Source organism: Bacillus cereus (genome assembly GCF_015071065.1).
Classification (GTDB): domain Bacteria; phylum Bacillota; class Bacilli; order Bacillales; family Bacillaceae_G; genus Bacillus_A; species Bacillus_A cereus_BA.
On the sequence record NZ_VOVA01000001.1, the window covers coordinates 807401 to 865071 of the forward strand.

The window sequence follows — 57671 nt, forward strand, 5'->3', positions numbered from 1 at the left end:
TCATTTTCAGTCCAGAGAGACCGCTGTTTGAAGCTATCCTTACAGGTAGTATCCTCTTCGTATGCTTTCTAGCATCTTATTCCGTTAGTTATTACATTAAAAAACGTCGTTTAGCAGATAAAGATGAATAAAGAGGAAGGGCTATCCCTTCCTCTTTTTTTGCTATCGTACTGTACCAGTCAGACCGTAACGAATGTCTCGGAACATATTTGTTATGTCACGATTAAAATCGTTTGTAACTGTGCCGTTACGTAGACGCGTATTCATTGCATCAACACGAGTAAACATGTCATTTCTTACAGAAACATAAACATTTCTATTTCCAACTTCATTCGCAACAGCTTGACGAATTTCGTTTGCCATTGCTGTTTCATCTGTCGCCGAATTACGTGGCTTTACCGCAATCGCTACATCATTTCCATATACAACTGTAGAAACGCGATCTACGTTATTCATACGTTTTACACGATTCGTAATTTTCTCCGCAGTTTTACCATCATTGTTAATGTATGAATTGTTCATTGTAATATTACGAGTTGGGTGTGGATTAGCAATTTGCCCATTATAATTTACATCACGATAATAGTTGGATCCTGCGTCATTACGACCGTTTCTATATGTTACATAATCTGTAGAACGATCGTTACGCGTTACATTATCATTATATCGGTGTGTATCATTATAAGATGTACGCTCGTAATTATAGTTACGTCCATCCATCGCACTTTTATCTTTTGGTGTACCACATGCAGCTAATGCACTGGTAACTAACAAAGAAGCAGCAATAACTTTTACTTTCGTATTCAATACAAAAACCCCCTCTGTTAGAATGAACTTCTCTTTCGAAAAGCTCCCCCTTATGATGAGTAACCGAGAGAGTTTTTACACTGTTAATATTTCACTAGGAATTTTCTAGCACTTAATGTAAATTCATCATATTCCTGACTATCACGAATACAAAAAAGGTGGGAATAACCCCACCTTTTTTAAACTTCCTCTTCTTCCTCTTCTTCTGAAACTGGTTCTCCAAATACATTTGGTGGGTCTGGCTGATAATACATCGTTCCTGGCTGCGGTGCATATGCTGGCTGAGTCGGTTGATAATATAAAGGATTGGCGTATTGTGATCCACCCGGTTGCGGACTATATAACCTACTCTCTCCCCCGCATCCACAATCTTCTTCCCCTTGCACGAGTGGTGGCATATTATTATCCATTGGCATCATATTTGGATTTGGCATAGAAGTATATTGTGGCGGCATTTGTTGATACGGCATTTGATTGTATGGATTTTGTTGTTGATAATACGGATGTTGCGGCATCATTGGCTGTTGATAAGGCATCATATTCGGCGGTTGATTCGGCATCATGTTCGGCATTTGATTATTATCCATTACCGGCATCATATTTGGCATTTGGTTATTATCCGTTATCGGCATCATGTTTGGCATTTGGTTGTTATCCATTATCGGCATCATATTTGGCATTTGGTTGTTATCCATTATCGGCATCATATTTGGCATTTGGTTGTTATCCATTATCGGCATCATATTTGGCATTTGATTGTTATCCATTATCGGCATCATATTTGGCATTTGGTTGTTATCCATTATCGGCATCATGTTCGGCATTTGGTTATTATCCATTATCGGCATTATATTTGGTATTTGGTTATTATCCATTATCGGCATCATGTTTGGCATTTGATTGTTATCCATTATCGGCATCATGTTTGGCATTTGATTGTTATCCATTATCGGCATCATGTTTGGCATTTGGTTGTTATCCATTATTGGCATTATATTTGGCATTTGGTTGTTATCCATTATTGGCATTATATTTGGCGGTTGATTGTTATCCATTATTGGCATCATATTTGGCATTTGGTTATTATCCATTATCGGCATCATGTTTGGCATTTGGTTATTATCCATTATCGGCATCATATTTGGTATTTGGTTGTTATCCATTATCGGCATCATGTTTGGCATTTGGTTATTATCCGTTATCGGCATCATGTTTGGCATTTGGCTGTTATCCACTATCGGCATCATATTTGGCATTTGGTTATTATCCATTATCGGCATCATGTTTGGCATTTGGTTATTATCCGTTATCGGCATTATGTTTGGTGGTTGGTTGTTATCCAACATTGGCATTATGTTTGGCACTTGAATATTTGGCGGTATTACTTGTGGGATCATAGCACTTTCTTTTGATACGTTTGGTGAGACTATGTTACCTACATTCTCTTTCTTCACTTGCGGCGACACTATGCTTCCTATATTTTCTTTCTTCACTTGCGGCGACACTATGTTTCCTACATTCTCTTTCTTCACTTGCGGCGACACTATATTCCCTACATTCTCTTTCTTCACTTGCGGCGACACTATGCTTCCTACATTTTCTTTTTTCACTTGCGGTGAGACTATGCTTCCTACATTTTCTTTTTTCACTTGCGGCGACACTATATTCCCTACATTTTCTTTCTTCACTTGCGGTGACACTATATTCCCTACATTTTCTTTCTTCACTTGCGGTGACACTATATTTCCTATATTTTCTTTTTTCACTTGCGGTGACACTATATTTCCTATATTTTCTTTTTTCGTTTGCGGAGAAATGATGTTGTTAGGTTTCATTTTATTAATTTGAGGAGCAATTAACTCGCTTCCCTTTTTTATTACATCTGAAATTTTATATTCTTTTTTCGCTTTAATTGGCGGTTGCGGTGGCTGTGGTAATACATTAATGGAAAATTTAGTATTTTCTTTCGTAGTCGGTTTTGGCTTTTCTACTTTCTCTACAACAGGTGGTTTTTGAATGACAGGCGGCTTTTCAACTGGCTTTTCTTTTTGAATCGGTTTTTCTTTTTGTACTTCTTTTTGCGGCTTCACCTGTACTTCTTTTTGTGGTTTCACTTGCATTTCCTTTTGCGGTTTTACCTGCATTTCTTTTTGCGTTTGTTGCATAGCCGGTTGCTGTGTAATAGGCGCCGATTGATACGTAACTTCTTCTTCATCTTCTATTCCGAGTGGAGTTGGTGTTGATGCAAACTCTTTTTGCTGCACCTCTTTTACATATTGTTTCGGAGGCGCTGAGCCCGCTCCAACCTGTTGTTTCACGTGAACGCTGCTTGATGGTACTTTAATTTTCATCCCTGGCATAATTAGGTCTGGATTGCTAAGCTGCGTATTTGTTTTTTTTAGCGTCTCAAAATCCACTCCGTACTTTTTTGCAATTTTCCAAAGGGTCTCCCCTTTTTGCACGATATGAATTTTCAAATTTTCCCCCTCCTGTATAACTTATCTATAAGTAAAAACACTTCGAAGTAACACTTTCTAAAAGAATTTAATTTCATTTTACTTTTATCACTTCATACAATATGGTTTGAAGTGGAATAAGCATAAAAAAATCGCAATGATTTCCTCAACACAATGTATGCCTATTTCATTCTTGTTATGATTATATGTACGAAAAAAAGCAACGGAAATCCCGCTGCTTTAAACGCGCTCTAACATACGATTTAATGCAAGAACTGCCTCTTCTGTTACTTGTTTCTCTACACGAATAACGTTAATTTGTTCTCCTCTTTCTATGTTCTCCAGTGCCCATAACAGGTGAGGTAAATCAATTCGGTTCATTGTTAAACAAGGACACATAAACGGATTTAACGAAATAATTTCTTTATCAGGATGGTGCTGAATAATTCGGTTCACTAAATTCATCTCTGTACCAATCGCCCACTTACTTCCCGCTGGAGCAGCTTCAATCATATCAATAATATATTTCGTTGATCCTGCATAATCGGAAGCGGCAACAACTTCATAACAACATTCAGGGTGAACAATAATATTCATATCCGGATGATTTTTTCGCACATTTTCGATATTTTTCACAGTGAAATTTTGATGAACAGAACAATGGCCTTTCCATAAAATCACTTGAATTTCTTCTATATCTCCATCGTACTCTAACGAATCTGTATGCGGGTTCCACACTGCCATTTTTTCTAACGAGATCCCTAAATCGTGCGCTGTATTTCTTCCTAAATGTTGGTCTGGTAAAAAGACGAGACGCTCTTTTTGTGTAAACGCCCAAGACACCATTTGTTTTGCATTAGAAGAGGTTACTGTTGCACCTCCATTACGACCACAAAACGCTTTGATCGCAGCTGTTGAATTTACATACGTTAACGGAATCATCGTATCCCCAAATAATTTCGTGAGCTCTTTCCACGCTCTTTCTGTTTGTTCAATATCTGCCATATCCGCCATCGAACAACCTGCGCGCATATCTGGTAAGATGACAATTTGATCATCTGTCGTTAACATATCTGTCGTTAACATATCTGCCGTTTCTGCCATAAAGTGCACACCACAAAACACAATATATTTTGCCTCTTTATTACTCGCTGCAACTTGCGCGAGTTGAAGTGAGTCCCCTGCTGCATCTGAAAATTGCACCACTTCATCTTTTTGATAATGATGTCCTGGAATAAATAGTAATGCCCCCATTTTTTCTTTAATTTCACGGACACGCTCTTCCATCTCTAATGTAGACATCGTTTGATAGCGCTCTGGTAACATTACTTCGATTGGCTGAACTTTCTCTAAAATACCCATTTATGATTCTCCCCCTCTAAACCACTCTCATTAGGCCTCAATATTAAAACTAATATCAAGTGCTTTCACTGAATGTGTTAACGCTCCAAGTGAAATATAATCTACTCCTGTTTTTCCGTATTTTGATAAATCTTCAATTGTAATACCACCTGAAGCCTCCGTAACGATGACACTTGGTACAATTTTTGAAAACTCACGAATCTCTTCTGGCGTACGATTATCGAACATAATAACATCTGCGCCGGCCTCTATCGCTTCTCTCACTTGCGCCTCTGTCTCTGTTTCGACTTCTACTTTCACCATATGTCCCAATCTTTCTTTCACCGATGTAACAGCTTTTGTAATCGAGCCAGCAAAAGTAATATGATTGTCTTTAATCATGACACCATCATATAAACCGAATCTGTGGTTAAATCCGCCCCCGCATACTACCGCATATTTATCAAACATACGTAGTCCCGGCATCGTTTTTCTCGTATCACAAATGCGTGTATGACTGCTATCTAAAGCAAAAACCGCCTTACGTGTCATCGTCGCTATCCCGCTCATACGCTGGATAACGTTTAATATAACGCGCTCTGCCGTTAATAATGATGCGATTGGGCCTTGCACGGTTGCAATTATTTCGCCTTTTTCTACAAGATCCCCATCTTTTTTATGAAGCTCAACTTCAATTCTCTGATCAATTAATTTAAATCCTTCTTCAATTACTAAGCATCCTGCAAAGACCCCTGTATCCTTTACAAGAAACGTTCCTTTCGCAAGTGCATTATCAGGAAAGATGAGCTGAGATGTTACATCTCTTTCTCCTATATCTTCTAGAAAAAATCGATTTAATGCTTCCTTAACTTTTAACGTATTCATAAAACCCCTCTTCCCCTTATTAAACAAGTTGTAGTTTTCTTCTCACTCGGATAATCTCTTTTTTCACGCTATTTCTTTCTGGATAATCAATGCGATAATGACCACCAATACTGTCTTCTCTTTGCAAAGCTGATACTGTTATAAGCTCACAAACTGTTAACATATTAATAAGCGTTATCTCTTCATTTGTAAGTGCATCATATTGTAATATCATATTTCGCACACCGTACCTACTAAACCATCTCTGAGCATATGATAAATTTTTCTCAGTTCGCACAATCCCAACATGCTTCATCATGTATTCTTGTATTTCTTCTTTCAACGGTAAATCATTAAGAGCTATAAAACTTTTCCCTCTCTCTTCCGGCACATTTTTTCTTTCCTCTGCTGGTTTAGCTAAAATGTGTTTTCCTATTCGTCTTCCAAACACAAGACCTTCTAATAATGAATTACTCGCCAATCTATTCGCACCATGAACTCCATTACACGCCACTTCACCGACCGCATATAAGTTTGAAATGGACGTCTCTCCGTCACAATTCGTCTTCACGCCGCCCATATGAAAATGAGCACCCGGTACGACCGGAATAAGGTTCCCTTTTAAATCAACGCCATTCTTTTTACATAATGATGAGACGGTCGGAAAACGTTGTTCAAAGTTTTGAATGGTTTCGATGTTTAAGTACACTTTTTCACCCGCAAGAAGTTGTTCATGAATAGCCCTTGCCACTACATCACGCGGTGCGAGATCTTTCCCGGGATGTATATCCATCATAAAACGCTGTCCTTTTGCATTTATAAGGACAGCTCCTTCACCACGGACTGCTTCAGAAACGAGACCACAACATCGCCCGTCCACGTATAACATTGTCGGATGAAATTGTACAAATTCTAAATCAACAAGTTCTCCCCCAGCTCGATATATCATCGCAAGTCCATCGCCTGTAATTGTCTCATCATTCGATGTAAAGGCGTACAAACCACCAATTCCTCCTGATGCTAACACCGTATTATCAGCATAGTAACGCTTCAGCTTCCCTTCACTATTTCGCGTTAAAGCTCCTATGCATGTATTATTTTCTATAATAAAATCGAGCACCATTTCATGCTCAACAACAGTAACGTTCGGAACTACTTCTTGTATTAAATGCTCTAATAGATTTTTACCAGTTGCATCTCCTCCCGCATGTAAAATACGCCGTTTTCGATGCGCCCCTTCTTTACCAAGGTGGAGCCCTTTTTCATCTCCATCAAATTTCATTCCATTTGTAATAAGCTTACTTATTTCTTTCGGCCCCTCTTCAACTAAATAACGAACTGCTTCTCCGTTGTTATAATGGCAACCTGCCACTAATGTATCTTCAAAATGCCCACTCGGATCGTCATATGTAGCAACAGCTGCTGCAATTCCTCCTTGAGCTAAATATGTATTGTTATTACGTCCTGTTTTTTTTGTGATAATTATCACATTCTTGTCGTGACAAAGCTCTTTCGCAACACGAAGCGCCGCAACGCCGCTTCCAATAATCAAGACATCTGCACTTGGCATAATTGTTGCCTCCTACTTTACACTTTTCAACTGTCTTGACATCTATATTTACATAGTTTTAAAATAATGACAAGAGTTTTTTTACAATTCTTATTTTCACTACCATTCTAAAAACGAAAACAAAGTGAAACTTTAATCAGTGGGGGTTTTATCCATCCCCCACTGATTATTAGCCCTCACCAATCGGGCTTTTACGGGCAGCCACCTAACTTCCTCGCATTCGCCAAATTTTGAGACGGGAGTCTTACTGCCCGTTAACGCGGGACAAATGTCACTCTTACTGAAGAGAGGAAATTACATGATGATATATCTAGATTATGCAGCGACAACACCTATGAGCGAAGAAGCTTTAGAAACATATGTAGAAGCAGCAAAGAAATATTTCGGAAATGAACAAAGTTTACACGATATCGGCGGAAACGCATCATCTTTATTACAAGTTTGTAGAGAAACATTTGCAGAAATGATTGGGGGTAAGGAACAAGGTGTATTCTTTACAAGCGGTGGTTCAGAATCTAACTACCTTGCGATTCAATCCCTTCTAAACGCTAGAAATGGGAAGCACATTATTACGACACCTATGGAACACGCATCGATTCGAAGTTATTTTCACTCCTTACAATCGCAAGGCTATACTATTACTGAGATTCCCGTTGATAAAAGCGGGATAATTCATTTAGTAGATTTAGAAGCAGCTATTACGGAAAATACTGTTCTAGCAAGTATACAGCATGGAAACTCTGAAATCGGGACCGTTCAAAATATTGCAGAGATCGGAGCACTTTTAAAAAAATATAATGTTTTATTTCATTCGGATTGTGTTCAAACGTTTGGTAAACTTCCAATAGACGTTACAGCGATGGAAATTGATAGTCTCTCTGTTTCAGCCCATAAAATATACGGACCAAAAGGAGTTGGAGCTTGCTATATAAACCCGCAAGTTCGCTGGGAACAAATATTCCCTGGAACTTCTCATGAAAAAGGCTTTCGCCCTGGTACAGTGAACGTTCCTGGAATCGCTGCTTTTTTAACAGCCGCAGAGCATATATTAAAGAATCAAAAGGAAGAGAGCTTTCGTTTTAAACAATTACGATCTTATTTTTTAGAGCAATTACAAACACTTTCTCTAGAAATTGAAGTGAAAGGACATTCTACTTCTTGTTTACCACATATTATTGGGGTTACAATAAAAGGAATAGAAGGTCAGTTTACAATGTTAGAATGTAACCGTCATGGTATAGCCATTTCAACTGGAAGTGCTTGCCAAGTCGGTAAACAAGACCCTTCAAAAACAATGCTTGCAATTGGAAAAACGTATGAAGAGGCAAAACAATATGTCCGCTTTTCTTTCGGACATCACACAACGAAAGAACAAATTGATACAACTATTCATGCACTACACACAATTGGAAATCAATTTTATAGAGGTGTTAAATCATAATGAAACAAAATGATCAAAAAAAGATTTTAGGCGAAGAAAGGCGACAACTCATCCTCGAGTGGCTTCTTGCTGCAAATGATCCGTTATCGGGGAATGAGCTATCTAAAAAGACAAACGTAAGTAGGCAAGTTATCGTTCAAGACATTTCCTTACTAAAAGCACGAAATGAACCAATTATTGCGACTGCACAAGGGTATTTATATTTAAAACCACAAACAAGGCAACAAGCTTTTGAACGCGTAATCGTATGCCAACATAAACCGGCAGAAGTACGTCAAGAACTTACTATGTTAGTTGACCACGGCGTTACGATTAAAGACGTAAAAGTTGAACATCCTGTATACGGCGACTTAACAGCATCGATTATGGTAAGTAATCGCTTTGATGTAGAGCAATATTTACAAAAAATCGAAAACACAAATGCTTCCTATCTTTCGCAACTAACAGATGGTATTCACTTACATACAATCGAAGCAGATTCTAAGGAGAAATTAGATGCGGCTTGTGATGCACTAGACCGCGCTGGATTTCTCGTTTATTAATGTAAAGCACAGAGGTTTTCATCATTCTCTGTGCTTTTTTAATGATATAATATTGTAATCAATTGTAAAGGAGATTAAACATGGGAATTGAACTCGTTCACTTTAGCACCGGTAAACCGAAACAAATGAAATATAACGAAGATAAAGAAATGATCACTGGTATATGTAAAGAGCCTACAGAGGAAGCTTTCCTCTCAAAGGATGGATTCCTTGGTGATGATGTAGCGGATTTAAAACATCACGGTGGACCTGACCGCGCTGTTTGTGTTTATCCATATGAACATTACGCACTATGGGAAGAAGAATTCCAAACAACACTTCCAGTTTCCACATTTGGCGAAAACATTACAGTAACAAATATGTTAGAACGTGATGTTTGCATCGGAGATACATATCAATTAGGTGAAGCAATTATTCAAGTTACACAAGCGAGAGTACCTTGTAGCACAATTTCAAAACGCCTTGATATTCCTGGCATATTACCACGCATTGTAGCAACTGGATACACTGGTTACCTATGCCGCGTTCTTCAAGAAGGTACTGTACGTAAAGATTCTAAAATCACATTACTAGAGCGTCCATCAAACAATGTATCTGTTTTGTTCTCTAACGAAATTTATTTTCATAATAGAAAAGATAGAAATGGTATTGAGAAGATTCTTGCTGTCCCTGAACTGGCTGATATTTGGCGTGGTCAGTTAGAGGATCGTCTTGCGAAGTTAAAATAAAGAATCCCACCTTCTGCAGGTGGGATTTTATTAATCTATCAAAATTTCATCTCTTGCTTCAATAGAATAGACAGCTTGCTCTGCCCCAAACCGATAATATGTTTGAATTAACTTCATACGTAACCTTTCTAAAAGTTTACGCGAAGGTATATTAGCCGTTTGTGTTACTGCAATTACTTTTGATAGTTGTAATTCATGAAAAGCATAACGGATTACCTCTTGAACTACCTCCGCTGCATAGCCTACTCTCCAAAACATCGGCAAAAATTGATAGGATACTTCAATCTCTTGCTTCACATCATTTGGATCGAGCGATACTACTCCAATGAATGTTTTTGTTTTCTTCTCCTTAACAATCCAATACCAACAGTTTTCTTCCGGGGATAACATATCATTCAAAACATCTCTAATCGACTCTTCTTCACGCGGTCCACCAAGATATTTTCTCACTTCTTCATTTAAATATAGTTCTCTTATATTTTCGTAATCTAATTCATGAACTGTGTCTAATAAACAACGTTTCGTTTCAAGCAAGTTTAACAGCTCCCTCACTTCTTACAACCAATAAGAAGAATAACTCCCCAGAACAGTAACAGAAAAGCCAAGTGCTTCAAGTTCCATCATTACGCCTGGCAATAATACATCATCGTACGCTTTGTCGACATCGATTAAGAAAAAGTAATTTCCAAGTCCTGTTTTCATCGGACGCGATTCGATTTTTGATAAGTTTAATTTTCTCCATGCGAAGGCTGATAACACTTGATATAACGCTCCTGCATAATCAGCAGGTAACGTTATCATAAGCGTCGTTTTCTCTCCGCGATTTTCTCCGTTGTTTGGGAGTACTGCTTTCTTTTTCTTATGCAGAACAAGGAAACGCGTATGGTTGTTTTTATGCGTATGAATGTCACGCCTTACAATTGTTAATCCGTACTTTTCTGCCGCTGCTTCATTTGCAATGGCGGCAACTTTTTCTTCAGAATGTTCTTTCACATATTGCGCAGCAGCGCTTGTTGATGTCATATCTCGAACTGTTACGCCTTTTAATTCCTCATTTAAAAATTTATGACACTGTGCAATGGCATGCGGATGAGAATGTACAGCGTATACTTCTTTCCACACTTCTTCGTACTGCGGGTGTACGAGTAAATGCTGCTGAATTGGTACTGTAATTTCTCCTACAATGGAAAGCGGCTGCTCATGTACGAGATAATCAACCGTTATATTAACTGAACCTTCTATGGCGTTCTCTAACGGTACGACCGCGAAATCTACATTTTCATTTGCAGCTGCATCAATACAATCTGGAATCGTTCGATACGGTACATGCTCTGCTTCCGGAAAAAAACGACTCACCGCCATATTTGTAAATGTTGCCTCTGGTCCTAAATACCCTACTCGAATCATCGTCTTTTCCCTCTCTTTTTCTTTTTCGTTTTCTTACTGTTATACCATAATTTTTTATATTCTTCTATGTAAATTTCGAATATTTAAAAAAGACTAGCATTCGCTAGTCTATATGTTTTCTATATTCTCTTTGAGCGAAGAAGAAATAGATGATACATGCAGCAATGTAAAACAAAATGAACAAGCCTACTTTTCTTAATGAACCTTCCATAAAGACCGTATTATGAAACGTATATAACGCAACTGCACTATGCATACTCCCTACTATAATTGGCGCAAAAAATAGCATACACAATTGCCAACGAGAAATCTTCCAAACTTCTTCCTTCGTCATTCCAAGTTTGGAGAGTGCCCCGTACTGCTTTCGATCCGATGCAATATTATGAAACCATTTAAAATATACGATACTACATGACGTAAGAAAGAATAATATGCTAATGAACGAACCGACAAATAGAGTAATCTCACCGAACGATTTCATATTCACATATAACTCCATATTACTTCGAAATGCATCATTTGCATCTTGTTTCATATGTTTCCGTAAATCTTCGTTTAATTCCTTCGTATTTTCGATATTTGGTAATGTATAACCTCTATATATCATTTTTTCAGAATCTGGAACCTTATTTGCTATACTGTCAAAATCTTCATCATTCATGACGAAAAACAGACCATTAATGTATGAAGGGTGATAGTTAAATTGTACCCCTTCTTTCTGACCGTTAAATGCGAATTGATACGTTTGATTCATTACTTGTAATTGAATCTCTTTTTGATTATATACATTTGGATGATTGCGTTTATTATAATAAACAAGTGTAACTGTTCCTTTTTTTGGGTGATACGCTTTCTGCTTTTGTTTTCTTGCCTCTTGATTGTATTCACTTTCCTTTATAAGCGGCACTATTGTTGTTTCTCCCTTATTGGACTGAAAGGATGCATACACTCCAACAAAACTCATATATTGAAAATCATCATATCCATATTGATGTAATAAGTTTTCAACCTTGTCTTTCTCGAAAACTTCATGAGCAGAAGTGCCTTTTTCTATGTATGAAAATGAGTGTACTCCTCCGCCACGCCACATATCTTGCATGCTAGAAAAATATAAGAACACCGTACCTGTCGCCGTAACGACAAACGTTGTTGCCATAGACAACAGAAAGAAAAAGCGACTATTTTCCTTCATTCGATGTGACAATTGATTCACTATAAATAAATACGGATATGTATACATAATCTTTTTATTTCGTTTTATCACTTCTAACAATTGGCTAACACCATGTGTAAAAGAAAAATACGTTCCAAAAAAAATAAGTATAGACACAGGGAAAAAGTATAATGCTATCGTTGGCATCGTCACTTGTAGCGCTAGCGCATATCCCGTTCCTAAACAAGCAAAGCCGAATAAACAAAGCCACTTTGATGTTTTCCTCTCTCGTTTATCTGTTCGAAATTCTTTTAATAACCGAATGATTTTTATATTCCATATACGTAAAGCACTTATAAAAGATAAGACAATAAAGACGATCATGTATGTAACAAACGTTACACCAATCGCTCTCATATCAAATATGACAGGGAGTTCTTTCGGAAGGCGAAGCAACATGCTAAATACCATAAAAAAGAGTTTCAAAAAGATCATGCCAAGCCCAATACCGAAAATATTAGCAAACATTCCAATCAATATTTGCTCGGTCATAATCACTCCTATTACGTTGGATTTCGTCGCTCCCATTAACATATATAATCCTAATTCTTTCTTACGTGCTTCTATGAAAATAGAAGTAGAATACAAAATAAATATGACGAAAAAGGAAATAATTATAACGTTACATATGATAAGTCCCCAGCGTACGTTTTGATACCACATCGTCTCTTGCATATACGGATGTACAATTACAGACATATATGCATAAGAAGCAAATATTGCAAAACAACTACTTAAGAAAAACACTTTATAATTACGCCAATTCCCCTTTATATTTTGCATCGCTAGTTGCCGAGTGTTCATCTACCGTCCTCCTGTAACTTACTACACACGTAAAAAGCTAGAGGTTTCCCTAGCTTTTTACGTGTTTTAAATATCCTCTTTGAGCGATCATAAAGTAAATGGCAGAAGCTAAAATATATGCTCCAATTACAATCGCACCTGATTTCCATAAATCGATATAAAGCATTTTTCCTAACGTATGAAGGGCAAATCCACTATGAATTGTACCGATTAAAATTGGGATAAAGAAGATAACACCCATTTGTCGAATTGCAATTTTACGAATTTCTTTATCTGTCATACCAATTCTTTTTAATGACTTAAATTGAATACGATCTTGTTCTTTATCATTAAACCATTTAAAGTATGTCATGCTACAAGCGAAGAAGAAGAACAGTACTGCTACGAAGAAACCGATAAACATTGTAATCGCTCCGGATTCTCTTATATCTTTATAAGCAAACACTGAATTTTTCAGTTCTCCTTGCTTTTCTGGCGCAATTTCCTTTTTTAAATCTAGCACAAGATTTTCGGTACTTTTCCAATCTTCAATATAATAACCATAATATTTCGTCTTTTCTCCATCCGGTACGAGCTTTGCATATTTCTCAAAATCTTGATCATTCACAATAAGATATTCGTCATCATTAAAAACAGAATATGAAGTTGGTTCATTTAACTGCACAGACTGTTTTTGCCCATTAATTGCAATTTCATATGGCTTCGTACGATCTATCTTCACTAGATCATTTGTCATATCACTCATGATCATCGTCGCACTACCTGGTGCATTATGAACTTCTCTAACTTCTTCCCTTTTTTGTTTGCGTACTTCCGCATTATATTCTTTCTCTGAAACAATCGCTGTTGGCACTTCATGTTCACTGTTAAAAAACGTTATTTTCTGCACTGCAGGTAGTTTTACGTAGTTTATTTTTCGTGCATCTTCAAACCCATTCTTTTTTAATAATCCTTGTACTTTTTCCTCGTCAATAATGGTATGCGTATTTATACCCTTTTCTTCATATGAAATAGCATGTGGCGTAAGGTCTACCGTTTTCGCACTCATATTTTCAAAATATACATAAAGCGTACCAACTGCTGAAGAAACAACTGCTGTAATGATAGAAATGACAAATAGAAAACGAGCATTATCTTTCATTTTATAAATAAGATTGCTAAGGACGAACATATTTGGATACGTATAAAAAGATTGTTTTCTTTTTTGCAATGCTTTTAATACGACTGTACTACCTTGTGTAAATAGTAAATACGTTCCGCCAATCGTCAATCCTACAATTGGTAAGAAATACATAATAAAATTCATAATTGTTACTTGGAAACAAAGTATATACGCCGCAATAATACAGCCTATACCGACTACACCTAACCATGTAAATGCAAAAGGCTCTACTTTTTGTTTTCTTGCTTCTCTTAATAAATCAATGATTTGCAAGCGTCCTACTGTCCAAACACTAAACAATGATAGGATTAAAAAGAGAATAAAGTATACACCAGCTGTAATAAGAATTGCTTTACTATTCCACACAAGCGGAAGTGTTTTATCAATCTTTAGTAAGACACTGAGTGCTTGGAAGAAAAGTTTTGAACAAAGCATTCCAATCCCAATACCTACTACAATTGCAATACTACCTAACATCAGTTGCTCTAATATAATCATTCGGCCGAGCTGAGGTCTCGTCCCACCTATTAATGTTAATAAACCGAATTCTTTTTTTCTTGCTCGTAAAAACGTTGAATTTGCATATAAAATAAAAAGTGCTGAGAAGATGACTACAATATAATTCATCGATTCTAACCCTTTTGTAATCATCGTCTTCATACTAATATTACCACTTACGACATCTGGATGATAAATGAAGGAAGCATACATGAAAAATACGACAATCGATAAACAACTACTAATAAGAAATGCTTTATAATTACGCCAATTTCCTTTTACGTTATTAAGCGCGAGCTGGCGAAAGTTCATGATATTCCCCCCCTAGCATCGCAAGTACGTCTAAAATCTCTTGGAAAAAGGCTTGCTTCGTTCTTCCTTTATGTATTTCTGAGAAAATCTCTCCATCACGTATGAAGAGGATACGTTCGCAATAACTAGCTGCTACCGGATCGTGCGTTACCATTGCAATCGTTACTTTCTTTTGCTCATGTAAATCTTGAAGTGCTCCCATTAATGATTTAGCTGACTTAGAATCTAAGTTTCCTGTTGGCTCATCCGCTAAAATTAATGTTGGTTCATGAATAATCGCCCTTGCAGCAGCTGCACGTTGTTGTTGTCCTCCTGATACTTCGTATACTTTTTTATTTAAAATTTCTTCGATGTTTAAAAACTTCGCAATTTCCAGTACTTTCGCATCAATTTCTTTTACAGACTTCTTCGCCATTACAAGCGGCAAAATAATATTTTCTTTAATGGATAACGTATCAAGTAAGTTGAAATCTTGGAAAATGAATCCTAAATGTGTACGGCGAAATTCCGCCAATTTTGCAGCACGCATTTGATTAATTTCTTCACCATTTACAAGTACATGACCTGAAGTTTGCTTATCAATTGTCGCTAATAAGTTTAAAAGTGTTGTTTTCCCACTCCCTGAAGGCCCCATAATTCCTACAAATTCGCCTTCTTCAATTTTAAAATTTATATCATTTAAAGCAGTCGTCGCTACTGAACCTTTTGATTGATACACCTTTGTTAACCCTTTTACTTCAAGAACACTCATTTCTAATCCCCCTACGTGTTTTCTTCTTACATTTACTATAAGAAAAATAAGAAAAAGAAACGAGTGATTTCCCTTACAAAACGTTTTGTTATCTTACAGTTTTGTCATTTTTCTCATTAATGTATGATATTCTTCATCTTTTGCAAATTGGAACGTAACTGTTGTTCCTTCCCCTTCAGTTGATTGTACATACATTCCATGATGTAAATTACCGCAAATTTCCTTCGTAATATATAAACCCATCCCTGTCGCTTCCCTTGTTTTACGGCCATTTACTCCCGTAAAGAACGGATCAAATATACGCTTTACATCTTGCTCTGGAATACCAATTCCATTATCCCTAATATGTAGTAATACCTTTTGATCCTTCTCTTCAATTTGAAATTGAATTTCTTTTTTCTCTGCTTCTGAAATTTTTGTATACTTAATTGCATTCACAACAATTTGGCTCATGGCGATACTAAGCCACTTTCTATCAGACGCAATCATACAAATCTCTTCTTCAAACATCATTTTCGGAAATACAGAAGATTGAATGAACGACTTTCGATTTTCATTAATAATATCTCGAATGACATCTATAACATTTACTACTTCTACTTTATAATCTTTCGAAAACTGTTCTAACCTTGCCATATGTAACGCTAAATCTAACCCATTTAAAATACGGTTATTTTCTTCACGAATACTTTCAATCGTTCTCCTTGCTTCACGGTGTTCCTTACCATATTTCTGTAACAATAATTCAATAACGGATACTGGTGTTTTCATTTGATGGATCCATTGGTTCATAAAAATCATTTGCTGTTGCTCTTTTGCATGCTGCTTATGAACTTCATTCATATATTGCTGCCTTAGCAACGTAAACGCTTCAACAACCAGTTCTTGCTCTGACGTATAAGAAGTATCAATAAGTAAAGAGTCATGTAATGTATGTCCACCCGTAATATACTGTTCTATTCTCTTTAAAAACACACTTCGTTTTCGGTAATCGTAAATAAGGTATACACTAAACACAACTGTCCCTAATAACAGTCCGTATAGCCATGTACTCCAGTCCAGCGAACGCTTTTCTAAAAGGCTTTGTAACTGCAATACGAGCCCAAATAAACAAAGGCTTATAATGTAAGAAAGGATTAAGGAAAAACGGTCTATGAGGTAACTTTTAACCTTCATGCCCTTCGCCCCACTCAGTAAGAAGAGCATAACCGTACCCACGCTTTGTGACAACTGCATTTTTAATACCTAACTCCTCAAGTTTCTTCCTTACACGCTTTACATTCACAGTTAATGTATTATCATCAACAAAAGCTACTTCATCCCATAAGGCCTCTAACAGCTCTTCACGTGTCACGTATTGATTCGCTTGTTTCATTAAACATTCTAATAAATAAAATTCATTTTTTGTCAGTTCAGTTTGTTGCCCCTGCCACTCAACAATATGCTGGGACGGGAATAACAACAGTCCATTTACACCTAAACAATCACTCTCAGCAGTAGAAGCATACTCACCATACCCACGGCGAAGTGCACTTTTCACCTTTGCCATTACGATATCTAAATGGAATGGCTTCGTAATGTAATCATCTCCGCCATTTTCAATCGCCATTACTTGATCCATTTCCCCCGTTCTTGCAGAAACAAAAATAATCGGCGCATTCGATACAGTGCGGATTTGACGACACCAATAGAAACCATCAAAGTACGGTAAATTAATATCAAGTAAAACGAGATGCGGATTTAATTTTACGAACTCATCTTTAATATGACGTAAATCGCTCGCTCTGAAAGATTGATATCCATATCTTTCTAAATGTTCCTCTAATATCTCTGCGATTTTTTCATCATCTTCTACAATTAATATTTTATACATGCTCTTTTACTCCCCATAAAATATTCTTCTAAAATCACTCCTTTTTCTATTATAAATTGAAAATTTGATTAGTGGGGATTTTTTCCTATATCAACTTATGGTTTATCTATACGAATCAGATCTTTACTGGACTCAAATAGCAAAAAAAAAGACCGCCATATTTCGGCAGTCTTAATCGATAAATTCAAATTGATATTCAAGGATTTTTACAATATCTCCGTCTGTTGCACCACGTGCACGAAGGGCTTCATCAATACCCATTCCACGCATTTGACGAGCAAATCGGCGTACAGATTCATCACGTGAGAAGTCTGTCATCTTGAATGTTTTCTCAATGTCATAACCAGAAATAACAAATGTACCATCACTTTCGCGTGTAATTTCAAAATTAGATTCAGATTCAAATTTGTACATTACACTTGCTTCAGATTCTTCTACATCATCGTACATTGGGAATTCTGGTGTTGTTTCTAATAAGTTCGCTACTTCAAATAATAAGTCACGAACACCTTGTTTCGTTACAGCTGAGATTGGGAAAATTTTTACTTCGTCTCCCAATTTCTCTTTAAATGCTTGTAAGTTTTCTTCTGCATCTGGCATATCCATTTTGTTTGCAACAACAACTTGTGGACGCTCAGTTAAACGCATATTGTATTCTTTTAGCTCATTATTGATTGTGACATAATCTTCATATGGCTCACGGCCTTCTAAACCAGACATATCGATAACGTGCACAATTACACGTGTACGTTCGATATGACGTAAGAATTGGTGTCCAAGTCCAACGCCGGAGTGTGCGCCTTCAATTAGTCCAGGAAGGTCAGCCATAACGAAGCTGCGGTTATCACCAGTTTCAACAACACCAAGATTCGGAACGATTGTTGTAAAGTGATATTCTGCAATTTTCGGACGCGCTGATGATACAACAGATAATAATGTAGATTTACCTACACTTGGGAATCCAACAAGTCCAACATCTGCTAGCACTTTAAGTTCTAGCGTGACATCACGTTCTTGACCTGGTTCCCCGTTCTCAGCGATTTCTGGCGCTGGGTTCGTCGCTGTTGCGAAACGTGAGTTACCACGGCCACCACGGCCACCTCTTGCGATTACAGCTGTTTGTTCATGCGTTACTAAATCGGCAAGAATTTCACCTGTTTTTTCATCTTTCACTATTGTTCCTGGTGGAACCTTTACGATTAAATCTTCAGATTTACGACCGTGCTGACCTTTACTCATTCCGTGCTGACCGCGATCAGCTTTGAAATGGCGTTGGTAGCGGAAGTCCATTAATGTACGTAAGCCTTCCTCAACAACAAAAACAACATCTGCACCTTTACCACCGTCGCCACCTGCTGGGCCACCTTTAGGTACATACTTCTCACGACGATACGCAACCATTCCGTTACCACCGTCGCCGCCTTTTACATATATCTTGACCTGATCTACAAACATTATTTCACCACACTTTTTTCGATTAGTTGTAATATAACTGAGACTTCTTCGTCTCGTACTGTATAAGAAATGGAATACCATTTATTGCTTTGGTTCGCAAGCCACGTTTGTAGTTCTTCTACATTCGTTAGCTTTCCACGAAAATCAAAAAAGAAACGAGCATTCTCCGCGTCACATTCAATTGTGATACAAACATAATTTTCAACATATACGTCTAAACTATGCTGAAGCATTAAGAAAAACTGATTCGTCCATGTACATACAGTCTCATCTAGATGAGATAAGTTATGTAATTTCCCTAATACTTCGTACTCCAATAAGCACGGTTGCTGTTTCCAATTATATGTTAAAATCCACTCTGAAAATAAAGGCATTGATAGCCCTATCAGATTGGATTCTTGTCTGGCTTCTTGGACAAAACGATCGATGAGCCTATGAATCTCTTCCACTTTTCCAAGAGAAAGATTTCCTTTAACCATCTGCAAACGATTGAGCCAATCATGTCTTGAATGGCGCAACGCATCTATAATTGTCCATTTTTCATTCATTTAGATACCCCTTAATATAGAAAAACTCTAACCTGCACTCAGGTTAGAGTTTTCCGTGAGTTCTTATGCTTCTTGAGCAACAGGATATACGCTCACTTGTTTGCGGTCACGACCAAGACGCTCAAAGCGTACTACGCCGTCAACTTTCGCGTATAAAGTGTCATCGCCACCACGACCAACGTTAACACCTGGATAAATTTTTGTACCGCGTTGACGGTAAAGAATTGAACCACCTGAAACCGTTTGACCATCTGCGCGTTTAGCACCAAGACGTTTTGACTGAGAGTCACGACCGTTCTTTGTACTACCTACACCTTTCTTAGATGCGAAAAACTGAAGATCTAATCTTAACATACGTTACACCTCCTGCACTTTTTCTATTAAACGGATATACTTTCCGTAATCAAGTTCAATCGTCTTAAGCGAAACAACCAATCCTTCTAAAAGTATCTGTGCTTTTTCTGCTGCATGAACGTCTAAATCATTAGGCAATTCATACGTTAAGAATCCGCCATCACTTCCGAGTTCAATAGTTGCCTGCACTTTACAAAGTTCTTCCACTGCATTTATAGAACCAAACACGACCGCTGTAGTTCCAGCACAGACAAGGTCTTGTCCATGTGGCGCATAATTGGCATGTCCAGTCATTTTAAATGATTGGATACTTCCTAATTTCGTGCGACTTATCGTAATCTTAATCATCTTAACCAGAATTAAGCGTTGATAGCTTCAACTACTAGCTTAGTGTAAGGTTGACGATGACCTTGTTTCTTACGATTGTTCTTTTTCGCTTTGTATTTGAAAACGATGATTTTCTTAGCGCGACCTTGTTTTTCAACTTTCGCAGTAACTGTTGCACCCTCTACAACTGGGCTACCAACTTTCACGTTTTCGCCACCAACGAAAAGAACTTTGTCAAAAGTAACAGTTTCACCAGCTTCAACATCTAATTTTTCAATGTAGATTGCTTGACCAGCTTCAACTTTAATTTGTTTTCCACCTGTTTCGATAATTGCGTACATACTTGCACCTCCTCTTAATTACTAAGACTCGCCAAAAACGAGGTAGACATACAATGTCTTTAAGGAACCTGTCTTGTGCGGTTGTAGCATATAGCAGTTTAGGTGCTATAAACTATAACATAAAGATGTTACCATGAATCATTGACTGTTGTCAATGAATGTTCTGCTAACTATTTTTTCCGTTCTACAATTTCTTTCTTACTTCCAAAACGGATAATAGTGTACTTTTCGATAATATCATCTTTGAAATAAATTTCAAATGGAATATTTTTTTGTAATTCTTTTTGTGAGAAATGTTTTTGCAAAATTTTTGGTGCAGCGATTAATACTGCTTCATCTTCTATATTGCCATATGTAATTAACTCTCTCTCTAGCTCATATGCAATTGTTTCATAAGACATAACATACCCCGTCGCTTTACAAGGTACACATTCTTCTAATAATACGTCACGTAACGAATGTTTCTTACGTTTTCGCGTCATCTCTAAAATACCTAACTCTGTAAACCCAAGCACTCTTGTATATGTGCGATCATCTTGCATAGCAGCTATGAGGCGTTCTCTTACCTTCTCTTTATCTTCCCGTCTTTTCATATTAATAAAATCAATTAATATCATCCCGCCAATATCACGAAGTCTTAATTGACGAGCAATCTCTTCAACAGCCATTTCATTTGTGCGAAATACGGTATCTTGTAAATTTTGTTTTCCAGTAAATTTACCTGTATTCACATCAATTACAGTCATCGTTTCCATTTGTTCTACAATTAGATAGGCACCATTTGGTAGCCACACAATTTTTTGAAGTGCTTTCTCGATTTCACGATCTATTCCAAAATGGTTAAACATCGAAGATTTTTCATTATAAAAGGATACTCTTTCTGTCCCTACTGTTTCTTCTAATTCTTTTACTATACTTCTCGTATCTACAACTACTTTTTCAATCGTTTCAATTGGGTTCTCCTGAAATACACGATCTAAAAACGTCGCTGGTTGATGAAGTAGTAAGGGCGCCTTCCCTTGATCTTCTTTTCTTTTTAACTCTTCATATAACTGCTGCAACTCTTGCATTTCGGCTTGTATTTCTTCAATTTCTCCTTTTTCAGAAGCAGAACGGAAAATGTATCCACCCGTTCCTTCTACTTCAATTTCGAGTAACTGTTGTCTTCTTTTATTATTTTTTATTTTCCGAGAAACAGCGCGCATGTCATCATATGGCATGTAAACGACATATTTTCCTGTAAATTCTACCTTCGCTGTTAATTTTGGCCCTTTCGTATCAATTGCCTCTTTCACAACTTGTACAAGTATCGCCTGTCCTTCATGTATGCGATATGAAGATGGTACATCATCGTATGAAAGATATGCATGTTTCTCTAATCCGATATTTACAAAGGCTGCGTTCATTCCAGCAATTGTTCTTACGATACGTCCAACATAAATATGTCCGACAATTTCCTGTTCTTCATTACGTTTCCATAATAGCTCGACAACTTTTTGCTTCTCTTCTATCGCAACACGCTTTTCCGAACCAGTGTAGTTAATATATAAAGTCTTCAAAATTCTTTCCTCACTTTGTAATTTTCTTTGCTTCCACAATAATAAAAGGTTAGTGTTATCGTCAACACTAACCGATCAATTCTTCAACAGATGAAGTTGTTCGTTTTTCAGCAAAATACGCATAGAGCAATTCATTTTCATCCAATGTGTAATGCTCTTTATATTTTCCATGAACGATAATAGAATGTTTATATCCTCTGCGAAATTTTGTGAAAATCGTATATAAATGATCTTCCGTTTTCACCTCAATAGGTGCAATCTTTTCAATATCTCTTTTATTCCCATAATAACGCTCTAGTAAAAAGCGCATAAATGCGTACCGTCTTTGTTTCCATTCTTGATATAAAGAAATAGCTAGAAAAATGAGTACTACCCACATCATAATGTTATTACTATTCCAAAGTAACTGCCATCCTAATATTACACTAAAAAAAACACATGACAATTTCATCATCTTTTCATGTGCTTGTAAATAAGGAAAACGATATGATAATACATTAAATAATACTTTTCCGCCATCAAGTGGCCAAATAGGCAATAAATTAAAGCCTAATATGACGACATTATTCCACACAAAGAAATGGTACAAATCATCATTTACCCAGCCCGTTTGATACAAAACATAAGCAACCGCAATCATCCATACATGCTGAATTGGCCCCGCTATAACGACAATTAATTCTTCTTTTAATGATTTATTCCCATGTTCTTCAAACTCAGCTACGCCACCAAACGGCAAAAGCTGAATTTGTTTAATACGCCAATTATAATATGCTGCTGCAAAAGCATGCCCAAGTTCATGAACTAAAACAATACAAAATAATAATAGCAACTCTTTAAAACGTGCCGTAAAAATCCCAATAACGATAATAACCCAAAACAATGGATGTACTGTAATTTTCGTTAAAACATCTCTATATTTAATCAAATGAAATCACCTGAATAGGATCAATAAATTTTTCATTCTTTTTCATCGCGAAATAAAATTTACCGTTTTTATTATTTTCGTCACTATTCACCGTTCCGATTTTTTGTTTTTTCGAAACGTAATCATATAACTTCACTGACATATCGTTTAAATTTCCGTACCAAGACTCCGTGCCATCAGCGTGCTGAATTTGAACTGTATTTCCAAGTTCCTCTTTCTTGCCCGCAAAAACAACTATACCTTCATTTACTGACTCCACCGTTGCATTTGTAGCCGTTTGAACAAATACACCCTGGCCGTTTTTTTGAAATCCTTGCATCACCTTTCCAGAGGCAGGAATCGCATAATCCTTTTGCTGAATAGCCTCTTCTTTTTTCTCATTTGGAGAAAAGAACACGAGAGGTTTTCCAAACTGATTTTCATACCATTTCGATATAGTAGCAAATTGAAATTCTTCTTGCATAACTTTTTCTGTAACAGCTCTAGTACCATCAAAAGAAGAGGGTGCGTTCTTAAATAAAATAGCAATTGAAAGAACTAATATTGCTGATACCAAAACTTTGAAGAGAAAAACTTCTTTTCGAAATAGAGGATGAATTTCCTTCTCCCCCTCTTCAATAAAGACCGTTTCGCTATCAAAATCTCCTCCCGCAAAATACCGCTCTTCTTCTAGCAATTCTTGCTCTGCTTTCCTTTTCGCAATCCGCTTTTTAATTTCTTCCACTCTTCTATTCTTCATACGGTCTCCTTTCTTTCGTTAGCCTTATTCAAATAGAAACAGTTATATACAGTTTGTACATATGTATGAGTTATAGAAGGAAGATATTCATGCGAAGAAAAAAGAAAGCACTCCGCATTTATGCGAAGTGCTTTTAACGGATTCCAAAGAAATTTTTCATCTTTGTAAATACCGATACTTTTTCTTGTTCAAATGCTTGTAATGGTACATTCTCACCTAATAAGCGTCTCGCAATATTACGATAAGCTATTGCTGCTTTCCCACTAGGTTGCAGTGCTACAGGTTCACCTGTATTCGTAGCACGAATAACTTCATCATCATCCTCGACAACCCCAAGAAGCTCGATTGACAGTGTACGTACGATTTCATCAACATCTAGCATATCCTGTTCATGAAGCATATGACTACGCACACGGTTAATGACAAGTTTCGGTGGTTCAATATCCTCTTTCTCTAAAAGCCCGATAATACGATCTGCATCACGCATTGAGGATACTTCTGGTGTTGTTACAACGATTGCTTTATCCGCACCTGCTACAGCATTTTTAAATCCCTGCTCAATCCCCGCAGGACAATCAATTAATATGTAATCATAATCTTGACGTAATACTTGTATTAATTCATCCATTTGTTCAGGTGTTACCGCCGATTTATCGCTCGTTTGTGCTGCAGGTAATAAATAAAGATCATCAAAACGCTTATCTTTAATAAGAGCCTGAGGTAAACGACAACGCCCTTCAACGACATCAACAAGATCAAATACAATACGATTTTCCAGCCCCATTACTACGTCTAAATTGCGTAAACCGATATCTGTATCAATTAAACACACTTTTTTTCCAGATAACGCAAGGGCTGTACCAATGTTCGCGGACGTTGTAGTTTTACCTACTCCGCCTTTTCCAGATGTAATTACTATTGCCTCTCCCACAGCTATACAATTCCCCTTTCTAACTTTGTTAAATTAGGTCTAAGATGAGTGAGAAGTTGCAGGCGATCGACAACAATGTGATTGTTCTCATTAATGTACGCACATTCTGCCGCCTCCGCTCCGACTTCTTTCTCTTCCGGAGCCCGCATTGTCACATCACTAATTCGGAGTTGCATAGGGTTCATAATAGATGCAGCAATAACAGCTTCTGAATCTCCATCATACCCGGCATGTGCAATTCCTCTTAATGATCCCACGACAAAAATATTCCCCCCAGCGATAACCGTTCCGCCTGGATTAACATCTCCAATTAATAATAAATTCCCTTTTACATGTAACACTTGTCCAGAGCGAACAATTTTGGAAATAGGGACAATTTCTGTTTCTTCTTTCCAAGCTATTGCTTCTGCTTTTGTTATAACATCACTTTCAATTGATTCCACAACAAGGTTCTTCTTATTGCGAATTAACGTACGAATCTCTTCTTGTTGTACTTCTGTTAAATAGCGATTTCCTACTTTAACACGCACTTCAATTAAAGAACGTCCGTCACCCTCATAGTAATGTGTAGAAAGCTTTTCATCCAATTCTTTTAGTAGTTCAGAGAATGAACAGCAATCATCTAAATGAAGTGTTATTCCATCTTTTGTCCCTTTTATCGTTACATTTTGTTGCTTTTTTTCTTCCACTAAAGTTCACCCCACCGATTCAATTCGACATAAAATTAGAAAATCCTTTTTTCTTTTTCTTCTATCGCTTTTGAAAGACGCACTAAATATCGTCTCAGTGGGAAACAAACTATTAATAAGAAAATTCCATTTAGCAATAAAGTAGCAAGGAGACGATCTGTGAAAAAGACAGATGCTGACATGTGAGTACGTCCTAACAAAGTTAAAAATCCATACACATAATACTCTAATGCTGCAATGCCAGCCAGTACGATAGAAGCGACAATAAATAAATTCAATTGTAATACCTTCATCACACTATAAACTAAATAAGCTAAAATCGGATAAGCAAATATATATATACCGACAAGTTCTGTGTATACGGTATCAAATAAGAAACCAAATAATAGTCCGTAGTAAATCCCTTGAACCGGACTATAGTACACTGTAATAAAACATAACACAATTATAAAGAAATGAGGTGCTGCTATACTGTCTTTCCAAAAGACGTCTGTCGGAACAACAGTAGAAAACATATTTTCAAATAAAAAAACAAAAAGGAGCAAAAGAGGAAGAGCTGCTCTTTTTAAAACCTTCATCATCTCTTCTCCCCCTCCTATTCTAACGGCGCTGTAGGCATATCACGTTTTGCAACTATAATATGCTCTACATCATTTAAATCAGCGGATGGTTTTACATAAGCTGTTTTTGTTAAACCGTACGGATCTGGCTGAACATCAACAATTTTCCCAATCGCAAGACCTTTCGGGAAGATATCACCAAGTCCAGATGTTACAACTATTTGATCTTTTTTTACCTCTGCATCAGAGCTAATCTTTGTGAAAAGAAGTAATTGTTTTTCTTTATCGTAACCTTCAATCAATCCAAAGATATTTTCTTGTCCTTGTACAATAGCAGAAACACGGTTTGTTCGGCTCATAGAACTTAACAACTCTACTGACGATGTAAACTGAGATACACTTTTCACGCGTCCAACTAAACCTTTCGGAGTTACAACAGCCATATCTTTTTTGATCCCTTGCTGTGCGCCTTTATCAATTCCAACTAGATCGTACCATTTGTCGGGATTACGAGAAACCACACTAGCTTGTACTTCCGTATAATCACCACGGGACTTTTCTTTACCAGTTAATTCTCGTAGTTTTTTATTCTCATCCTCTAAATTTTTCACTACTACAGATAACTCTGCGGTAGTATCTAATTTTGCTTTCAGCTTTTTATTCTCTTCATACGTGCGCTTTACATCTTCTACGTTCTCGAAGAATCCGGCAACATAATTCGCTGGCTTTTGGAATACACGTTCTACAACACCGACAGTATCTTTTATAAACTGCTCTGGCCATGATAAACTGTTCCGTTCTTTCAATGAGATTCCAATCAATGCCACGAGAAGAATAATACTAACTAACAAAACAATTAATCTTTTGTTTAAGAAAAACTGTGGCACGTTCACACCCTCTTAATTTCATTGATTTTTATTTTGCAATATTATCGAGCAGCAGTTTTGAAAAGGTCGATATTGTCTAATGCTTTACCCGTTCCAATTGCTACGCAATCTAATGGATCCTCTGCAACAAGAACTGGCATATTTGTTTCTTCACTAATAACTTTATCTAAGTTACGTAATAATGCCCCACCACCTGTTAATACGATACCACGGTCCATAATATCCGCTGCTAATTCAGGTGGAGTTTTTTCTAACGTATTTTTAACTGATTCTACAATTGCATCTACTGTATCTTTTAATGCATCTGCAATTTCTTCTGGTTGAATTAGTACTGTTTTTGGTAAACCACTTACTAAATCACGACCGCGAATTTCCATAGGCTCGATACCTTCTGGCTCGCCTGCAGAACCGATTTCTAATTTTAGTGCTTCTGCTGTTCTTTCACCGATCATTAAGTTATAGCTCTTCTTAATGTACTGAATGATTGAATCGTCCATATCATCACCAGCAACACGAACTGATTGACTTGTTACAATACCACCTAAAGAAATAATTGCAACTTCTGTTGTACCACCACCGATATCAACAACCATACTACCAGTCGGCTCCCAAACAGGTAAGTTTGCACCAATTGCTGCTGCAAATGGCTCTTCGATTGGATAAGCATCACGAGCACCAGCTTGACGAGTCGCATCGATTACCGCACGTCTTTCTACAGCTGTAATACCGGATGGTACACATACCATTACGTATGGTTTACGTGAGAAGAATCCATTTGATTTTTGAGCTTGTTGAATGTAGTATTTCATCATTATTGCTGTTGTTTCATAATCAGCAATTACACCATCTTTCATAGGGCGAAGTGCCACTACGTTTCCTGGTGTACGACCAATCATTTGTTTTGCATCGCTACCTACCGCAACGATTTGTTTCGTATCAGTTTGTAATGCTACTACTGAAGGTTCACGTAAAACTACACCTTTCCCTTTCACATATACAAGCGTGTTCGCTGTTCCTAAGTCAATTCCAAGATCGCGAGTAAATCCACCAAATCCAAACATATCATTTATCTTCCCTTCTTATTTTCACGGACTCATTTTTCTTACTTTATATTTATAAAAACAGTACGTTTTTTTATATCTGCATCCTTTTTGTAGATAATTTTCTACAAAAAACTCATAAATCACATTATAAAACAAAATAAGTAAAAAGAATAGTCTTAAATATGACCTTTCTCCTTTAAACTCACGAATTTATGGTCACCTATTATGATATGATCAAGTACTTCAATTCCGATAATTCGACCACATTCTACTAATCGTTTTGTAACTTCAATATCTTCACGGCTCGGCGCCGGATCTCCTGAGGGATGGTTATGAAGACATATAATAGAGGCTGCTGCCCGACGGAACGCTTCTTTAAAGTAGGGTAAGAACCCGGTGTCTTACTTAGTTTCCTAAGCAGGTTTCCAAGAACTCCCCTCCAAACCGTACGTACTCCTCTCAGAGTATACGGCTTTCCATTTATCAATCTAACTTCCCATTGTGTAGGTCATGGTGGCATTTTACACACATTGCAATCGTTTTTCGATTTCTTGCAATCATGATTTGTTCCCATCGTTTTTTTCCTTTTAGGTTCTTAAGCTTGTTGACATGGTGCATTTCTAATGGAACATTATCTATACCACACCATTCACATTTTTCAGCTAAAAGGCGTTCAATGAGACTTGTTCTGCCACCAAATTGAACTGTAATAGTTTCTATATCAACCTCTTCATTATTAATCTTTGTATTCTTTTCCATTTTTTGCTCTATGAAGTATGCAATACGTTGCCCATCTTTCGTCTTGTAGCGAATACCAAAGTTTCCGTTTATAGAAAATCTGTTGATTATTTTGCTAACGGTACTTTTATATTTATTAGCATAGGTTTTTATCATGCTATATTTCATGGTTTGGCGGAAAGATTGCAGAACATGCACATTACTAGCTAGTCGATAGTAATTGTACAGTCCTCTTATTTCGGCATTGTATTGTCTTATGATTTCTATGTCATCATTACGGAGTAAATACGGTCTATGAATTGGTTTCCATTGATTATTTTTCCCGAGGCTTAATGCACCAAGGTCAATGAGTTTTTTGATGTATTTTTCGTGAGGTACAAAGAGTTTGGCTTGGAAATTAAACTTCCTTTTTTTCGTGCCGTTAGGCATTCTCATTGTTTGCCAATCTCTTGCTACTCTAATATCATACCCAAGAAATCTCGCATTCTTTTTGCTATGCGTAATCAACGTTTTTTCCGCACTTAATTCAAGTTTTAGTTTATCAGCTAGAAAAACAGTTAAATCCCTCTTGATTTTCTCTACTTCTTCTTTGCTTGCTATTACACCAATAAGAAAATCATCTGCATATCTCACATATTTCATTCTACGATAGTTTGGGTCAAACAGATCCTTACTGTCAGGTTTGATTAGCTCTTTGTAAAGTTCCTTCAATTCATTAGCTCTTACAGTTCTAGTTTCTTTATTTAAATTTGACCACTCACGTTTATTCTTATATTTATGATAGTTTATTTTCGACGCTAGATTATGGTAGGTTAGATTATGTCTACGTTTATCACCTTTATTGAATATTGATGTATATTCTTCAACGTACTTATCCAATTCATTGAGGTAGATATTAGAGAGAGTTGGGCTAATGATACCACCTTGTGGAGTTCCACTGAATGTTTTATGAAATACCCACTCTTCCACATAACCAGCACGTAGAAATTTCCAAATCAAGTTGATAAATTTTTCATCCTTGATTCTTCTTCTCAAGATGTTGATAAGAGTATGATGGTCAATATTATCAAAGAATCCTTTTATGCCACCTTCGATAAACCAGCGAGTACCAGTAAAGGTGTGTTTAATTTGTTTAAGAGCCGTATGACAGCTTCTGTTTGGTCTGAAAGCATGTGAGTTTTCAGAGAATGCAGGTTCGTAGATACTTTCAAGAATTTTTCTAGCTACTTCTTGAACTAATTTATCCTCAAAAGTTGGTAATCCTAAAGGTCTTAGTTTTCCATTCTTTTTTGGAATATAAGTTCTTCTTGCGGGATTAGGTTGATATGTTTGATTTCTAAGCTTTTCAATAAGAGCGTCTATTCTTTTTACACTCATGCCGTCTATAGTATCTTCATTTATACCTTTGGTGTTACTTCCTTTATTAGGATAGATTTTGGCATATGCATCTAAGAAAAATTCAATGTTATATAGATTCCGATACAGTCGCTTAAAAGTGTAATTTTCTTCAATCGTCTTGGAAGTTAGACTGCTTAATACTACTTTTGGATTTCTCATAGAGCCTCACGCTCCTTCCCAATTTTGCATTAAACTAGATAAACTACTCTCCTTCGCCATGTAATAGGCTTTCCCTATCTCGGACTACTACGAGAGTTCCGTTGCCTTATTGGATATTTAGACACGATTGTCATAGCCTGTGTGGCTTTCCAACTTAGGCAATCCCCATTTAGTCATTTAGAAACTTAGCATTCATAGTTTCGGATGTGACTTTCGCTCGTTTCTTCCATAAAGAAGTTGGTCAGAATAGTATCATTTCATGTTCCTCGAAGTTTTTAAAGAGCATGCATATTCTGTTCAGCGTTTATCGTTACCTCCCGCTGAAGGTCCTAGTAGCCCCCCTTGAGCTATCATTTAAGCAATCCAGCTTTCATCCTTGTCTATGAGTTTCATCTCGCCATTCAGTCGTGCCTTGGTAACTAGACCACTTATGGCTTTGCCAACATGCTACACTCCCCGCTTGGTTTCCCTTACGGATAAGTTGGCTGATGATAGGGTGAAGATTATGATATTTCCCTACTGCTTTGCCAAAGCAGATTTTCTAAATGCCCTTATGGGCGCACAACTTCCCTTGGGTGCACAATCGACGTATTTAAACTTCCAATAAAAATCGTTTGCCTATGTATAACTTGATTTTTCGTATTCAAATATAAACAAACAAAATGCTCCTGTTGCAAAAAACGCATCTCTTCCATCATATAACTCGCACAATCTTCTGGACTTCGAATACTATATCTATTTTGATATTCTAAACGTACCATTCTTCTACCTAATTCAAAAGCAGCCATAAGCTGCGACGCCTTTGCAATCCCAACACCATGAATGCTCATCATCTCTTCTAACGTTGCATCCTTTAACATTCGTAAGCCGTCAAAATGATGTAGAATATTATCTGATAACGTTAACACCGTTTCTTCTTTAGAACCCGTTCTGAGTAAAACTGCAAGAAGTTCTCGATTCGATAAACTTCCTGCTCCTTCTAACAATAAACGCTCCCGTGGCTGTTCTTCTCTCACAACATCACGAATACCGTTCATCTCTCCACCCCTTTTTTTACGATTTCTCCTAAAGAAAACCCCATGCAATTTTACGCATGGGTTACATCGCTATCAAACTGTTTTAATTCACGGACAAGACGCGCAATTGGCAAACCAACTACACTGTAGTAGTCCCCTTGAATATGTTGAACAAAAATAGACCCTTTACCTTGAATCCCGTAGCTTCCTGCTTTATCAAGTGGTTCCTTCGATGCAACGTATACGTCTATTTCCTCTTCTGCTAATTCCCAAAATGTTACTTCTGTACGCTCATAAAAAGTTACCGTTTTTTCTTTCGATATAATTGCAACACCTGTGTATACTTCGTGTGTTTTCCCCGATAATAATCGTAACATTTCTTTCGCCTCAGCCTCATTAGACGGCTTTCCAAGAATACGCGAATCATATGTAACAATTGTATCTGCACCTAGTACAACGTGATCACTATGATTTTCTGCCACAGCAGATGCTTTTTGCAAAGCAAGCGACATAACAATATCAGAAGGTGATGAATATGCACCAATCTTCTCTTCTACTTCACTAACGACGATTTCAAAGGGCACATCAGCTAATTCAAGCAGTTCCTTCCTCCTAGGTGATCCTGAAGCTAAAATAATTTTTCTCATATTTTCTCCTTCCCTTCTCACATGAAGCAGCATAATTCAAATCAATCGTATCAAAAGAATAGTTTCCCCACAAATTATAGAAATATTATTTTCTCTAAACAAAATAATGATTCTTTTTAAATACGATTATATCCTGCCATAAAGAAAGCGCTTTGCTCTAAATTCAAAAAAAAGAAAGAAGTGTACGTACTTCTTTCTCCTTCATCTCATTATCTTATTATTTTACTTTTTGTGAAACCATTTTTTCGTACGAAAGTAACCCATCAATAATAACTTGATTTAATTTAGCTACAGATTCCTTATCGCTCTTCCCTTCCTTAATCGTTTGCACCGCTACTGACGTATACGTATAAAGCTTCTTCGCATCTTCACGCTTCATACTCTTGCTTTCCTTTTCAATAGCCTTCCACTCTTTTGCAATCGCCTCTACATCTTTTGGATTACTTTTTCCACTAGTTTGTACGCTGGACACATATTTTGCTAAATGAGTATATAATGGCTGCACTTTCGTTAAAAACATTCCTACTTCTTTATCATTTTTGAGCAATGCTTTATCTGTAATATCCCAATTTTTTTTCAAAACTGAAACACCATCTTGCTTATACTGATCTATTAATTGATTAACAGCCTGTTCATCGCTCGTAATAGCAACAACTAACGCATACTTATCACCACTCGGTTTCAAAGTAGCCACGCCCCCATTACTTTTCCACTCTTCAATAGCAGCCTGTCCTTTTTCTTCAGAGGAATAAAGCCCTCCTTGAACGAAAAATAGTTTCATTGGTTCTAATGCAGCCCCTACTTGTGCTTTTTGTTTTTCCTCTTTTGGTGCTGGTGTTTGTTCTGCCGTTCCACCCACCTTAGCTTCTTCATTCCCAGTTTGTTTCGAAGCTGTTACTTCGCTTCCCCCTGTCGTCCCTTGTCCAGTGACATGAAGCATTCCCATTCCCAACGCCGTACCGATAATAATTGCAGTTGCAACAATTGCAATTAATGTATTGCTCCATTTCTTTCTGTACTGTTCCAGAGGCAGAGTCTTTGTTTTTTTAAAAGGCACAACGTTTTGTGACCTTTCACTTTCTGCTACTATCCAATCAAACTCATCCTTCTTTTTTTCCTCATACTTCGCTTCTGTTCCATTTACTTTCACCGAGATCGTTCGTGATTGCTTGTCCATACACTCACACCTCACCTCTTGTCGTTGTCCGCATCATATCATATTCATTCCACAAAAAAACGAGATATTTGTCAGAGGAATTCGTCAAATAACCCTATATTATTATCTTATATGTATGCATTTGACTTCATTTGTAGAACAAAAAACTAGATAGCAAAGACTATCTAGTTTTTCTCACGAATATATTTTCTAACTTCGGAAATGAAATACAGAGAACCTGTTATGATAAAAACATCATGTTCTCCTATCATTTCAACCTTTGTATCAATTGCCTCTTTCCAATCTTCAAAAACTAATTTTGACTCTTGTTGCGAATACGATGCAAGCTTGTCAGCAGAAATGGCACGATCAAAGGCAAACGTCGTAAATATTATTTCATCAGCAACTTTTTCTAATTGCCCTACCATGTTATGTAACTGTTTGTCACCAAGAGCAGTAAATAAAACTATTACATTCTTCTTTTTATAATGTGCCTCTACTGTTTTTACAAGACTTTCAATACCTTCTGGATTATGAGCACCATCTATTATAATATCTGGATTACTTTGTAACTTTTCAAATCGACCAATCCAGTATGCTTCTTGTAAGCCAGCTTTTATTTCCTCTTCATCAATTAAAAATGATAAATATGTTTTTAAATACATTACTGCCATAAGCGCTAGTGCTGCATTGCCTACTTGATGAATACCTTTCATTGAAATCCGAACATTTTCAAACGAGGCGAATGGACAAGCAAAATCAAAGTGTTCCACATCTTCATTAGAATATTTATGTAGTGTTGTAAACTGTTTTCCAAGTTCATATAAGCTTGCATGATTTTCCTTAGCAACCTTTTGAATTACTTGCAATGCTTCTTCATTTTTCACACCAGTAATAACTGGAACACCAGACTTAATAATCCCTGCCTTTTCATAGGCAATTTCTCCTAGTGTATTGCCTAAAATATGCATATGATCGTGACCGATATTCGTAATAATCGTGAGAACCGGATGAATAACATTTGTAGAATCAAATCTTCCCCCAAGCCCCGTTTCAAATAAAACAACATCACAGAAATTAACTTTACCGAAATAACAAATTGCCATTACTGTAATAATTTCAAACTCAGTCGCTTCTCCTAAATCCGTCTCATCTAATTTTTCAACGACTGGCTTTACCATATTTACAAGTTCCGCAATCTCTTCATCTGCAATCGGTATTCCGTTTACACTAATACGTTCATTGAATGTTTCTATGTAAGGCGATGTAAAAGATCCTACTTTATATTTCGCGCCTTCTAACATGTAGCGCATATATGTTAAAGTTGAACCTTTTCCATTTGTGCCGGCAAGATGAACACATTTAATATGACGCTCTGGATTTCCGAGTTCTTCTAACATCCATTGCATTCTTTCTAGTCCTGGTTTTATCCCAAATTTCAATCGGCTATGAATCCAGCTTATCGCTTCTTCGTATGTATATATCACGTTTGCTATTCCCCTTTCAAAAGACAACCTTCATAATTCTATTATACGCAAAGAAAAGAGACTCACCAATATAGTGAGTCTCTGAAAACATTTTTACCCCGCTATTTGCCGGGCAGTAAGACTCCCACCTCAAAATTCAGCTAGAGCAAAGAAATTGGGCGGGAGTCGGGCTCCCGTAAACGCCCGATTGGTGAAGGCTAATAATCAGCGTGGGGATGAACACCCCCCCACTGATTAAAGTTTCACTTTATTTCTCAAGATCAGCTAGACGTTGACGAACCGCTTCGCGTTTTTCTAGATAATCTTGCTCTTTCGCACGCTCTCCGTCAATAACTTCTGCAGGAGCTTTCGCTACGAATCCTTGGTTTGAAAGTTTCTTCTGTACACGTTCTACTTCTTTATCGAACTTCTCAAGTTCTTTTTCAAGACGCGCTTTCTCTTCATCAAGATTGATAAGATCAGCTAATGGTAAGAATAACTCTGCACCTGATACGATTGCAGTCATCGCTTTTTCTGGTGCTTGTAAATCAATCTTAATTGTTAGTTCACTTGGGTTACAGAAACGCTCAATGTAAGAACTATTTTTCGTAAGCTGAGCTAGTACTACCTCGTCTTTTGCTTTAATTTGCATTTGAACTTTTTTGCTCATTGGTGTATTTACTTCCGCACGGATGTTACGAACAGAGCGAATGATATCAACTAGAAGGTGCATTTCTGCTGCCGCTTCTTTATCTTGTAAATCTTCGCGAACTGTTGGCCATGCCGCTACTGTAATAGACTCGCCTTCATGCGGTAAATGCTGCCAAATTTTCTCTGTTACAAATGGCATGAATGGGTGTAATAGACGCATCGTTTGGTCTAATACGTAAGCTAAAATAGAACGAGTTGTTTTCTTAGCTGCTTCATCTTCACCGTATAGTGGCAGTTTCGCCATCTCAATGTACCAGTCACAGAAATCATCCCAAATGAAGTTGTATAATGAACGACCAGCTTCACCGAACTCATATTTATCCATGTTACGTGTTACACTTTCGATTGTTTCGTTTAAGCGAGTCAAAATCCACTTATCTGCAACTGATTTTTCACCAGTTAAATCGATTTCTTCATACTTCATGTCATCCATGTTCATTAATACGAAACGGGATGCGTTCCAAATTTTATTAATGAAGTTCCAAGTAGATTCTACTTTTTCCATGCTGAAACGTAAATCTTGACCTGGTGCACTTCCTGTTGATAAGAAGTAACGCATCGCATCTGCACCGTACTTCTCGATAACATCCATCGGATCAATACCGTTACCAAGAGATTTACTCATTTTACGTCCTTGCTCATCACGAACTAAACCATGAATTAATACGTCTTTAAATGGACGCTCTCCTGTAAACTCTAAACCTTGGAAAATCATACGAGATACCCAGAAGAAGATAATGTCATAACCAGTTACTAGTGCATCTGTTGAATAGAACTTTTTAAAGTCTACTGCATCTTCATTTGGCCAACCAAGTGTTGAGAATGGCCATAGTGCTGAACTAAACCATGTATCAAGTACGTCGTTATCTTGATTCCAGTTTTCAATATCAGCTGGTCCTTCCGTGCCTACGTATACTTCACCAGTTTCTTTATGATACCAAGCTGGAATGCGGTGACCCCACCATAATTGACGAGAAATACACCAGTCATGAATGTTTTCCATCCAGCGTAAGTATGTGTTTTCAAAACGCTCTGGTACGAACGTTACTTTTTCTTCTTCTTTTTGTTGAAGTTCTACCGCTTTTTCTGCAAGTGGAGCCATTTTTACGAACCATTGTGTTGATAAGTAGGGCTCAACAACTGCACCGCTACGCTCACTATGACCTACTGAATGCATATGAGGCTCGATTTCTACCAATACGCCAGCTTCTTGTAAGTCTTTCACTAACTCTTTACGACATTCGAAACGATCCATACCGTTATACTTGCCAGCTTTTTCGTTCATCGTTCCATCTTCGTTCATTACTAAAATACGTGGTAAGTCATGACGGTTACCTACTTCAAAGTCATTCGGGTCATGAGCTGGTGTAATTTTTACAACGCCTGTTCCGAAGTCTTTTTCTACGTATTCATCAGCAATAATCGGAATCTCACGGCCTACGATTGGAAGTGTAACTGTTTTTCCGATTAAATGTTTGTAGCGATCATCTTCTGGATGAACTGCTACTGCTGTATCACCAAGCATCGTTTCTGGACGAGTAGTTGCAAGGCGAATGTGACCAGATCCATCTGTTAACGGATAGTTCATATGGTAGAATGCACCTTGAACTTCTTTATGAATTACTTCAATATCAGAAAGAGCTGTGCGTGTTGCTGGATCCCAGTTGATAATATACTCACCGCGGTAAATTAAGCCTTTTTCGTATAATTGAACGAATACTTTATTAACAGCGTTAGATAAACCTTCGTCTAATGTGAAACGTTCGCGAGAATAGTCTAGTCCTAAACCAACTTTGCCCCATTGTTGACGAATGTGAGAAGCGTATTCTTCTTTCCATTCCCAAGCTTTTTCAAGGAATTTCTCACGGCCAAGATCGTAACGTGAGATACCTTCTTCACGAAGTTTCCCTTCTACTTTCGCTTGCGTTGCTATACCAGCATGGTCCATTCCTGGAAGCCATAATACATCGTATCCTTGCATACGCTTCGTACGCGTTAAAATATCTTGAAGTGTCGTATCCCAAGCATGACCTAAGTGCAACTTACCAGTTACGTTTGGCGGTGGGATTACGATTGTATACGGTTGTTTCTTCTCGTCTCCTGTTGCTTCGAAATATTTGCCTTCAAGCCACCACTTGTAAAGGCCTTCTTCAACGGACATATGATCATATTTAGTTGGTAAATTCTTTTCCGTGTTTGACATTATTTTCCCTCCTTAAAATAAAAAATGCCCCTCATCCAAAAAAGGACGAGGGACATCGCGGTACCACCTTTATTTACAAACAAATTCAGGAATTTGCTTATACTCTTAATTTGATAACGGACAAATCCGTCTTTTCCTAATGAGAACTATTCCGTTCAGAAAAGATGCTCCAGGGCTACCTTCTAACATAACTATCTAGAGAATCTCCCAGCTAATGATTCTCCTCTCTGAAGACGTTTCATGTTATACTCTTCCCCTTCAATGCATTTATGTGATTGTTAATTATTATATACAATAGTGTAAAAAACGAAACCTTATTCGTCAAGATAAATTTGAAACTACGGCTTTTATCTCTTTATGGAACTAATAAAAGAAGATAAGCAGGGTTCTCCCTACTTATCTTCTTTATCCCGCGTTAATAGGCAGTAAGACCCCCACTGGTTAAAGTTTCACTTTATCCGTTCCCTTGCTGGGCAGCTTGTAATTGCGAAAGGAAATATTCTGTATTGCTAACGAGCCAATGCGATTGCTGCAGATTTTTCACCCCGCGGAGCTCATTTTCTTCATTACGACTCTTTCTTCTTTTCGTATACGACTGAATTTGCCGAATAAAATACGACGGATACGTCATATATGCAAACATAAGAAGCTGCTCCTCTTTCGTAAACGGGAAATTTTTTTGATACATTTGATACCATTCAAAGCGGTCACTCCGTGCAATTGGATATGTGTTTAAAGACCGAGAATAAAAACCTACTATATCTTGCACAGGCGTTGCAAACTGCGATTTTTCTAAACTAATAAAATAGCCGTTTCGCTCATAATCAAATAAGAAATGATTAAGCGATACATTCCCATGAACGAAAGTAGTACGTGTTGTTTCCTTTTCTTTCATCGCATCATGCCATTCATTTAATTGCTTCGTTGCGAACTCACGCGCTCTCATAACATGGTGATAATACGTACAATATTGTAATTCAAACGGAGACATATACCACTTCGCTTCAGATTCTACAAGAAACTCTTCTAACATCTCACCATCATTTTCCCAACGGTCGGATATATTCGTATAATGTTTTTCTAAATCTTCTTCTGTATACGTCTCCTCTTTCACCGTTTTTTGATGCAACGTCCCGAGCGTTTGAAACATCTTATGGTATTGATCATTATCTTCGCCATTTCCTTCCGCACGTTCTAACCAAGGCATTAAATAATAGCTATACGTCCCATCACTTAAAATATAATTCCCGTCCGTCGTATGATAGATAGGTACATAATTCGAAAAACCTTTCTCCTTCAAATATTGAATATGGTGCAAAAAATTATTCCGCTCTAATTTTCTATCTTGTATTTTCTTTAACGCATACGGACCTTGATTCGTATAAATTTTCATTACACTTCCGTGCTCTTCCATATGCTGAGTGTCCAATCTATATTGCCTCACAATGGGTTCATAGCGATTTCGTAATTCAATATCCATACGAATAACCCTTTCTTATTCAAAACATAGCTTCTAGGAAAAGAAAAGAGGTGAGTGAAAAAACTCACTCACTTATTTCGCCTTTGCTTTTGAAACAGGAATATATATAATTTGCCCTGTAGTTAAATATATATCTTCTGATTGATTTACACGATATAAGTTTTGTACAGTCGTTTCATAACGTTCTGCAACAGATTCAATTGTATCTCCTTCTTGTACGAAGTACATTCTTAACTTCGTAAATTCTTCTTCTGGTTCTTTCGTAAATAATTTCGTTAAATAAAGTGCATTTTCATCTCGCTGTGAATATGCTTCTTCCTCTGGCTCTTCCTGCTTTTTCGCTTTTTCTTTCTTGAAATTTTTTCGCCCGAACAATTCAAATTGTGGCGTCGTTTCTTTCTCCTCTTCACGCTCCACAAATTCATGTTCTTCTAATTCCTCTTCTTCTATTTCTTGCTCTTTTCTTTCTTCTAGCTGAAACGGTTCAAATGCATAATCTTCCCATCCATCTGATTCTTTATAGGCTGGTACCTCTTCGTGCGGCTCAGGTCTACTTTCATCCTCTTCAGCTGAATCAGCTTCCAACTCGGCATACACCGTCTCTTCCTCTTCATCCTCGGTTCTTTCCTCGTCACATAAGCCTGTAATAGATATATCCGCTAATAGTTGTAAGCAACCATTTTCCTTTAATTCATAATCAAATTCCTCAATTGATACATATAATTCTTCAATTACTTTCACTCGATTTCTTGGAATTGATATTTCGAGCGGAAAGGAATGGACAAGCTCATTAACCCCGTCTTCCCTTGTTTCTACATAATCAATTGCCTTTGCTGGTGATAGCTCTCTTAATGAATAAGCTGAATCATCTTGCCTTGCAACGTACTCTCCCGTTAAATCTAATTGCCCTCTCACGATAACTTCATGATCGAGCTCCTCTATCTCAACGTCTGGATCTAACGAAATTGACAAAAGTTCTTCGACTTCCTGTCCCTTTTGGAACCAAACAGATTCTTTTAACGAAAATCGTAATGAATGATCTGTTGCCACTTCTTTTCCCCCTCCCAAACTATATGTCATTACAGATTTATGTTCCTTAAGGCTACTTTATGAATAAAAAAAATCGCTCCCCTAATGGAAAGCGATTTTCTCTAAGAAATTATGCTTTTAATTTTGACATTGCAATTTCAGCCGCCGCAATTGTCGCCGCAATATCTGCATCACTATGTGCTGTTGATAAGAATAAACCTTCAAATTGAGAAGGTGGTAAAAATACACCTTGTTCTACCATTTCACGATAGTAAGCTGCAAAGAATTCTAAGTTTGAAGATTTTGCTGCATCATAATTAATAACTTGCTCATCTGTAAAGAAAATACCAATCATAGAACCTGCACGATTAATGTGATGCGGGATATTATGCTTTTCAGCTGCCTTACGTAGTCCAGCCTCTAACATTTCTGCTTTACGCTCAAATTCCACATATGATTCTGGCGTTAACTGCACTAACGTTTCATAACCTGCTGTCATTGCAAGTGGATTACCCGATAATGTTCCAGCTTGGTAAATCGGTCCGCTTGGTGCAATCTGGCGCATAATCTCTGCCTTACCACCGTATGCTCCTACCGGTAAACCACCACCGATTACTTTACCTAAACAAGTTAAGTCAGGAGTTACACCGTAGTAACCTTGTCCACAATTATAAGCAACACGGAATCCTGTCATTACTTCATCAAAAATAAGTAGTGCACCGTTTTGCTCTGTCACTTCACGAAGTCCTTCTAAAAATCCTGGTTGCGGGGGAACAACACCCATATTCCCTGCCACTGGTTCTACAATTATACAAGCGATGTCATCACCGAATTGTTCGAAAGCATATTTTACACTTTCTAAATCGTTGTACGCTACTGTAATCGTATTTTTCGCTACACCCTCTGGTACACCAGGGCTATCTGGTAAACCTAGCGTCGCTACACCCGAACCTGCTTTAATCAATAAAGAATCACCATGGCCGTGATAACAACCAATGAATTTCAAAATTTTGTTACGTCCAGTGTAACCACGAGCTAAACGCAATGCACTCATTGTCGCCTCTGTTCCAGAGTTAACCATACGCACAATCTCAATTGATGGTACACGCTCGATAACAAGCTGCGCTAATTTATTTTCAATTTCTGTTGGTGCACCAAAGCTTGTTCCTTTTTCAGCAACAGCTTTTAAAGCCTCAACAACACGATCGTTCGCATGACCATGAATTAAAGGTCCCCACGATAATACGTAATCGATGTATTCATTCCCATCGATATCATATACTTTAGAGCCTTTTCCGCGCTCCATAAACAGCGGATTCATACCAACCGACTTAAAAGCACGAACAGGGCTATTTACGCCTCCAGGCATTAAATCTTGAGCCTCTTCAAACGCCGCAATCGACTTATCAAACTTTTTCATTATTTAGCGCCTCCTTCTTGTAACCATCTTGCTGCATCTTTTGCATGATACGTAATAATCAAGTCTGCTCCTGCGCGTTTCATGCTAATTAATTTCTCAAGTACAACTTCTTTTTCATTAATCCAACCATTTTGCGCCGCTGCTTTAATCATCGAATATTCACCACTTACGTTATAAGCAACGACTGGTAAGTTAAAGTTATTTTTCACATCACGAACGATATCTAAATAAGAAAGAGCTGGCTTTACAATTAAGAAGTCGGCCCCTTCCATTACATCTGATTCTGCTTCACGGAATGCTTCCATACGGTTCGCTGGGTCCATTTGATATGTTTTACGGTCACCAAACTGTGGTGCACCATGTGCTGCATCACGGAACGGTCCGTAAAATGCTGATGAATATTTCACAGCGTACGACATAACTGGTACGTGCGCGAAACCATTTTCATCTAATGCATGGCGAATTGCTGTTACGAATCCGTCCATCATGTTAGATGGTGCAATAATGTCTGCCCCTGCTTTCGCTTGACTTACAGCTGTTTTTGCAAGAACTGCAAGAGACTCATCATTTAAAATAACGCCATCTTCAATAACACCGCAATGACCATGGCTTGTGAATTGACATAAACATGTATCTGCAACTACTACTAGCTCTGGGAACTCATCTTTAATTTGCTTAATTGTACGCTGTACAATTCCATGCTCACAATATGCCGATGATCCAACTTCGTCCTTTTCAGCAGGTAAACCAAATACAATAACAGAACGAATACCTAAATCAACGACCTCTTGCATTTCAGCTTGCAATAAATCTAAAGACATTTGATATACGCCTGGCATAGAAGGAACTTCATTACGAGTATTTTCTCCTTCTAATACAAAAATAGGGTAAATAAAATCTTCTGTATGTAAAAATGTTTCACGCACAAGTGCACGCATGCCCCCGCTTTGTCTTAGACGACGATGACGATTAAATTGTAAAGAATTCATAGATTTCTATCCCCATTCTTTTATTTTGATTATGCATGTAAAGTAGATTCACAAATGCATTGTATTAACGATTCTATTGTGTATTTTTCTGGTACGATAACATCTGAGAAATAGCTCCTTGCCTCTTTTGCTGTTACCGGTCCTATACAAGCAATTGTACATTTTTTTGCCCATTCTCTCCAGTTTGTACCCTCGAGTAAATAAACAAAACTATCAACAGTTGAAGGGCTCGTAAATGTAATAATATTTACTTTCCCTAATTTCAATGCTGTTATAAGTTCTTGCTTTTTCTCTACATTCACTTTCGTACCATATACGATTAGCTCATCTAAAAAAACACCAAACTCCCTTAGCTTTACTGGGATTACATCTCTTGCTAAATTCCCTTTCGGAAATAAAATACGCTCGTTTCCACTTAACTCTTTTAGAAACTCTTCAGCAAACACTTCTGCAACAAATGAAGTCGGAACGAAATGAACTTGATAGCCTCTTTTTTCTAACTCTAATTTTGTTTTCACGCCTACCGCAGCGATTTTAATAGTCAAAGGTATTTTCTTTCTCAAACCATCCAGAAAAAAGGCCACACCATTTTTACTCGTAAAAATAACCCAGTCATACGAATGCAGTTGTCTTGCTTTATATTGAATTTGTTCCTGAGATGTGCCCTCCATACGCAAAAGCGGAATTTCCAATGGAATTCCGCTCCGTTCTTTCACTGCTACACTCATTTGTTTCGCTTGATGCTGGGCACGTGTAATCAATACTGTTTTGCCAGCGAGAGCATCCATATTTATTGTTGCTCCTTATTTGCAGTAAGGATGAGCTCTTTTGCTCCTTGTTTAATTAAACGGTCCGCAGCCTCTAATCCAACTTGCTTCGGATCATTGCCTACTACTATCTCTTTCAATAAAACAGAACCGTCCATAGAACCGACAAGCGCTGTTAATTCGATTGCATCATTTTCTTTAAGAGTTGCATATCCAGCGATTGGAACTTGGCATCCACCTTCAAGTTTATGAAGAAATACTCGTTCAGCAGCCACTGTTCTTTCTGTTACTGCATCATTAATATGTGCTAACAACTGAAGTAAATCCTTATCATCCTCACGACATTCAATCGCTAATGCACCTTGTCCTACGGCTGGTACACATAACGTTTCATCTAAATGTTCTGTAATAACTTCTCCGTCCCAGCCCATTCTCTGTAATCCAGCTGTCGCTAAAATAATTGCATCGTAATCTTCATCTTTTAACTTACGTAAGCGTGTATCGATATTCCCGCGAATCCATTTCACTTGTAAATCTGGTCTCGCAGCTAGTAGTTGTGCACTACGTCTCAAACTACTCGTTCCTAAGATTGCGCCTTCTGCTAAGTCTTTAAACGATTCTCCGTTTTTAGAAATAAAAGCATCACGAGGGTCAACGCGCTTTGGTGTACAACCAATCGTTAATCCATCTGGAAGTACAGCTGGCATATCTTTCATACTATGTACAGCCATATCAATTTCTTTCGTAAGTAACGCGTGTTCAATTTCCTTTACAAATAAACCTTTTCCGCCTACTTTTGAAAGAGTAACATCTAAAATAACATCACCTTTTGTGACGATTTCTTTCACTTCAAATTCATATGGTAAACCAAGCGCTTTTAATTGATCGATAAACCAATTTGTTTGTGTTAATGCTAGTTTACTCTTTCGTGAACCTACAATAATTTTGCGCATAATTCTCTCTCCTCATTATAAATACCAAAAGTGGAAATTAGATAAACTGCTTAATAGAAAAATGTTAACTAGCATTACGAGAAATGCCCCGATATTCCACTGCACAATTTTCTTACCTTGCAACACATCTGCCGCTCGTAAATATAAGCCCACACAATATACAAATAGAACGACAAAAGACCCGATTACTTTCGTATCATACCAATGGAAATTATCCAATTTTGTATATCCCCATATGCATCCTAATATAATTGCTAATAAGAAAAACGGAACAGAAAATAAATTTAATCCGTAAGACATAGATTCAAGCTTCGGCAAATTTCCTAATCTTCTTAATCTCGCATTCCATTTTTTCTTTTTTAATAGCCGATATTGCAATAAATACATAATAGAAAAAATAAACGATACAGTAAACGTTGCATAAGAAATAATCGCCATACCGACATGCACGTATACAAGTTCTGAAACTAATTGCTCTGCAAGTACTGGCGACATCTTTCCAAGCGGTGTAAAAATAGAAAAAGCGCTTACGCCAAATGCTACAACATTTGTAAAAAAGACTAAAAAGTCAATGCGCATAAATCGATTAATGACTAATGACATCGTAATCAATAACCAAACATAAAAATAAATCCCTGATAATAAAGTTAAAATAGGATTCGTTTCTGAATCTGTAGCCCTAAGCAACATAAAGATAGACTGCAATACCCATACAATCGCAAGTAACCAAAAAGCAAATCGGTTCGCCTTTCGGTTACTTTGAAAATAATCTATAAAATATAAACTAATGCTACAAGCATATAAAATAATTGCAATATGATAAATAATACTGTTATTTAAAAAACTCATCCGATCATCCTTCCAAGTTATAAAGATGGAACGGATGGTGTCCACGCTCTTTTATGTTCTACTTCTTCCGCACTACTCTCTACGTCTTCCACTTCTAAATCAAAAATCTTCGCAAATAAAGCTAATTTTTCGCCGGCTCCCTCTTCAGCAGCTAGTTCTTTAGCTACTAAAATTGGGTCTTTTAACAATTGATTAATAATACTTTTCGTATGTTTACTAATTACTTTTTTCTCACGATCACTAAGGTTTGGTATTTTTCGCTCAAGGCTTTCCATCGTATCACTTTGAATTGCTAGCGCTTTATCACGAAGAGCTGATATTAACGGTACAACACCAAGCGTACTTAACCACGTTTTAAATAAAACCATTTCTTCTTCAATCATAAATTGAATTTTCTCTGCTTCTTTTAAACGTTCAGCACGGTTTGCTTCAACTACACCTTGCAGATCGTCGATATCATATAAGAAAGAGCCTTCTAATTCATCAATCGCAGGATCAATATCACGTGGTACTGCAATATCAACCATAAATAATGGACGACCAGAGCGCATTCTCTCTACTTTTGTCATCATTTCTTTCGTAATGACATATTCTGATGCACCCGTTGAACTAATTAAAATATCCGCTTCTAATAATGCACATTGCAATTCACTTAAAGGCTTTGCATGTCCCATATATTTCTCAGCCATCACTTCCGCTTTCGTAAGCGTCCTATTCATAACTGTTACTTTACGCGCACCGCTTCCGTATAAGTTTTGCAGTGCAAGTTCACCCATCTTACCCGCACCAAGAATAAGTACATGACAATCTGTTAAATCACCAAATATTTTCTTTCCGAGCTCAACAGCAGCATAACTAACAGACATCGCACTTTCACCAATCGTTGTTTCTGAGTGCGCACGTTTTGCTAACGTAACCACTTGCTTAAACAACTCATTAAAAATTGTACCTGTCGCTTTTACTTGTTGTGCTTCTAAAAAGCTATCTTTTATTTGACCTAAAATTTGTGTCTCTCCAACAACCATAGAATCTAAACCGCACGTTACGCGGAATAAATGATCTATTGCGCCATCTTGTTCAAAAATAGACAAGTATGGTGCGACTTCTTCTATTTCAAGCTGAAACCAATCAGCTAAAAACTTCTTAATGTAATACCGTCCCGTGTGTAATTGATCGACAACAGCGTAAATCTCAGTGCGATTACAAGTTGATACAATGACATTTTCTAGCACGCTCTTTTGGTTTTGTAATGTAGTCATTGCTTGCTCTAGCTCTGCTGCCTGAAATGTGAGTCTCTCACGAAATTCTACAGGGGCTGTTCGATAATTTACACTAACAACAAGAATATGCACGCAGCATGTCCCCCTTCACCCGTTTTATCACTTTATCTACTATCATAATACAACTTTCCTCTTATGAATCTGACAATCGTGTGAACAACTGATTATTTTTTATTTATCCCGCGTTAACGGGCAGTAAAACTCCCACCTCGAAATTCGACGAATGCGAGGAAGTTAGGTGGGAGATAACTGCCCGTAAAAGCCCGACTGATTAAAGTTTCACTTTATTCTCCATATGTAATAAAGGAGCTTCAGTAAGATTAATAAAGAACTCTCTACTTTATAATGATTATAAAATAACAACTCTATTTGTACGTTACCAAAAAAAGTACTCATAATCAAGTGATGGAAACTATTCCATATTAATTATAACATCATCTTTTCTATCTTCTTTCATCATGAAGGAAAATATGTATGATTGTTCCAAAATATAGTACTCACTTTCTCAATACAATGTATTTGACATTGTGTTTCTTTTTCGTTATATTGATTTTACAAAATTAAATTGTGCACAATTTAAAAATACAAGGAGTTGCTTATGAAAGAAAATCCTTTGCATCTAGATAACCAACTTTGTTTTTCTATTTACGCTTGTTCTAGAGAGGTTACTCGTTTTTACCGACCGTATTTAGAAGAAATGGGCATTACGTATCCCCAGTACATTACTTTACTCGTACTATGGGAGCAAGACGGACTAACAGTAAAAGAAATTGGAGAACGTCTATTTCTAGATTCCGGCACTTTAACACCTATGTTAAAACGAATGGAATCATTACAACTCGTAAAACGCGTTCGTTCAAAAGAAGATGAGCGAAAAGTTTGTATTGAATTAACAGAACAAGGTAAAGATTTAAAAGAAAAAGCTTGTTCATTACCGACAACGATGGCCACAAATTTAGGAATTACAGAGCAAGAATATCGTTCTTTATTAATTCAATTAAATAAACTAATTGAAACAATGAAAACAATTAATGATAGAAAAGGGGAATAAACATGGATAAATTATATACTGCTTCAGTAACAGCAACAGGTGGAAGAAACGGTAAGGTAGTTTCAGATGATGGCATATTAAATCTTGATGTAAAAATGCCAAAAGCACTAGGTGGCGCAGGCGGAGAGGCAACAAATCCAGAACAATTATTTGCAGCTGGTTATGCAGCTTGCTTTGATAGCGCATTGCAACTTGTAATTCGTACAAAACGTATGAAGGTGGAAAGTACAGAAGTGACTGCACACGTTTCTATCGGTAAAGATACAGATGGTGGCTTCGGACTATCTGCTGTACTTGACGTACATGTTGCTGGTGTTTCTCATGCCGAAGCACAAGAACTTGTAGAAGCCGCTCACGGTGTATGTCCTTACTCTAAAGCAACAAGAGGAAATATTGAAGTTACATTAAACGTACGCTAAAAAAATTTAGTAGATAAAAAAAACGCGCGACATTCGTCACGCGTTTTTTGTTTTTGTCATTTTATGAATTGCCTTCCACGCTTCTTCTTTTCCAAGTCCTGTTTCAGAAGAGAATAGAACGATTTCATCGCCAATTTCAACAGCAAGCGTTTCTTTTACAACTTTTAAATGCTTTTGCCATTTCCCTTTCGGAATTTTATCGGCTTTCGTTGCAATAATAATTGTTGGGATTTCATAATGCTTTAAGAAATCATACATCATAATGTCATCTTTTGTTGGTTGGTGACGTAAATCAACTACTAATACAGCTGCGTCTAATTGCGTACGTGTTGTAAAGTAAGTCTCAATCATTCTGCCCCATGCCGCGCGCTCCGTTTTAGATACTTTCGCATATCCATAACCTGGAACGTCAACAAAATGCATCATTTCATTGATTAAGAAAAAGTTCAGCGTTTGCGTTTTTCCTGGTTTAGAAGAAATACGTACTAACTTTTTACGATTTAAAATTTTATTAATAAAGGAAGACTTCCCGACATTTGAACGACCTGCTAATGCAATTTCTGGTAAATCACTGTCTGGATATTGTTCTGGTTTAACAGCACTAATTACAATATCTGCTTTTGTTACTTTCATTGTTTCACTCCTACTAATGCGTGCTCCAATACTTCGTCTAAATGAGATGCAAGCACAAACGTAAGGTTTTCTTTTACGCTTTCTGGAATATCATCTAAATCTTTCTCGTTCTCTGCTGGCAAAATAATTTTTGTTAAGCCTGCGCGATGAGCACTTAATGTTTTTTCTTTCAACCCACCAATTGGTAATACACGACCACGAAGTGTAATTTCACCCGTCATACCAACTTCTTTACTTACAGGAATACCTGTTAATGCAGAAATAAGTGCCGTTGCCATCGTAATACCTGCTGACGGTCCATCTTTTGGAACTGCTCCTTCTGGAACATGAATATGAATATCATTTTTCTCATGGAAATCCGGATCAATATGAAGTTCTTCTGCACGAGAACGAATATAGCTAAATGCTGCTTGTGCGGATTCTTTCATAACATCCCCAAGTTTTCCTGTTAAAATTAATTTCCCTTTACCTGGTGCTACAGACACTTCAATCGCAAGTGTATCGCCGCCCGCTGCTGTATACGCTAACCCGGTTGCCATTCCGACTTGGTCTGTTTTCTCTGCTTGTCCATAACGGAATATATGTTTACCAAGTAAATCTACAATATTTTTCTCTGTCACAACAATACGTTTACGTTCTGCTGTTACGATAATTTTCGCTGCTTTACGGCAAACTTTTGCGATTTGGCGCTCTAGCGTACGAACACCAGCCTCACGTGTATAATAACGAATAATTTCAAGAAGCGCTTCATCACGTACTTGTAAATTACCTTTTCGTAAGCCATGCTCTTTTAATTGTTTCGGTAATAAATGCTCACGAGCAATGTGGACCTTTTCAAGTTCTGTATAACCAGCAATCGAAATGATTTCCATCCGGTCAAGCAATGGGCCTGGAACACTTGCAAGTGTATTAGCAGTTGCAACGAACATAACTTTCGATAAATCATATGGCTCTTCAATGTAATGATCACTGAAGTTATGGTTTTGTTCTGGATCTAACACTTCAAGTAACGCCGCTGATGGGTCTCCCCTGAAATCGTTAGACATTTTATCAATCTCATCTAATAAGAAGACTGGATTAACTGTTTTCGCCTTTTTCATACCTTGAATAATACGTCCTGGCATCGCTCCTACATATGTACGACGGTGACCACGAATTTCAGATTCATCACGCACACCACCAAGAGAAACACGTACAAAATTACGATTTAACGATGTTGCAATAGAACGTGCTAACGAAGTTTTCCCAACCCCAGGAGGTCCTACTAGACAAAGAATTGGTCCTTTTAATGAATTCGTTAACTTCTGTACAGCTAAATATTCAAGTACTCGCTCTTTCACCTTTTCAAGACCGTAATGATCTTTATTTAAAATTTCTTCCGAATGAGCCAGGTCAATCATATCCTCTGTTGCTGTTGTCCATGGGAGAGCTAATAGCCAATCAATATAATTACGAATTACACCACTCTCAGCAGAACTTACAGGTAACTTTTCATAACGATCTAATTCTTTCAGTGCAGCCTTCATTGTTTCTTCAGGCATTCCCGACTGTTCAATTTTCTCACGAAGTTCTTCAACTTCCCCGCCCTTGCCTTCTTTATCACCAAGTTCAGTTTGAATCGCCTTCATTTGCTCACGTAAGAAATATTCTTTTTGCGTGCGCTCCATTGAACGTTTCACTTGTTGTCCAATTTTCTTTTCTAGGCTAAGTAACTCTTGTTCATCTTGAATAATTGAAATAAGTGTATGTAGTCGTTCTTTCACAGATACAATCTCTAAAATCTCTTGTTTCTGCTTCGTTTTAATCGGTAAGTGAGAAGCAATTAAATCAGCTAGTCTTCCGGGTTCTTCTACATCAGCTACCGTTGCAAATGTTTCATTTGAAACTTTTTTCGAAACTTTAATATATTGTTCGAAATGCTCCAGTAACGTACGCATAAGAGCCTTCTCTTCCAAATCATCTTCTACTTCTTCAATTACTGTTCGAATAGAAACTTGTACCACATTTTCTTCTTCGATAAACTCTACTACTTCTGCTCTATGTAAACCTTCTACAAGGACACGAAGCGTACCGTTCGGCAATTTTAACATTTGCTTCACTTTCGCCACTGTACCTACACTATATATGTCATCTTCTTTCGGATCGTCGATATTCATTTCTTTTTGCATTGCTAAAAAGATGATATTTTCATCCATTGCCGTCTGCTCTAGTGCTTGTATCGATTTATCACGTCCTACATCAAGATGCAGAACCATCGTTGGATATACGAGAATGCCTCTTAATGGTAGGAGGGGCACAATTCTTTCATTCGTATTCATACTAGACATAGCACCTCCATAATAAATTAAACTCCTGTTCAACTATTTTATATTACAATACATCTAGATGCAATTGCAGAGATTCTTCGCAATTGTAAATCCCCTGTTTTTTTGTGCCTTACCAAAAGAAAAAAGACTCCGCTTAAGCATACAAACTTAAACGAAGTCTGGCAAATTTTATTATTGTATATTCTCACATTGATTGTGCATCTGTTTCGTCCAAAGCAGTATGTGCATCAAGCTCTCGATGCATATTTTCCTGCATAAATGTTAATTCAAATACTTCTTTTAATTTGCGAACAGGAATGATCTCAATTCCCTTTATTGTATACAAAAATGGTTGCATGTTTTCAGCCGGAATGATGACTTTCTTAGCTCCCGCTTTTTTCGCAGCTTTTATTTTTGCGTACACACCACCAATAGGCTTCACTTCTCCGTGGATACTTATCTCACCTGTCATCGCTACTTCATTATTCACATACGTACGATGCACCGCTGAATAGACACCTGTTGCCATAGCAATACCTGCTGAAGGACCATCAATCGGGATACCACCAGGGAAATTAATATGTATATCATACCCTTCTGGCAACACATCTAGAGAACGAAGTACTGTTAACACATTATCAACAGAACCTTTCGCCATACTTTTACGGCGGATTGATTTCGTTTGGCTACCAATAGTTTCCTCTTCTACAATTCCAGTGACATTTACTGACCCTTTATCTTTCGCAGGAATAGCTGTTACCTCAATTTCTAATAACGCACCTGTATTCGGCCCATATACAGCAAGCCCGTTCACAAGACCGATTCTTGGAATTGGATAAATACGTTTTTCGTACTTTGGTGTAAGCTGACTAGAATGAACAACCCACTCAATATCTTCATCTTTAATGAAAGGTCGTTCTTCATTTATCGCCATACCAGCAGAAATTTGCACGAGATTAATTGCTTCCCGTCCATTTCTTGCATACATTCCAATCATTTCGATACCGTTCTCACCTACTTGCATCTCCACTTTGTCAGCTGCATTTTTCGCTACTTTTTGAATTTCTTCTGTATCTAACTCACGGAAGAACACTTCTAAACAACGCGACCTAATTGCAGGAGGAATTTCCTCTGGTGAACGCGTCGTTGCACCAACTAGGCGAAAATCTGCAGGTAAACCTTTTTGAAAAATATCATGTATATACGTTGGAATCATCGAATTTTCTTCACTATAATACGCACTTTCCAAAAACACTTTCCGATCTTCTAACACCTTTAGCATTTTATTCATTTGAATTGGATGTAATTCACCAATCTCATCAATGAACAAAATACCACCATGCGCATCTGTTACAGCCCCTTTTTTCGGCTGCGGGATACCCGCTTGCCCCATTGCACCTGCTCCTTGATAAATCGGATCATGCACTGAACCAATTAATGGATCCGCAATACCACGCTCATCAAACCTAGCTGTCGTTGCATCAAGTTCGATAAATGTTGCATTTGTACGAAATGGAGATTTTGGATTTCGTTTCGCTTCTTCTAACACAAGGCGTGCTGCCGCTGTCTTTCCGACACCTGGCGGACCGTATATGATCACATGTTGCGGATTAGGACCACAGAGAGCCGCTTTTAACGACTTAATCCCGTCTTCTTGCCCTACAATGTCTATAAAGGATGTAGGACGTACCTTTTCCGCAAGTGGCTCTGTTAAAGAAACCTCACGCATTTTACGAAGCTGCTCTAATTCTTTTTTCGATTCTCGATCAATTGAAACTTTTTGTGTTCGCTGATTTCGAAGTAAATGCCAAAAATACAATCCGACAATTACACCAAAAACAAGTTGAACAAGTAAAAATATATTTGTCCAGCTCATAATTCATTTCCTCCCGCTATGTTTTACCTTTTAGTATTTCCTGGGAGGAATAGTGCTAAACATAAAGAAAAACAGCAATTATAAAAATTGCTGTTTCTTCTTCGCATTATGCAGATGTTTTTGTATCAAGTACAGTACCGTCTTGTAACACCAATTTCGGCGGTTCATTATCAGTTACTGTTTCTTTCGTAAGAATACACTTCTCGATATCTTTGCGAGATGGAAGTTCGAACATTACATCAAGCATCAAGCCTTCAATAATAGAACGAAGTCCACGAGCACCTGTTTTACGTTCAATTGCTTTTTTCGCAATCTCAACTAGTGCACCTTCTTCAAACTCTAACTCAACATCGTCAAGCTCCAATAGTTTTTGGAATTGCTTAACAAGTGCATTTTTCGGTTTAGTTAAAATATCTACAAGAGCACCTTCATCAAGCGGCTCTAGGTTCGCAATAACTGGAAGACGACCGATAAACTCCGGAATTAAACCGAATCTTAAAAGATCCTCTGGTAAAACGTGAGATAAAACATGCTTCTCACTTACATCAGCATTTTTCTTCTCAGCACCAAATCCAATTACTTTTTCACCAAGGCGACGTTTAATAATAGGCTCAATGCCATCAAACGCTCCACCACAAATGAATAGGATGTTCGTTGTATCAATTTGAATAAACTCTTGATGCGGGTGCTTACGACCACCTTGAGGTGGAACGCTTGCTACAGTACCTTCTAAAATTTTCAGAAGTGCCTGCTGTACGCCTTCACCAGATACATCACGTGTAATTGATGGATTTTCGGACTTACGTGCCACTTTATCAATCTCATCAATATAAATGATTCCTTTTTCCGCTTTCTCTACATCATAATCAGCTGCTTGGATTAATTTTAGTAAGATGTTTTCTACATCTTCCCCTACATATCCAGCTTCTGTTAAAGATGTTGCGTCCGCGATCGCAAATGGAACATTTAAAATACGCGCTAATGTTTGTGCCAGTAATGTTTTACCACTACCAGTTGGCCCAATAAGTGAAATATTACTCTTCGCCAATTCTACATCATCAATTTTGCTGTTAGAATTAATGCGTTTGTAATGGTTATATACCGCTACCGCTAGTGCTTTTTTCGCGTTATCTTGTCCGATGACATACTCATCTAAGATTTCACGAATTTCTACCGGTTTCGGTACATCTTTGAATTCTACTTCTTCGTCCTTCGCAAGCTCCTCTTGTACAATTTCAGTACAAAGCTCGATACACTCGTCACAAATGTAAACACCTGGACCTGCAACTAGCTTTCGAACTTGCGTTTGTGTTTTACCACAGAAAGAACATTTCAATTGACCTTTTTCATCATTAAATTTAAACATATTTTCACACCCCTTACAAAGTGCTAATCTCTTGCCTTCGTATGTACACGATAAATGTATCGTATGTAAATACATATTATGTCACTACGTGGCGAGAAATACAAATAATATGACTAGTTATGTACAAATAAAAAATTTTAAAACTTTTGAAATATGTATATTCGACTTACAAAGGAACTTTTCCTTCTTCATCGAAAAGTTTTATAAATATATTTCTATATTTATAAAACAAGGCACGATTAAAATCGCACCTTGTTATTTTATTATGCAGCGTTGTCTACTAAGAAGTCTACAGCTTTACGCACTTTAAGATCTTCAGATAAAGCGTCTACGCTTCCAAGAGCTTGCTTGATAGCGTCTACTGGCATACCGTACATTTCAGCCATTTTTTCAACTTCTGCAGTTACTTCTTCTTCAGTAACTTCGATGTTTTCAGCTTCAATGATAGCTTCAAGAACAAGATTGATTCTTACACGTTTTTGTGCATCCTCTTTCATTTGCTCTTTTAATTTGTCAGCGTCAGTACCTGTGAATTGGTAGTAAAGCTCAAGGTTCATACCTTGTTGGCTTAAACGTTGCTCGAATTCACGAACCATACGATCTAACTCAGTGTCGATCATAGCTTCTGGAATGTCGATTTCAGCGTTAGCAGCAGCTAATTCTACTACTTCGTCACGTACTTTGTTCTCAGCTTCGTGCTTTTTGCCTTCTTCTAAGTTTGTACGAAGTTTTGTTTTTAATTCATCAAGAGTTGCAACTTCTTCGTCAGCATCTTTAGCGAACTCGTCGTTTAACTCAGGAAGTTCTTTTGTTTTGATTTCGTGAATTGTTACTTTGAATGTTGCTGGTTTACCAGCTAATTCAGCAGCATGGTACTCTTCTGGGAATGATACTTCAACTTCTTTAGAATCACCAGATTTAAGACCAATTACTTGCTCTTCGAAACCTGGGATGAAAGTACCAGAACCGATTGCAAGAGAATAGTTTTCGCCTTTTCCACCTTCAAATGCTTCGCCTTCAACGAAACCTTCGAAGTCGATTACAGCTGTATCACCATCTGCAACAGTTCCTTCTTCTTTAACAACTAGTTCAGCTTGACGCTCTTGTAAAGCTTTTACTTCGTTCTCTACATCCTCGTCAGTTACAGTTGTTTCAACTTTTTCTACTACTAAACCTTTGTAATCACCTAATTTAACTTCAGGTTTTACAGTAACTTTTGCAGTGAAAATTAAGTTTTGGCCTTTTTCGAATTTCTCGATGTCAATCTCAGGATGAGCAACTGGGAAGATACCAGCTTCATCGATTGCTTCACCGTATGCTTTTGGTAAGATGATATCTAAAGCATCTTGGTATAAAGATTCAATACCAAAGCGTTGTTCGAATAATGGACGAGGCATTTTTCCTTTACGGAAACCTGGTACATTAATTGTTTTTACTACTTTTTTGAATGCAGCGTCGATAGAGTTATTTACTTCTTTAGCATCAACTTCGATTGTTAAAACGCCAACGTTACCTTCTGATTTTTCCCATTTTGTAGACATTTATTCTTTCCCTCCAACTATAATAATGTATGCACATACCTCTATAGATTAAGATTTTTATTATCTCTTTCTTGAAATAACAAATGTACAAATAACCCTCTAGCAAAAAGCTTTCAGATACAATGTTCCAATCTACTAATTGTCTAAAAGACAACTACGGTATATTTTGTTCGAGACTAATATGAAACATATTAAGTAAGAGAATTATACTCCTCTTCTCTTACAAACAGGCAGATTTCTGCCTTTTGCAACCCTTACATTATAACATAGAATGTGCTCGTTTCAATAACTGAACGATTCTTTTTCATAATTATACGGGCAAATAGCCTTCTCTTTCAATGCGCAGTAACCATTGATAGGCAATATGAAATTCCTCAAACTCAATATTGTATGCTGTCATAAGTTCTTCTTCATCAATAGCCAATCCGAAACGCTTTCTTCCAATTCTCTCTAAGACGGCAGCCCAAATTTCTACTTTATCCATTAATAGAGGGAATGGGAAAATGCTAATTTGTAATTCTTTCCAGTATGTAACCATTGCATTAAATATATCTGGATAATTTTGCTCTAATCGGTTTGAGAATTTATGTATAATTTTATCGGATTGCTCCTCATTATGACCTGCAAATGCTGGAATCACCTTTATCGTATTTCCAAACTTCTCTACTTCTATCTCTTCTTCTATTTGATTTTCTACCATTTTATACAAAATAGAAGTTTTTAAATAAGGGTGCTGATCTTCGTCTATTAAAAATTTCTTTAAAGTAGGAAGTGCGAGATCCAGGTCCTTTAACGAAAGTTTCTGGATCACTCTTAGCTTTTGACCAAAGTTTTCTCCAAAAAGCCCATCGGTAAATTCTTCTAATTCAAAATTCGAATCCACTAGCGGTATATCTTCTTCACTCAGCATCCCTTGCGCAAACAAAGCAAGCTGCGCCAATTTTTCCTTTTGCTCAGGAATTATATCTTTCGTTTGCAAAACTTCCTCAACAGTTTCGATGACACCTTCATAATCATTTGTTTGAACTAAAATCGTTACATACGTTTCAAGAATATCACCGAATAATACAGCTCCTGTTTCAAGCAACTGCTCACATTTTTCTTTCGCTTCTTCCATACGTTTTAATTCTAGCAAACAAATAACTGAAGCTAATTCTGTTTGTTCCGTCTCTGCATTATACTGACGTAATATTTCAAAGCAGCGCAATGCATCTTCGAATTCCCGCTCTTTCAACGCTAAAAAACCTTTATCAATATAGCGTTCTGATAGTTGCGGAAACAATACGACCGTATTTTCTTTTTTATCCATACGTCCGCCTCTTTTTCTAGATTTTAATGATCTTCAAAGTAAATATATCAAATGCGTCATGAGAACACAACATTCCAAAATTATTTATTTGAAATATAGGAATATTCGATTTTTATAACAAAAAAGCAACAAACTTTTAAATAAAATTCATTTTTCACAAACAAAAACCCTCAGCAACAGACGCAGAGGATTCATCATTAATGGAAAGCTTTTATAATTGTGGGGTATATAACAAGGGTAATAATTTGGAGAACAATAATTGCCATAACAATCATGCTAAAATAGAAGATTGGTTTACTTCGCTTCATTAAAAACATAATAATAAGCATCGTACAAGCAAACAAACTTAAAAAGAACAAACTTGTCGTCGAACTAAGTATACCACTCGGGACAAAGAACAATAAAACTACACTACAAGTACCTATAATTCCAAATAACCATTCCATTCATTCACTCATTCCCTTTCCCTCTTATGGCAGTTTGTTCTACGCTACTAACAGTTTTACAACATCAATTACATATGTTAATTTTTCATACGCCACAAACCCAAAAGCTACTGTTAAACCCGTTACGATTAATCCTTTCATCATCTCTTCCTCCTCATTTATCGTTGTTATCTTCATTATAGAGGATTAGTAATTTGTTACCATCGAACTTCCTTACACTTACCTTACAGAGTTGTAAGATTTCAAAAATAGATTTAAAATCATGTTAATATATTTTTGTACAATTAAGAATTTAATTTACAAGGGGGATTATATATGTTCAAAAAAATGGCA

The 57671-nt window shown here is 37.2% G+C and carries 52 protein-coding genes, 3 pseudogenes and 2 other annotated features (2 of these 57 running past the window's edge); of the genes and pseudogenes, 7 read left to right on the forward strand and 48 right to left on the reverse strand.

Translation table 11 applies throughout. The annotated features are described in order from the left end of the window. Nucleotides 1-131, forward strand: partial view of a branched-chain amino acid ABC transporter substrate-binding protein gene (locus FT637_RS04255; RefSeq protein ID WP_193645243.1) — the 3' end only. The gene continues 313 nt to the left of window position 1, outside the view; the window shows 131 of its 444 coding nt (coding positions 314-444); the start codon falls outside the window, past its left edge; the stop codon is at nt 129-131. A 31-nt stretch (nt 132-162) separates the two neighbouring features. Here the strand turns inward: FT637_RS04255 and FT637_RS04260 are convergent, their stop codons facing one another. The 5 genes and pseudogenes from FT637_RS04260 to nadB all read right to left on the reverse strand — a co-directional run bounded on the left by FT637_RS04260 (nt 163) and on the right by nadB (nt 7038). Continuing rightward, nucleotides 163-807 carry a YhcN/YlaJ family sporulation lipoprotein gene (locus FT637_RS04260; protein WP_193645244.1) on the reverse strand — a complete coding sequence of 215 codons (645 nt, stop codon included), beginning with the start codon at nt 805-807 and terminating at the stop codon, nt 163-165. A gap of 2320 nt (nt 808-3127) precedes the next feature. Continuing rightward, nucleotides 3128-3284, reverse strand: a pseudogene (gene safA / locus FT637_RS30550) (SafA/ExsA family spore coat assembly protein); the annotation flags it as partial. Nucleotides 3285-3503: 219 nt separating this feature from the next. Continuing rightward, complete coding sequence (gene nadA / locus FT637_RS04270; protein WP_193645246.1) at nt 3504-4625, reverse strand: quinolinate synthase NadA; 1122 nt, start codon at nt 4623-4625, stop codon at nt 3504-3506. Between the two features lie 30 nt (nt 4626-4655). Beyond that, nucleotides 4656-5489, reverse strand: coding sequence for a carboxylating nicotinate-nucleotide diphosphorylase (gene nadC / locus FT637_RS04275; protein ID WP_193645247.1), 834 nt, complete (start codon nt 5487-5489; stop codon nt 4656-4658). 19 nt (nt 5490-5508) lie between these two features. Beyond that, a complete protein-coding gene (nadB, locus tag FT637_RS04280) occupies nt 5509-7038 on the reverse strand; it encodes an L-aspartate oxidase (protein WP_193645248.1) in 1530 nt (509 codons plus the stop codon). 298 nt (nt 7039-7336) lie between these two features. Here nadB and FT637_RS04285 point away from each other — a divergent pair, with 298 nt between their 5' ends. From FT637_RS04285 to FT637_RS04295, 3 genes are all read left to right on the forward strand, one after another. Beyond that, nucleotides 7337-8479: an IscS subfamily cysteine desulfurase gene (locus FT637_RS04285; RefSeq protein WP_193645249.1), complete on the forward strand. Its 1143-nt coding sequence runs from the start codon at nt 7337-7339 to the stop codon at nt 8477-8479. Next, a complete protein-coding gene (locus FT637_RS04290) occupies nt 8479-9021 on the forward strand; it encodes a transcription repressor NadR (RefSeq protein ID WP_193645250.1) in 543 nt (180 codons plus the stop codon). The genes FT637_RS04285 and FT637_RS04290 overlap by 1 nt, the downstream gene beginning before the upstream one ends. 80 nt (nt 9022-9101) lie before the next feature. Next, nucleotides 9102-9749, forward strand: coding sequence for an MOSC domain-containing protein (locus tag FT637_RS04295; RefSeq protein WP_193645251.1), 648 nt, complete (start codon nt 9102-9104; stop codon nt 9747-9749). Between the two features lie 30 nt (nt 9750-9779). Here FT637_RS04295 and FT637_RS04300 read toward each other — a convergent pair whose 3' ends face one another. From FT637_RS04300 to hemA, 35 genes and pseudogenes are all read right to left on the reverse strand, one after another. Beyond that, nucleotides 9780-10283 (reverse strand): GNAT family N-acetyltransferase, encoded by a 504-nt coding sequence (locus FT637_RS04300; protein ID WP_193645252.1) that lies wholly within the window; start codon nt 10281-10283, stop codon nt 9780-9782. A 21-nt stretch (nt 10284-10304) separates the two neighbouring features. Next, nucleotides 10305-11156, reverse strand: coding sequence for a prephenate dehydratase (pheA, locus tag FT637_RS04305; protein WP_193645253.1), 852 nt, complete (start codon nt 11154-11156; stop codon nt 10305-10307). Nucleotides 11157-11259: 103 nt separating this feature from the next. Then, the gene (locus FT637_RS04310) at nt 11260-13173 is read right to left on the reverse strand and encodes an ABC transporter permease (protein WP_193645254.1); all 1914 of its coding nucleotides are present in this window, start codon (nt 13171-13173) and stop codon (nt 11260-11262) included. 49 nt (nt 13174-13222) lie between these two features. Continuing rightward, entirely contained in the window at nt 13223-15145 is a 1923-nt protein-coding gene (locus FT637_RS04315; protein WP_193645255.1) for an FtsX-like permease family protein, read from the reverse strand. Beyond that, nucleotides 15120-15896 (reverse strand): ABC transporter ATP-binding protein, encoded by a 777-nt coding sequence (locus tag FT637_RS04320; protein ID WP_070144986.1) that lies wholly within the window; start codon nt 15894-15896, stop codon nt 15120-15122. Before FT637_RS04320 ends, FT637_RS04315 begins: the two co-directional genes overlap by 26 nt. Before the next feature lie 93 nt (nt 15897-15989). Continuing rightward, the gene (locus FT637_RS04325; RefSeq protein WP_193645256.1) at nt 15990-17072 is read right to left on the reverse strand and encodes a HAMP domain-containing histidine kinase; all 1083 of its coding nucleotides are present in this window, start codon (nt 17070-17072) and stop codon (nt 15990-15992) included. Beyond that, the gene (locus FT637_RS04330; RefSeq protein ID WP_193645257.1) at nt 17062-17769 is read right to left on the reverse strand and encodes a response regulator transcription factor; all 708 of its coding nucleotides are present in this window, start codon (nt 17767-17769) and stop codon (nt 17062-17064) included. The genes FT637_RS04325 and FT637_RS04330 overlap by 11 nt, the downstream gene beginning before the upstream one ends. 171 nt (nt 17770-17940) lie before the next feature. Further along, nucleotides 17941-19224, reverse strand: coding sequence for a GTPase ObgE (gene obgE, locus FT637_RS04335; protein WP_002015378.1), 1284 nt, complete (start codon nt 19222-19224; stop codon nt 17941-17943). Then, complete coding sequence (locus FT637_RS04340) at nt 19224-19772, reverse strand: Spo0B C-terminal domain-containing protein (protein WP_193645258.1); 549 nt, start codon at nt 19770-19772, stop codon at nt 19224-19226. The genes obgE and FT637_RS04340 overlap by 1 nt, the downstream gene beginning before the upstream one ends. Nucleotides 19773-19835: 63 nt before the next feature. After that, entirely contained in the window at nt 19836-20126 is a 291-nt protein-coding gene (rpmA, locus tag FT637_RS04345) for a 50S ribosomal protein L27 (protein WP_000944957.1), read from the reverse strand. A gap of 3 nt (nt 20127-20129) precedes the next feature. Beyond that, nucleotides 20130-20474, reverse strand: a complete 345-nt coding sequence (locus tag FT637_RS04350) for a ribosomal-processing cysteine protease Prp (protein WP_070144990.1) — start codon at nt 20472-20474, stop codon at nt 20130-20132. A gap of 11 nt (nt 20475-20485) precedes the next feature. Next, nucleotides 20486-20794, reverse strand: coding sequence for a 50S ribosomal protein L21 (gene rplU, locus FT637_RS04355; protein ID WP_000270907.1), 309 nt, complete (start codon nt 20792-20794; stop codon nt 20486-20488). Nucleotides 20795-20808: 14 nt separating this feature from the next. Beyond that, nucleotides 20809-20887, reverse strand: a sequence feature (ribosomal protein L21 leader region). 77 nt (nt 20888-20964) lie between these two features. Then, nucleotides 20965-22353: an Rne/Rng family ribonuclease gene (locus tag FT637_RS04360; RefSeq protein ID WP_193645259.1), complete on the reverse strand. Its 1389-nt coding sequence runs from the start codon at nt 22351-22353 to the stop codon at nt 20965-20967. Between the two features lie 67 nt (nt 22354-22420). Then, nucleotides 22421-23281, reverse strand: coding sequence for a M50 family metallopeptidase (locus tag FT637_RS04365; protein ID WP_193645260.1), 861 nt, complete (start codon nt 23279-23281; stop codon nt 22421-22423). Continuing rightward, the gene (locus FT637_RS04370; protein ID WP_193645261.1) at nt 23274-24020 is read right to left on the reverse strand and encodes a peptidoglycan DD-metalloendopeptidase family protein; all 747 of its coding nucleotides are present in this window, start codon (nt 24018-24020) and stop codon (nt 23274-23276) included. Before FT637_RS04370 ends, FT637_RS04365 begins: the two co-directional genes overlap by 8 nt. A gap of 133 nt (nt 24021-24153) precedes the next feature. After that, nucleotides 24154-24951 (reverse strand): septum site-determining protein MinD, encoded by a 798-nt coding sequence (gene minD, locus FT637_RS04375; RefSeq protein ID WP_000503308.1) that lies wholly within the window; start codon nt 24949-24951, stop codon nt 24154-24156. A 2-nt stretch (nt 24952-24953) separates the two neighbouring features. After that, nucleotides 24954-25640 carry a septum site-determining protein MinC gene (minC, locus tag FT637_RS04380; protein WP_193645262.1) on the reverse strand — a complete coding sequence of 229 codons (687 nt, stop codon included), beginning with the start codon at nt 25638-25640 and terminating at the stop codon, nt 24954-24956. A 35-nt stretch (nt 25641-25675) separates the two neighbouring features. Further along, complete coding sequence (gene mreD / locus FT637_RS04385; RefSeq protein ID WP_193645263.1) at nt 25676-26221, reverse strand: rod shape-determining protein MreD; 546 nt, start codon at nt 26219-26221, stop codon at nt 25676-25678. 14 nt (nt 26222-26235) lie between these two features. Next, a complete protein-coding gene (mreC, locus tag FT637_RS04390) occupies nt 26236-27087 on the reverse strand; it encodes a rod shape-determining protein MreC (RefSeq protein ID WP_193645264.1) in 852 nt (283 codons plus the stop codon). Nucleotides 27088-27128: 41 nt separating this feature from the next. Continuing rightward, complete coding sequence (mreB, locus tag FT637_RS04395; protein WP_002015369.1) at nt 27129-28148, reverse strand: cell shape-determining protein MreB; 1020 nt, start codon at nt 28146-28148, stop codon at nt 27129-27131. 158 nt (nt 28149-28306) lie between these two features. After that, nucleotides 28307-28510: pseudogene (gene radC, locus FT637_RS04400) on the reverse strand (DNA repair protein RadC); the annotation flags it as partial. A gap of 103 nt (nt 28511-28613) precedes the next feature. Next, the gene (locus FT637_RS04405) at nt 28614-30425 is read right to left on the reverse strand and encodes a reverse transcriptase domain-containing protein (RefSeq protein WP_193645265.1); all 1812 of its coding nucleotides are present in this window, start codon (nt 30423-30425) and stop codon (nt 28614-28616) included. A 557-nt stretch (nt 30426-30982) separates the two neighbouring features. Further along, nucleotides 30983-31462, reverse strand: a pseudogene (gene radC / locus FT637_RS04410) (RadC family protein); the annotation flags it as partial. Nucleotides 31463-31512: 50 nt separating this feature from the next. Further along, nucleotides 31513-32088: a Maf family protein gene (locus FT637_RS04415; RefSeq protein ID WP_193645266.1), complete on the reverse strand. Its 576-nt coding sequence runs from the start codon at nt 32086-32088 to the stop codon at nt 31513-31515. Nucleotides 32089-32305: 217 nt separating this feature from the next. Next, on the reverse strand, nt 32306-33265 hold the full coding sequence (locus tag FT637_RS04420; protein ID WP_193645267.1) for a stage II sporulation protein B: 960 nt from the start codon (nt 33263-33265) through the stop codon (nt 32306-32308). Nucleotides 33266-33429: 164 nt separating this feature from the next. Further along, nucleotides 33430-34731: a bifunctional folylpolyglutamate synthase/dihydrofolate synthase gene (locus tag FT637_RS04425; protein WP_193645268.1), complete on the reverse strand. Its 1302-nt coding sequence runs from the start codon at nt 34729-34731 to the stop codon at nt 33430-33432. A gap of 247 nt (nt 34732-34978) precedes the next feature. Next, nucleotides 34979-37624 (reverse strand): valine--tRNA ligase, encoded by a 2646-nt coding sequence (locus FT637_RS04430; RefSeq protein WP_193645269.1) that lies wholly within the window; start codon nt 37622-37624, stop codon nt 34979-34981. A gap of 38 nt (nt 37625-37662) precedes the next feature. Beyond that, nucleotides 37663-37895: a binding site (T-box leader), on the reverse strand. A gap of 183 nt (nt 37896-38078) precedes the next feature. After that, nucleotides 38079-39104, reverse strand: coding sequence for a spore coat protein YsxE (gene ysxE / locus FT637_RS04435; RefSeq protein ID WP_193645270.1), 1026 nt, complete (start codon nt 39102-39104; stop codon nt 38079-38081). A gap of 72 nt (nt 39105-39176) precedes the next feature. Beyond that, nucleotides 39177-40184 carry a stage VI sporulation protein D gene (gene spoVID / locus FT637_RS04440; protein WP_193645271.1) on the reverse strand — a complete coding sequence of 336 codons (1008 nt, stop codon included), beginning with the start codon at nt 40182-40184 and terminating at the stop codon, nt 39177-39179. Nucleotides 40185-40263: 79 nt separating this feature from the next. Continuing rightward, entirely contained in the window at nt 40264-41553 is a 1290-nt protein-coding gene (gene hemL / locus FT637_RS04445; RefSeq protein ID WP_193645272.1) for a glutamate-1-semialdehyde 2,1-aminomutase, read from the reverse strand. Beyond that, nucleotides 41553-42542: a porphobilinogen synthase gene (gene hemB / locus FT637_RS04450; protein ID WP_193645273.1), complete on the reverse strand. Its 990-nt coding sequence runs from the start codon at nt 42540-42542 to the stop codon at nt 41553-41555. Before hemB ends, hemL begins: the two co-directional genes overlap by 1 nt. Before the next feature lie 29 nt (nt 42543-42571). After that, nucleotides 42572-43330 (reverse strand): uroporphyrinogen-III synthase, encoded by a 759-nt coding sequence (gene hemD / locus FT637_RS04455; RefSeq protein WP_193645274.1) that lies wholly within the window; start codon nt 43328-43330, stop codon nt 42572-42574. Between the two features lie 2 nt (nt 43331-43332). Further along, nucleotides 43333-44262 carry a hydroxymethylbilane synthase gene (gene hemC / locus FT637_RS04460; protein ID WP_193645275.1) on the reverse strand — a complete coding sequence of 310 codons (930 nt, stop codon included), beginning with the start codon at nt 44260-44262 and terminating at the stop codon, nt 43333-43335. Between the two features lie 15 nt (nt 44263-44277). Continuing rightward, complete coding sequence (locus FT637_RS04465) at nt 44278-45111, reverse strand: cytochrome c biogenesis protein (RefSeq protein WP_193645276.1); 834 nt, start codon at nt 45109-45111, stop codon at nt 44278-44280. 17 nt (nt 45112-45128) lie between these two features. Then, entirely contained in the window at nt 45129-46463 is a 1335-nt protein-coding gene (gene hemA / locus FT637_RS04470) for a glutamyl-tRNA reductase (RefSeq protein ID WP_193645277.1), read from the reverse strand. Between the two features lie 526 nt (nt 46464-46989). Here hemA and FT637_RS04475 point away from each other — a divergent pair. Then, on the forward strand, nt 46990-47442 hold the full coding sequence (locus tag FT637_RS04475) for a MarR family winged helix-turn-helix transcriptional regulator (RefSeq protein WP_000662437.1): 453 nt from the start codon (nt 46990-46992) through the stop codon (nt 47440-47442). Nucleotides 47443-47444: 2 nt separating this feature from the next. Beyond that, nucleotides 47445-47861 carry an organic hydroperoxide resistance protein gene (locus FT637_RS04480; protein ID WP_002015349.1) on the forward strand — a complete coding sequence of 139 codons (417 nt, stop codon included), beginning with the start codon at nt 47445-47447 and terminating at the stop codon, nt 47859-47861. Nucleotides 47862-47897: 36 nt separating this feature from the next. Here the strand turns inward: FT637_RS04480 and yihA are convergent, their stop codons facing one another. The 8 genes from yihA to FT637_RS04520 all read right to left on the reverse strand — a co-directional run bounded on the left by yihA (nt 47898) and on the right by FT637_RS04520 (nt 57515). Next, nucleotides 47898-48494, reverse strand: coding sequence for a ribosome biogenesis GTP-binding protein YihA/YsxC (gene yihA / locus FT637_RS04485; protein WP_002088829.1), 597 nt, complete (start codon nt 48492-48494; stop codon nt 47898-47900). Next, a complete protein-coding gene (gene lon / locus FT637_RS04490; protein ID WP_193645278.1) occupies nt 48491-50821 on the reverse strand; it encodes an endopeptidase La in 2331 nt (776 codons plus the stop codon). Before lon ends, yihA begins: the two co-directional genes overlap by 4 nt. Before the next feature lie 184 nt (nt 50822-51005). Next, a complete protein-coding gene (lonB, locus tag FT637_RS04495; protein ID WP_193645279.1) occupies nt 51006-52676 on the reverse strand; it encodes an ATP-dependent protease LonB in 1671 nt (556 codons plus the stop codon). Between the two features lie 106 nt (nt 52677-52782). After that, the gene (gene clpX / locus FT637_RS04500) at nt 52783-54042 is read right to left on the reverse strand and encodes an ATP-dependent protease ATP-binding subunit ClpX (RefSeq protein ID WP_193645280.1); all 1260 of its coding nucleotides are present in this window, start codon (nt 54040-54042) and stop codon (nt 52783-52785) included. A gap of 263 nt (nt 54043-54305) precedes the next feature. Beyond that, nucleotides 54306-55583 (reverse strand): trigger factor, encoded by a 1278-nt coding sequence (tig, locus tag FT637_RS04505; protein ID WP_193645281.1) that lies wholly within the window; start codon nt 55581-55583, stop codon nt 54306-54308. 310 nt (nt 55584-55893) lie between these two features. Beyond that, nucleotides 55894-56892: a hypothetical protein gene (locus tag FT637_RS04510; protein WP_193645282.1), complete on the reverse strand. Its 999-nt coding sequence runs from the start codon at nt 56890-56892 to the stop codon at nt 55894-55896. Between the two features lie 197 nt (nt 56893-57089). Next, nucleotides 57090-57338 carry a hypothetical protein gene (locus FT637_RS04515; RefSeq protein ID WP_001983650.1) on the reverse strand — a complete coding sequence of 83 codons (249 nt, stop codon included), beginning with the start codon at nt 57336-57338 and terminating at the stop codon, nt 57090-57092. A gap of 39 nt (nt 57339-57377) precedes the next feature. Beyond that, nucleotides 57378-57515 carry a hypothetical protein gene (locus FT637_RS04520; protein ID WP_193645528.1) on the reverse strand — a complete coding sequence of 46 codons (138 nt, stop codon included), beginning with the start codon at nt 57513-57515 and terminating at the stop codon, nt 57378-57380. A gap of 138 nt (nt 57516-57653) precedes the next feature. On the opposite strand from FT637_RS04520, the gene FT637_RS04525 reads away from it, so the two are divergent. Beyond that, a protein-coding gene (locus tag FT637_RS04525; RefSeq protein ID WP_193645283.1) for a PH domain-containing protein crosses the window boundary here: on the forward strand, nt 57654-57671 show its 5' portion. The gene runs 597 nt beyond the window's last position; the window shows 18 of its 615 coding nt (coding positions 1-18); the start codon lies at nt 57654-57656; its stop codon lies beyond the right edge, outside the window.

Excerpts from the sequence above, each read along its gene's own strand:
- FT637_RS04430 (WP_193645269.1), bottom strand. The coding sequence starts at position 37,624 with ATGTCAAACACGGAAAAGAATTTACCAACTAAATATGATCATATGTCC.
- FT637_RS04295 (WP_193645251.1), top strand. The coding sequence starts at position 9,102 with ATGGGAATTGAACTCGTTCACTTTAGCACCGGTAAACCGAAACAAATG.
- FT637_RS04350 (WP_070144990.1), bottom strand. The coding sequence starts at position 20,474 with ATGATTAAGATTACGATAAGTCGCACGAAATTAGGAAGTATCCAATCA.
- obgE (WP_002015378.1), bottom strand. The coding sequence starts at position 19,224 with ATGTTTGTAGATCAGGTCAAGATATATGTAAAAGGCGGCGACGGTGGT.
- FT637_RS04515 (WP_001983650.1), bottom strand. The coding sequence starts at position 57,338 with ATGGAATGGTTATTTGGAATTATAGGTACTTGTAGTGTAGTTTTATTG.
- FT637_RS04330 (WP_193645257.1), bottom strand. The coding sequence starts at position 17,769 with ATGTATAAAATATTAATTGTAGAAGATGATGAAAAAATCGCAGAGATA.
- ysxE (WP_193645270.1), bottom strand. The coding sequence starts at position 39,104 with ATGGATATTGAATTACGAAATCGCTATGAACCCATTGTGAGGCAATAT.
- FT637_RS04340 (WP_193645258.1), bottom strand. The coding sequence starts at position 19,772 with ATGAATGAAAAATGGACAATTATAGATGCGTTGCGCCATTCAAGACAT.
- rpmA (WP_000944957.1), bottom strand. The coding sequence starts at position 20,126 with ATGTTAAGATTAGATCTTCAGTTTTTCGCATCTAAGAAAGGTGTAGGT.
- FT637_RS04290 (WP_193645250.1), top strand. The coding sequence starts at position 8,479 with ATGAAACAAAATGATCAAAAAAAGATTTTAGGCGAAGAAAGGCGACAA.
- FT637_RS04325 (WP_193645256.1), bottom strand. The coding sequence starts at position 17,072 with ATGAAGGTTAAAAGTTACCTCATAGACCGTTTTTCCTTAATCCTTTCT.
- yihA (WP_002088829.1), bottom strand. The coding sequence starts at position 48,494 with ATGAAAGTAACAAAAGCAGATATTGTAATTAGTGCTGTTAAACCAGAA.
- tig (WP_193645281.1), bottom strand. The coding sequence starts at position 55,583 with ATGTCTACAAAATGGGAAAAATCAGAAGGTAACGTTGGCGTTTTAACA.
- FT637_RS04405 (WP_193645265.1), bottom strand. The coding sequence starts at position 30,425 with ATGAGAAATCCAAAAGTAGTATTAAGCAGTCTAACTTCCAAGACGATT.
- spoVID (WP_193645271.1), bottom strand. The coding sequence starts at position 40,184 with ATGACATATAGTTTGGGAGGGGGAAAAGAAGTGGCAACAGATCATTCA.
- hemD (WP_193645274.1), bottom strand. The coding sequence starts at position 43,330 with ATGGATGCTCTCGCTGGCAAAACAGTATTGATTACACGTGCCCAGCAT.
- FT637_RS04370 (WP_193645261.1), bottom strand. The coding sequence starts at position 24,020 with ATGAAGAATAGAAGAGTGGAAGAAATTAAAAAGCGGATTGCGAAAAGG.
- mreD (WP_193645263.1), bottom strand. The coding sequence starts at position 26,221 with ATGATGAAGGTTTTAAAAAGAGCAGCTCTTCCTCTTTTGCTCCTTTTT.
- FT637_RS04420 (WP_193645267.1), bottom strand. The coding sequence starts at position 33,265 with ATGGACAAGCAATCACGAACGATCTCGGTGAAAGTAAATGGAACAGAA.
- FT637_RS04520 (WP_193645528.1), bottom strand. The coding sequence starts at position 57,515 with ATGAAGATAACAACGATAAATGAGGAGGAAGAGATGATGAAAGGATTA.
- rplU (WP_000270907.1), bottom strand. The coding sequence starts at position 20,794 with ATGTACGCAATTATCGAAACAGGTGGAAAACAAATTAAAGTTGAAGCT.
- FT637_RS04310 (WP_193645254.1), bottom strand. The coding sequence starts at position 13,173 with ATGAACACTCGGCAACTAGCGATGCAAAATATAAAGGGGAATTGGCGT.
- FT637_RS04465 (WP_193645276.1), bottom strand. The coding sequence starts at position 45,111 with ATGAGTTTTTTAAATAACAGTATTATTTATCATATTGCAATTATTTTA.
- lon (WP_193645278.1), bottom strand. The coding sequence starts at position 50,821 with ATGTCTAGTATGAATACGAATGAAAGAATTGTGCCCCTCCTACCATTA.
- lonB (WP_193645279.1), bottom strand. The coding sequence starts at position 52,676 with ATGAGCTGGACAAATATATTTTTACTTGTTCAACTTGTTTTTGGTGTA.
- nadA (WP_193645246.1), bottom strand. The coding sequence starts at position 4,625 with ATGGGTATTTTAGAGAAAGTTCAGCCAATCGAAGTAATGTTACCAGAG.
- FT637_RS04475 (WP_000662437.1), top strand. The coding sequence starts at position 46,990 with ATGAAAGAAAATCCTTTGCATCTAGATAACCAACTTTGTTTTTCTATT.
- nadC (WP_193645247.1), bottom strand. The coding sequence starts at position 5,489 with ATGAATACGTTAAAAGTTAAGGAAGCATTAAATCGATTTTTTCTAGAA.
- FT637_RS04320 (WP_070144986.1), bottom strand. The coding sequence starts at position 15,896 with ATGAGTGTTCTTGAAGTAAAAGGGTTAACAAAGGTGTATCAATCAAAA.
- FT637_RS04510 (WP_193645282.1), bottom strand. The coding sequence starts at position 56,892 with ATGGATAAAAAAGAAAATACGGTCGTATTGTTTCCGCAACTATCAGAA.
- hemB (WP_193645273.1), bottom strand. The coding sequence starts at position 42,542 with ATGAATTCTTTACAATTTAATCGTCATCGTCGTCTAAGACAAAGCGGG.
- nadB (WP_193645248.1), bottom strand. The coding sequence starts at position 7,038 with ATGCCAAGTGCAGATGTCTTGATTATTGGAAGCGGCGTTGCGGCGCTT.
- FT637_RS04415 (WP_193645266.1), bottom strand. The coding sequence starts at position 32,088 with ATGAGAAAAATTATTTTAGCTTCAGGATCACCTAGGAGGAAGGAACTG.
- hemL (WP_193645272.1), bottom strand. The coding sequence starts at position 41,553 with ATGAAAAAGTTTGATAAGTCGATTGCGGCGTTTGAAGAGGCTCAAGAT.
- hemC (WP_193645275.1), bottom strand. The coding sequence starts at position 44,262 with ATGCGCAAAATTATTGTAGGTTCACGAAAGAGTAAACTAGCATTAACA.
- FT637_RS04285 (WP_193645249.1), top strand. The coding sequence starts at position 7,337 with ATGATGATATATCTAGATTATGCAGCGACAACACCTATGAGCGAAGAA.
- pheA (WP_193645253.1), bottom strand. The coding sequence starts at position 11,156 with ATGATTCGAGTAGGGTATTTAGGACCAGAGGCAACATTTACAAATATG.
- mreB (WP_002015369.1), bottom strand. The coding sequence starts at position 28,148 with ATGTTTGGATTTGGTGGATTTACTCGCGATCTTGGAATTGACTTAGGA.
- FT637_RS04315 (WP_193645255.1), bottom strand. The coding sequence starts at position 15,145 with ATGAACTTTCGCCAGCTCGCGCTTAATAACGTAAAAGGAAATTGGCGT.
- clpX (WP_193645280.1), bottom strand. The coding sequence starts at position 54,042 with ATGTTTAAATTTAATGATGAAAAAGGTCAATTGAAATGTTCTTTCTGT.
- FT637_RS04480 (WP_002015349.1), top strand. The coding sequence starts at position 47,445 with ATGGATAAATTATATACTGCTTCAGTAACAGCAACAGGTGGAAGAAAC.